36 protein-coding genes (1 of these 36 only partly in view) are annotated in these 50,372 nt (G+C 55.6%); 15 read left to right on the top strand and 21 right to left on the bottom strand.

The window, feature by feature from the left end:
- Positions 1-388 precede the first annotated feature (388 nt).
- A complete protein-coding gene (locus KCG46_RS12325; RefSeq protein ID WP_218405741.1) occupies positions 389-1,873 on the top strand; it encodes a CRTAC1 family protein in 1,485 nt (494 codons plus the stop codon).
- Positions 1,874-1,876: 3 nt separating this feature from the next.
- Here KCG46_RS12325 and KCG46_RS12320 read toward each other — a convergent pair whose 3' ends face one another.
- The gene (locus tag KCG46_RS12320) at positions 1,877-3,256 is read right to left on the bottom strand and encodes an alpha-amylase family glycosyl hydrolase (RefSeq protein ID WP_218405740.1); all 1,380 of its coding nucleotides are present in this window, start codon (positions 3,254-3,256) and stop codon (positions 1,877-1,879) included.
- Positions 3,256-4,857 (bottom strand): MFS transporter, encoded by a 1,602-nt coding sequence (locus tag KCG46_RS12315; protein ID WP_255552001.1) that lies wholly within the window; start codon positions 4,855-4,857, stop codon positions 3,256-3,258. Before KCG46_RS12315 ends, KCG46_RS12320 begins: the two co-directional genes overlap by 1 nt.
- Before the next feature lie 308 nt (positions 4,858-5,165).
- On the opposite strand from KCG46_RS12315, the gene KCG46_RS12310 reads away from it, so the two are divergent.
- Genes KCG46_RS12310 through KCG46_RS12295 form a run of 4 tightly spaced genes read left to right on the top strand, consistent with a single transcriptional unit; the run spans position 5,166 to position 11,211 of the window.
- Positions 5,166-7,001, top strand: coding sequence for an alpha-amylase family glycosyl hydrolase (locus KCG46_RS12310; protein WP_218405739.1), 1,836 nt, complete (start codon positions 5,166-5,168; stop codon positions 6,999-7,001).
- A gap of 14 nt (positions 7,002-7,015) precedes the next feature.
- Entirely contained in the window at positions 7,016-8,644 is a 1,629-nt protein-coding gene (locus KCG46_RS12305) for an alpha-glucosidase (protein ID WP_255552000.1), read from the top strand.
- Between the two features lie 16 nt (positions 8,645-8,660).
- A complete protein-coding gene (locus tag KCG46_RS12300; RefSeq protein WP_218405737.1) occupies positions 8,661-9,689 on the top strand; it encodes a LacI family DNA-binding transcriptional regulator in 1,029 nt (342 codons plus the stop codon).
- A 1-nt stretch (position 9,690) separates the two neighbouring features.
- Positions 9,691-11,211: a tryptophan halogenase family protein gene (locus KCG46_RS12295; protein WP_218405736.1), complete on the top strand. Its 1,521-nt coding sequence runs from the start codon at positions 9,691-9,693 to the stop codon at positions 11,209-11,211.
- Between the two features lie 83 nt (positions 11,212-11,294).
- Here KCG46_RS12295 and KCG46_RS12290 read toward each other — a convergent pair whose 3' ends face one another.
- On the bottom strand, positions 11,295-14,117 hold the full coding sequence (locus KCG46_RS12290; RefSeq protein ID WP_255551999.1) for a TonB-dependent receptor: 2,823 nt from the start codon (positions 14,115-14,117) through the stop codon (positions 11,295-11,297).
- 336 nt (positions 14,118-14,453) lie between these two features.
- Between KCG46_RS12290 and KCG46_RS12285 the strand changes: the two genes are divergently transcribed.
- Both KCG46_RS12285 and KCG46_RS12280 read left to right on the top strand, forming a co-directional pair.
- Positions 14,454-15,146, top strand: a complete 693-nt coding sequence (locus tag KCG46_RS12285) for a DUF6445 family protein (RefSeq protein WP_255551998.1) — start codon at positions 14,454-14,456, stop codon at positions 15,144-15,146.
- A gap of 51 nt (positions 15,147-15,197) precedes the next feature.
- The gene (locus KCG46_RS12280; RefSeq protein WP_218405734.1) at positions 15,198-16,700 is read left to right on the top strand and encodes a tryptophan halogenase family protein; all 1,503 of its coding nucleotides are present in this window, start codon (positions 15,198-15,200) and stop codon (positions 16,698-16,700) included.
- 100 nt (positions 16,701-16,800) lie between these two features.
- On the opposite strand, the gene KCG46_RS12275 is transcribed toward KCG46_RS12280, so the two are convergent.
- The 5 genes from KCG46_RS12275 to KCG46_RS12255 form a co-directional block, all read right to left on the bottom strand.
- On the bottom strand, positions 16,801-19,923 hold the full coding sequence (locus tag KCG46_RS12275) for a TonB-dependent receptor (protein ID WP_218405733.1): 3,123 nt from the start codon (positions 19,921-19,923) through the stop codon (positions 16,801-16,803).
- A 148-nt stretch (positions 19,924-20,071) separates the two neighbouring features.
- Positions 20,072-21,577, bottom strand: a complete 1,506-nt coding sequence (locus tag KCG46_RS12270; RefSeq protein ID WP_218405732.1) for a tryptophan halogenase family protein — start codon at positions 21,575-21,577, stop codon at positions 20,072-20,074.
- The gene (locus tag KCG46_RS12265) at positions 21,574-23,106 is read right to left on the bottom strand and encodes a tryptophan halogenase family protein (protein ID WP_218405731.1); all 1,533 of its coding nucleotides are present in this window, start codon (positions 23,104-23,106) and stop codon (positions 21,574-21,576) included. The genes KCG46_RS12270 and KCG46_RS12265 overlap by 4 nt, the downstream gene beginning before the upstream one ends.
- Entirely contained in the window at positions 23,103-24,041 is a 939-nt protein-coding gene (locus KCG46_RS12260) for a tryptophan 7-halogenase (protein ID WP_218405730.1), read from the bottom strand. Before KCG46_RS12260 ends, KCG46_RS12265 begins: the two co-directional genes overlap by 4 nt.
- Before the next feature lie 98 nt (positions 24,042-24,139).
- Complete coding sequence (locus KCG46_RS12255; RefSeq protein ID WP_218405729.1) at positions 24,140-25,666, bottom strand: tryptophan halogenase family protein; 1,527 nt, start codon at positions 25,664-25,666, stop codon at positions 24,140-24,142.
- A gap of 181 nt (positions 25,667-25,847) precedes the next feature.
- Between KCG46_RS12255 and KCG46_RS12250 the strand changes: the two genes are divergently transcribed.
- Genes KCG46_RS12250 through KCG46_RS12225 form a run of 6 tightly spaced genes read left to right on the top strand, consistent with a single transcriptional unit; the run spans position 25,848 to position 32,655 of the window.
- Positions 25,848-27,026 (top strand): Gfo/Idh/MocA family protein, encoded by a 1,179-nt coding sequence (locus tag KCG46_RS12250; protein ID WP_255551997.1) that lies wholly within the window; start codon positions 25,848-25,850, stop codon positions 27,024-27,026.
- Positions 27,023-28,081: a sugar phosphate isomerase/epimerase family protein gene (locus KCG46_RS12245; RefSeq protein WP_218405728.1), complete on the top strand. Its 1,059-nt coding sequence runs from the start codon at positions 27,023-27,025 to the stop codon at positions 28,079-28,081. Before KCG46_RS12250 ends, KCG46_RS12245 begins: the two co-directional genes overlap by 4 nt.
- 22 nt (positions 28,082-28,103) lie before the next feature.
- Positions 28,104-29,510 (top strand): MFS transporter, encoded by a 1,407-nt coding sequence (locus KCG46_RS12240; RefSeq protein ID WP_218405727.1) that lies wholly within the window; start codon positions 28,104-28,106, stop codon positions 29,508-29,510.
- Between the two features lie 2 nt (positions 29,511-29,512).
- On the top strand, positions 29,513-30,070 hold the full coding sequence (locus KCG46_RS12235; protein WP_218405726.1) for a gluconate 2-dehydrogenase subunit 3 family protein: 558 nt from the start codon (positions 29,513-29,515) through the stop codon (positions 30,068-30,070).
- Positions 30,071-30,094: 24 nt separating this feature from the next.
- Positions 30,095-31,807 (top strand): GMC oxidoreductase, encoded by a 1,713-nt coding sequence (locus KCG46_RS12230; protein WP_218405725.1) that lies wholly within the window; start codon positions 30,095-30,097, stop codon positions 31,805-31,807.
- Entirely contained in the window at positions 31,804-32,655 is an 852-nt protein-coding gene (locus tag KCG46_RS12225; RefSeq protein ID WP_218405724.1) for a sugar phosphate isomerase/epimerase family protein, read from the top strand. The genes KCG46_RS12230 and KCG46_RS12225 overlap by 4 nt, the downstream gene beginning before the upstream one ends.
- A gap of 42 nt (positions 32,656-32,697) precedes the next feature.
- Here KCG46_RS12225 and KCG46_RS12220 read toward each other — a convergent pair whose 3' ends face one another.
- From KCG46_RS12220 to KCG46_RS12210, 3 genes are read right to left on the bottom strand one after another with little or no spacing between them, the layout of a single operon-like run.
- Entirely contained in the window at positions 32,698-33,753 is a 1,056-nt protein-coding gene (locus tag KCG46_RS12220) for a LacI family DNA-binding transcriptional regulator (protein WP_218405723.1), read from the bottom strand.
- Entirely contained in the window at positions 33,746-35,119 is a 1,374-nt protein-coding gene (locus KCG46_RS12215; RefSeq protein ID WP_218405722.1) for an MFS transporter, read from the bottom strand. Before KCG46_RS12215 ends, KCG46_RS12220 begins: the two co-directional genes overlap by 8 nt.
- A gap of 13 nt (positions 35,120-35,132) precedes the next feature.
- Positions 35,133-36,173: an SMP-30/gluconolactonase/LRE family protein gene (locus tag KCG46_RS12210; protein WP_218405721.1), complete on the bottom strand. Its 1,041-nt coding sequence runs from the start codon at positions 36,171-36,173 to the stop codon at positions 35,133-35,135.
- 122 nt (positions 36,174-36,295) lie between these two features.
- Between KCG46_RS12210 and KCG46_RS12205 the strand changes: the two genes are divergently transcribed.
- Entirely contained in the window at positions 36,296-38,848 is a 2,553-nt protein-coding gene (locus tag KCG46_RS12205; protein ID WP_369410218.1) for a glycoside hydrolase family 3 protein, read from the top strand.
- A gap of 6 nt (positions 38,849-38,854) precedes the next feature.
- Positions 38,855-39,346 carry a gluconokinase gene (locus tag KCG46_RS12200; RefSeq protein ID WP_218405720.1) on the top strand — a complete coding sequence of 164 codons (492 nt, stop codon included), beginning with the start codon at positions 38,855-38,857 and terminating at the stop codon, positions 39,344-39,346.
- Here the strand turns inward: KCG46_RS12200 and KCG46_RS12195 are convergent.
- The 10 genes from KCG46_RS12195 to KCG46_RS12150 form a co-directional block, all read right to left on the bottom strand.
- A complete protein-coding gene (locus KCG46_RS12195) occupies positions 39,335-40,699 on the bottom strand; it encodes a GntP family permease (RefSeq protein ID WP_218405719.1) in 1,365 nt (454 codons plus the stop codon). The genes KCG46_RS12200 and KCG46_RS12195 overlap by 12 nt on opposite strands.
- Positions 40,696-41,169 (bottom strand): cupin domain-containing protein, encoded by a 474-nt coding sequence (locus KCG46_RS12190; RefSeq protein ID WP_218405718.1) that lies wholly within the window; start codon positions 41,167-41,169, stop codon positions 40,696-40,698. The genes KCG46_RS12195 and KCG46_RS12190 overlap by 4 nt, the downstream gene beginning before the upstream one ends.
- 177 nt (positions 41,170-41,346) lie before the next feature.
- Entirely contained in the window at positions 41,347-42,378 is a 1,032-nt protein-coding gene (locus KCG46_RS12185; RefSeq protein ID WP_218405717.1) for a sugar kinase, read from the bottom strand.
- Positions 42,379-42,489: 111 nt separating this feature from the next.
- Positions 42,490-43,245: an SDR family NAD(P)-dependent oxidoreductase gene (locus KCG46_RS12180; protein ID WP_218405716.1), complete on the bottom strand. Its 756-nt coding sequence runs from the start codon at positions 43,243-43,245 to the stop codon at positions 42,490-42,492.
- 31 nt (positions 43,246-43,276) lie between these two features.
- Positions 43,277-44,548 (bottom strand): MFS transporter, encoded by a 1,272-nt coding sequence (locus KCG46_RS12175; protein WP_218405715.1) that lies wholly within the window; start codon positions 44,546-44,548, stop codon positions 43,277-43,279.
- Positions 44,549-44,550: 2 nt separating this feature from the next.
- Positions 44,551-44,913, bottom strand: a complete 363-nt coding sequence (locus KCG46_RS12170; protein ID WP_218405714.1) for a cupin domain-containing protein — start codon at positions 44,911-44,913, stop codon at positions 44,551-44,553.
- A gap of 3 nt (positions 44,914-44,916) precedes the next feature.
- A complete protein-coding gene (locus KCG46_RS12165) occupies positions 44,917-47,100 on the bottom strand; it encodes an alginate lyase family protein (RefSeq protein WP_218405713.1) in 2,184 nt (727 codons plus the stop codon).
- Complete coding sequence (locus tag KCG46_RS12160) at positions 47,097-49,367, bottom strand: polysaccharide lyase 6 family protein (protein ID WP_218405712.1); 2,271 nt, start codon at positions 49,365-49,367, stop codon at positions 47,097-47,099. Before KCG46_RS12160 ends, KCG46_RS12165 begins: the two co-directional genes overlap by 4 nt.
- 109 nt (positions 49,368-49,476) lie before the next feature.
- On the bottom strand, positions 49,477-50,217 hold the full coding sequence (locus tag KCG46_RS12155; protein WP_218405711.1) for a FadR/GntR family transcriptional regulator: 741 nt from the start codon (positions 50,215-50,217) through the stop codon (positions 49,477-49,479).
- 128 nt (positions 50,218-50,345) lie between these two features.
- Positions 50,346-50,372, bottom strand: the 3' portion of a protein-coding gene (locus KCG46_RS12150) for a TonB-dependent receptor (protein ID WP_218405710.1). It continues 3,147 nt past the right edge of the window; the window shows 27 of its 3,174 coding nt (coding positions 3,148-3,174); the start codon falls outside the window, past its right edge; its stop codon occupies positions 50,346-50,348.

The raw sequence follows: 50,372 nt of genomic DNA, 5'->3' as shown, positions 1-50,372 counted from the left end.
GCTGGCCCGAAGATCTGTCATGTATCCCTCCCTGACAGGAACGCACGCTTCATATGAAGTTTTATGCAAATTCCTGCAAATATTTCTCTCATATGTTTCTATAGCACCAGAAAACTGCTTTATTAAGTCAGAAATTTATGCAAACTTTTGCATTGTCGTGACTGAGATTGCGGCTTGAGAGGTATCGGGAATGACAAAGACGTGCGTGACCGCATTGACGAACAGTGCGCTGTGCGCCCTCGCCTTGAGCGCTTGCGGCGGAGGCAGTGGCTCGCCTGCTCCCTCAAGTGGCGCGGTCTCTGGCGGCCCCACACCCACTCCAACCGCCTCAGCATCCGCAACTCTGCCCGGCGGACCGAACACGACTTTCTCAAATCAGACTACTGCGATGCAAATTAATCATAGCTTTGGTTTTTCAGCGGGGCTTAACCCGATGGTGGCTCAGTTTGCTGGAGGCGCCGCATCCGGCGATATCGACAATGATGGCGATATCGATGTGTTCGTGGCGCGCGGTGATAGCGGTCCAAACCTGCTCTACATCAATCAGGGCGGCACGCGATTTGACGAGCGCGCCGCTGCCGCCGGTGTGGCATTCTCGCTTGGCGGAACGAGCAATGGCAGACACAGTGGCCCGACCTTCGGAGACGTTGACGGAGATGGCGATCTTGATCTTCTGCTAGGCGGATTGGAGGGCGGGCCAACCAAGGTTTTCGCCAATGATGGCACCGGAAATTTCGCCGATGTGACCGCAGGTTCGGGCTTTGACACTGCAAGCGCTGACCAGACCATTTCGATGGCCTTGGGCGACTATGACGCCGATGGTGATCTCGATGTTCTAATGGCGCATTGGGGAACCCCGCGCGACCCGACCATTCCGGGCGAAACCGAAACGCTATGGCGCAATGACAGCAGCGGCGGGACGATCCGGTTCACGCCGGCAAGCCAGACAAGCGGCGTTGCAGGCCTATTGGCCTTTGACCTGCCGCAAGGCGTGTTGGGGCCAAACTTCGACTACACGTTTGCTCCGGCTTTTGCGGACATTGATGGAGACCGCGATCTTGATATTCTGATGGTGTCCGATTTTCGCGGATCAAAAGTGCTCATCAACAATGGCAATGGCACTTTCGGTGCCAGCGGATTTACGCCTGACGATGAAAACGGAATGGGCGCGGCAATCGGCGATTTCGACAATGATGGCGATCTCGACTGGTTCGTATCCTCGATCAACGGCAATCGCTTGTTCCAGAATACCGGCAGCGGCGGCTTCATTCGCAATGGTGCGTCCGGCATTGAACCGGGCGGTTGGGGCTGGGGATCGTGCTTTGCCGATTTCAACGCCGATGGCTGGCTCGACATCTATCAAACCAATGGTTGGGAGGCAGGCAAAGACCCATCGGCATCCCTCTATGTCAACGATACAACGCGGCTATGGATGGCGCAGGGCGACGGAACGTTCGCTGATGCGGCGGCAGTGTCCGCTATACAAGAAACCGATCAGGGACGCGGCGTGGTTTGCGACGATTTCGACAATGACGGCGATGTCGATGTCTTGTTGTTAACCGCTGAGGCTGCGGGCTCAGCCTATCTCTGGAAAAATGAACTGAGCGGCGGCAACAGCATCAAAGTGCGATTGCGCGGCAAGGCGCCCAACACTTTTGCCATTGGGGCGATTGTTAGGCTGACTATCGACGACACGGTGCAAACGCGGATGGTGGCGGTGAACAGCAATTTCACGTCGCACAATTCCACCGATCAAATCTTCGGTCTCGGCACGCACCAGACAGCGGGGCTGCGCATTATCTGGCCCGATGGCAGCGAGACAATCCAGCCGAGCGTTTCCGCCGGACAAACGCTCGTTATCAATCAGCCTTAGCCGTCAATCCTTCTCGCGAAAGACGCGGTACCCCCAAGGGGCAAGCTCAACAGTTTCATCACCGGCGAACTGCGCCGCTTCGCCCGACAACGCGTTTTGGTAAGCCCCATGATGGCGCGCGAGGTCGAATGACACTTCTTGAGCGCGCGGTGACAGATTGAAAATCGCGAACACGCGGCCTCCTGCATCGCCGCGAATGAAGCTAAGCACATCGTCGCTCGCGCTGTTGGGCACATCGACCATTGGTGCACCATAGCGGCCATTCCAAAGCGCTTGCTCCTCGGTCTTCAGAGCAACGAACTGGCGGAAGAGGCCATCATACTGGCCCGTCTTCCACTCAATTTCATCCTTCTCGAAAAAGGCGAGCTGCTTATCGAGGTCAGCCTCCTGACCATTATAGATCAGCGGCATGCCGGGGCCGACAAAGCTTAATGCAATCGCGGACTCATAAGCAGGGCCGTAAATCTCCGACGCAACACCATCCCACGAATTCTGATCGTGATTGTCGGTATAGGCCATCCGGTACGCAGCCCGAGGCCACGAGACGCTTTGGCCGGAATAATACCCACGCATGGCCCCTGCCCCGCTGCCATCCGCGACAAGCTCTTGCATCGCCTCTTTCCAGCCCCAGGCATAAGTCGCATCGAAAGCCTTGCGGTGCAGATCGCGGGTCTCCCATTCGGCAAGCATGAAGACCGGCTTGATCGCATCAAGTTCGCCCCGCGCGGTTTCCCAGAAATCGGTCGGGACATATCCGGCGACGTCGGCGCGGTATCCATCGACATCAAATTCACGCACCCAATAGGTGAGACTGCCGGTCATGTATTCGCGCAGGTCCGCGTTCGAGTAATCAAAGTCGACAACGTCCGACCAATCTGTCCCCTCAGGCGGCATTATGTCGCCTTCTGGTGTCTTTGTGTACCATTCTGGATGCGCGCTCACGAGCGGGCTATCCCACGCTGAATGGTTGGCCACCCAATCAAGAATGACTTTGATATCAAGCGCATGAGCCGCATCCACGAAAGCGCGAAATTCCTCTTCTGTGCCCAGATCAGGATTGATCGCGCGATAGTCGAGCACGGAGTATGGGCTACCCATAGAGCCTTTGCGATTCTCCTCACCGATCGGATGGATTGGCATCAACCAGACGACATCAATGCCCATCTCCGCCAGCCTGGGGAGCTGCTCCTGAGCGGCGGCAAACGTCCCCTCGGAGGTAAATTGCCGCGTGTTTATCTGATAAATCACCGCGTCGCGGGTCCACTCTGCGTTCTCGAATTCTACGTAGCTTTGCGGCTCATAGCTGGTCGGTGACGGAGCTGCATCGCATCCCGATAGCGCCAGGCCTGCAGCCAGAACGATTGCCGAAGATAGAGCCCGCATCACGCCGCCTCCGCCATCGCAGCGGCCGGCGCAGCACTAGCCTGATCCGTCACAAACAGGGTCGCAATTGCAGCGAGCAGAAACGAGACCCCACCAATCGCCATCGCGTAAATTGGCTCGCCGCCAAAGAACGCTGTGATGAGGAAGCCGAGCAGTGTCGCTGCGATCAACTGAGGCACCACGATGAAGACATTAAAAATGCCCATATAGATGCCCATTTTCTTCGCAGGCACCGATCCAGCAAGCATCGCGTATGGCAATGAAACAATCGAAGCCCAAGCAATGCCGAGGCCAAGCTGAGACACCCACAAAAGTGCCGGATCAGTAAACAGCATCATCGCACCGAAACCGAGAGCGCCGACTGTCAAGTTGAAGCAATGCAGACGGCGGCGGTCGATCTTGGCAGCGACCACAACGAAAGCGAGCGCGGCGGCAGCGGCAAGGCCGTTGCGCACTGACCCCATGAGGCTCCACCAATCAGCGCCATCCTGATAACCCTGCGAAGTCGGGTCGGGCGAAGCAAAGTGATAATCGGTGACAGCAGGCGTGCCGTAGATCCATAGCGCGAACATCGCGAACCAGCTGAAAAACTGGACGACGGCCAGTTGCCGCATCGTGGTCGGCATGGCGAACAGGTCGTTGACGACTTCCATAAATCCGTTGTCGTCTTTGCCCGAGTTACGGAGCATTCCTGCGAAAATCTGGATTGCGCCAAATGCGGCGATCAATCCAGCGAGAATATAGAGTTCTTTGCCGACCTCAATCGAGCCCAGCCAGTCCGGACGCGGCTCGCCGCGCGCATGCATCACAAAGCCCGCGAACAGCGCGCCGATCACAATCCAGATCATGCCTCCTGTGAAGAATTGCGATGCCCCTCGCCTAACCGTGTTCGCCGCAGCATCAGCAAGGCCAAGCGCCTCATGCCGGGCCTTTTCGAAGGCTGCGATTTGATCAGGGCTGTATTCCTTGGTTTTAAGCACAGTCCAAAGCACAGCGAGCAGCAGCGCAGCGCCGCCGATGTAAAAGGCCCATTGCACTGTTTCCGGGATCTCTCCAGCTGCAGCGGTATTTGAGAGACCCATCCAGTTGGTCATCATCCAAGGAAGGGCGCCTGCGATAACTGCGCCAATCCCGATGAAGAAACTCTGCATCGCATAGCCGCGCGTTCGCTGCCGATCGGGTAAATTGTCGCCAACAAAGGCGCGGAACGGCTCCATTGTGATGTTGAGGGAGGCGTCCATGATCCACAGCATGCCAGCCGCAACCCACAGGCTAGGCGAGTTCGGCATGATGAACAAAGCAAGGCTGGCGAGGATCGCGCCGATGAGGAAATACGGTCGGCGGCGGCCAAATTTGCCCCATGTGTTGTCCGACATATGGCCAATAATCGGCTGAACGATCAAACCAGTCATAGGCGCGGCGATCCAAAGGATTGCCAGTTCGTTTACCTCTGCACCGAGCGTTTGGAAAATCCGGCTGACATTGCCGTTTTGCAGTTCAAAACCGATCTGGATTCCCAGAAATCCGAAACTCATATTCCAGATTTGCGCCGGATTCATTGCAGGCTTTCGCCCGGCCATGCTGCCATTTTCGGTGTTCATTCTGATCCCTCTCACCCCGAAACCTCAAACGCGCCATCGCGTGACAAGAAGCCTCTGTTCGCATATCCCTTGCGATATATCGCTCGCACACTTTAGTGCTTTTTGCGTGGCACAGTCTGCCTTTCCTGCAAAAATATGCAAGAAACTTCGCATTTTCGACGTGTTCGGTTTTATGAGAACAGCGCTACCCATCGTCATCCCCATATAAAATAACAACTTTATTCCCTGAATTCTCCAAAGAGAATACGAATACAAAGAATTGCAAAACTTTGCATTTGGTGGCATCTAATTAGCTGGAGGGGATGAGAATGAAACGAATCTTGGCTTTGTGTCTGATGGCGGCGTGCGGCGTAAGCAGCGCGGCCTGGGCCATGCGTGAGGCACCCGAAGACGTAACGCAAATGCGCGAGCGGCCACCCGAAGACGAAGTGGTCTATTTCGTGCTCCCTGACAGATTTGAAAACGGCGATGCAGCAAATGATCGCGGCGGTATCGATGGTGATCGCCTAACACACGGATATGACCCTACACACAAAGGGTTTTATCATGGCGGCGACCTCAAAGGGCTAACCGCCAAACTCGATTACATCGAAGGTATGGGCGTAACCGCGATCTGGTTCGCACCAATTTTCAAGAACAAGCCGGTTCAAGGGCCCGAAGGCAATGAAAGCGCTGGATACCACGGATACTGGGTGACGGACTTCACCAGCATTGATCCGCATTTTGGCACAAATGACGAATTCAAAGCCTTCGTCGAAGCCGCGCACCTCCGCGGGATGAAGGTCTATATGGACATCATCACCAACCACACAGCTGACGTGATCGGTTACGAGGAAGGCGGACAGTTTGACTACGCGTACCGAAGCCTTTCAGACTATCCCTATTCCCGCCGCGCATCGGATGGAGCCGCAATCAATGAAGGCTTTATGGGCGATGATCTGCTGACGGCAGAAAACTTCGCAAAACTCACTTCGCCTGACTACGCATACACCCCAACCGTCCCCGACGCAGAGAAGGGCATTAAGGTCCCTGCATGGCTCAACGATCCAGCGTTTTACCACAATCGCGGCAGCACCACTTTTAGCGGCGAAAGCAGCCGTTACGGTGATTTCGCAGGGCTGGACGATCTCTATACGGAGCATCCGCGCGTCGTTGATGGCATGATCGACATCTACGCCAGCTGGATCACCCGTTTCGGCATTGACGGCTTTCGGATTGACACAGCCAAACATGTGAACCCTGAATTCTGGCAGGCCTTCGTTCCTGCCATGCTGGAGACAGCGAAGTCAGAGGGGATTCCGAACTTCCATATTTTCGGAGAGGTTTATTCCGACAGTCCGAACAGCGGCTTCCTTGCCCAGTTCACCCGCAGAGACGGCTTTCCCGCCATTCTCGACTTTGCCTTTCAGGCGGCGGTTCGCGATGTCGTAGGCAACAATCAATCGCCCGCTGTCCTCGTCGATATGTTTGCAGGTGATGTGAATTACGAAGGCGGCGAAGAGGCAGCCCGCACAATGCCGACTTTCCTCGGAAATCACGACATGGGCCGCTTCACAACACTCGTGAAGGCCGACAATCCTGGCATTTCGCAAGACGAATTGCTGGCCCGCACAAATCTGGCTCACGCCATGCTAATGACACTGCGCGGATCGCCGGTCATTTATTCAGGCAGTGAGCAAGGATTTGTCGGTGATGGCAACGATCAGGCCGCGCGGGAGGATATGTTCCCTAGCCTGACTGACAGTTACAACGACAATGATCTGATCGGGACAGATGCAACGACAGCGACAGCAAACTTCGATGTTGAGCATCCGATCTATAAGCTGATCGGTGAATTCTCTGCAATCAGGTCAAAGCACGCTGCTTTGCGCAGTGGCAAGCAAGTGGCGAGAACGTATAACGACGCCGGCCCCGGTCTGGTCAGTTTCTCACGCTTTGATCCTGAAACGGGTGCGGAGTATCTGTTGGCATTCAATTCTTCTGTAGAGCCGATCAGTGCAACGTCTGTAATCGGATATGATGCTCGCCAGATCGAGAGACTGTCGGGCGATTGCCCTCCCGAAGTGACAGCTCCGGGTGCAATCAACTTGCAGCTTCCTGCATTCGGCTGGTGTGTAGCCCGCGTGTCAGAGACCGCAAAATGAACGAGACTTTATCAATGGCCAAGCCGTCAATGGCGTCTACTAGCGACGAGTGGTGGCGCGGTGCCGTAATCTATCAGATCTATCCACGCAGCTTTCGCGACACGAACAGTGACGGGATCGGCGATCTGCGCGGCGTTGTCGAAGGGCTCGACTATATCGCATCGCTTGGCTGCGATGGCATCTGGATTTCGCCGTTCTTCACCTCTCCGATGCGCGACTTCGGCTACGATGTCGCGGACTACTGCGGGATTGATCCGAGCTTTGGCGACTTTGACGATTTCGACGCGATCATCGCAAAGGCGCATGATCTCGGGATTAAAGTTATCATCGATCAGGTTTACTCGCACACATCCGATCATCACGCGTGGTTTCAGGAAAGCCGCCGCGATCGCACCAATGCGAAAGCGGATTGGTATGTCTGGGCCGATCCAAAGCCGGATGGTTCGCCCCCGTCCAATTGGCAATCAGTATTCGGCGGCTCTGCATGGCAGTGGGACGGCCCTCGCCGTCAATATTATCTGCACAATTTCCTGACCTGCCAGCCTGATCTGAACGTCCATAATCGTGATGTACAGGACGCCTTGCTTGATGCGGCCCGCTTCTGGCTGGATCGCGGCGTTGACGGTTTCCGCCTCGATGCACTGAATTTCTCGATGCACGATCCAGAGATGCGCGATAACCCGCCATCGGGCCTGCCCATGGATCAGGTAACGCGGCCGTTCGACATGCAGATCAAGCAATTCAATCAATCGCATGAAGACATTCCGGCGTTTCTTGAGCGTATTCGCGGCACAATAGATGAATATCCCGGCCGCTTTACCGTCGCCGAAGTCGGCGGGCCTGATCCTCTTGCCGAAATGAAGGCTTTCACCGAAAATGGGAAACGGCTTGATTCCGCGTACAACTTTGATTTTCTTTACGCGCCTGACCTTACAGCCGAACTGGTCAAGCAAAGCCTATCCAACTGGGACGGGGCAGCGGGCGAAGGCTGGCCATCATGGGCCTTTTCAAACCACGATGCGCCGCGCGCGGTCACCCGGTGGTCAGACGGAGCCAATCTCGATCAAATCTCGCGCCTCAACATGCTGCTGCTACTTTCATTGCGCGGCAATCCGATCATCTACCAAGGCGAAGAATTGGGCCTGCCTCAAGGACATGTTCCGTTTGAGGACCTGCAAGATCCCGAAGCGATCACGAATTGGCCGCACACTTTGGGCCGGGACGGTGCGCGTACGCCGATGCCGTGGGCTGCAAAAGCGCCGCAAGCTGGGTTTTCTCAGGCAAACCGAACCTGGCTGAAGCTGGATGAGGCGCATAAAGACAGGGCGATTGACCGCCAGATAGCCGACGCAAGCTCCATGGTCAGCTACACACGCAGCCTGCTGACATTGCGCAATTCGCTTTCAGCTCTGGTGACTGGTGATAGCCAATTGCTTGACACCCCCGATGGCATCGTCGCATTCGTACGAACATCGGATGAAGGCGAAATCTTGTGCGCCTTCAATCTCGATACGAACCCTGTCGATTGGTCGCCGCCAGCCCGTTTTCAATCGGGCAGAATGATCGCCGATCAGAACAGAGCGAATGCCACAGGAGCCATCCCGGGCCGGATCGAAGCACGATCGGGCTACTGGGCGAACTAGGGGAACGGCTGACCAAATGCAGGAAGCCGATGCAAAAGCAAAAAAGAATGCGCGATTAGAGGACATTGCCCGCGAGGCAGGCGTGTCGATTTCGACAGTCTCACGCGCGCTCAATGACAGCCCGGCTGTAAAACGCCGGACCAAGCAGGATATCTGGAAGATTGCGCGCGCGCATGATTACGATTTTCGCAGTCATATGCCCAATGGTCCGGTTGGCGCGGAAGCGACGATTGCGGTTATCGTCCCTGCCCCGCAAGCGCGCGAAACCCGTGTGGCCGATCCATTCTTTCTGGAATTGCTGGCCGGGATCGCCGAGGCTGCGCGTGAGCGGAACGCCGATCTTGTTATCAGCCATGTCGCCCCAAGCTCGGCGGAAGATCTTGAGTTTGCGATGACTACCAGCCGCGCGACTGGAATGATCTTTATCGGTCAAAGCTCGCTGCACGACGGGTTTAACGCGCTCGCCGACCGTGATGATCGTTTTGTGGTCTGGGGCGCAGAATTCCCGGACGCGCAGTACTGCACCATCGGATCAGACAACGTCGCCGGCGGCAGACGCGCGACCTCTCACTTGCTCCGCCTCGGGCGCAAACGCGTGCTGTTCCTTGGCGATACCGAGGCACCTGAAGCTGAACAGCGTTTCCGCGGGTACCGTCAGGCCTTGCGCGAAGCGGACATCGAGCTGGTCAACGATCTGGTTGTCCCAGCCCATTTCGATGTGCATTCCGGTGAAGTTGCTGCACGTTCGGCAATCAATCGAGGGATCGAATTTGACGGCATCTTTGCTGCTAGCGATCTGATCGCAATCGGCGCCATTCGCGCATTGACGCTTAGCGGACGATCAGTGCCCGATGATATTTCAGTGGTCGGCTATGACAACATTCCGGCCGCTCGCTTGGTCACTCCTCGCCTCACTACTATCGATCAGGACACAAACCTTGCCGGGCGTATGTTGGTATCCAAGCTGATCGACACTAAAGGCGGCAAAGCGACGTCGCAGCGTTTGGAGACTAGCCTGCTTATTCGTGACAGTTGCGGCGGGTGACATGACAGCACCGCCCGGTCCATTGCGGCAGATCGCCATTGTCGGCGGCGGCAGCGCAGGCTGGATGACGGCCGCTGCGCTTTCTGATACACTGGGGCCGAACTGTAAGATCACTTTGATCGAATCCGAGGCAATCGGCACTGTCGGCGTCGGCGAGGCGACCATTCCGCCGATCCGCAATTTCAACCAACGGTTGGGTATCGATGAAGCGACCTTCGTCAAGGAGACCTCCGGCTCCTACAAACTTGGCATCGAGTTTGTGGATTGGGCACGTAAAGGACACAGCTATTTCCACCCATTCGGCCAGTACGGGGCCGAATTCGATAAGGTCCCGTTCTACCACTATTGGATGCGGGAGAGTTTGGCTGGCAGTATCGACGGACTGATCGATGATTTCTCAATGTGCTGGGCCATGGCGAAAGCTGGAAAGTTCACACACCCGCAGGCGGATCGCCGAAAGATCCAATCGACCTTCGACTATGCCTATCACTTCGATGCAGGCCTCTACGCGGCCTACCTTCGCAAGTTCGCCGAAACGCGCGGCGTTAAACGGATTGAAGGGCGCGTTTGCGACGTAAATCGCAACAACGAGGACGGCTTTATTGAAAGCGTAGTGCTGGACAGCGGAGCGGAGGTCGCGGCAGAATTCTTCATCGATTGCAGCGGTTTTCGCGGGCTTCTGATCGAAGGCGCACTCGAAGCAGGATACGAGAATTGGCAGCATTGGTTGCCGTGTGATCGCGCGGTTGCTGTTCCGTGCGCCAAGCAGGACACGATCACGCCCTATACGCGCTCAACGGCCAAAGAAGCTGGCTGGCAGTGGCGCATCCCGCTCCAGCACCGGACAGGCAATGGCTATGTCCACTGCAGCGAGTATATCAGCGAAGATGAGGCGACCGAAACGCTCATGTCATCGCTGGATGGAGAAGCGCTGGCTGAGCCTCGTACGCTGCGTTTCTCAACGGGACGTCGGCGTAAGTTCTGGGACAAAAATTGCGTGGCGATTGGGCTCTCTGCTGGCTTTATGGAGCCACTTGAGTCGACCAGCCTCCATCTGATTCAATATGGTATCTTGCGCCTGATCGCTCTGATGCCGGGTCGTGATATGTCGCCTCTGCTGGCCCGTGAGTACAACAATCAGACTGCCACCGAATACGAGCGTATCCGGGACTTTCTGATTCTGCATTACAAAGCGACGGCCAGGGATGATGCAGAGCTGTGGAGGTATTGCTCTTCAATGGAGATTCCCGACAGCCTGCAATACAAAATCGACCATTTTCGCGCTTCCGGAATGCTGGTTGCAGATGAGCGCGAACTGTTCGCCAATCCCAGCTGGATCGCAGTTTACCTAGGCCAAGACATTGTACCTGAACGCGCTCCAGCGATAACTGAAATGCGTCAGCAGGTGCCCGTCGCCGAGCGCATGCAGGCAATCTCGCAAGCGATGCAGGATGCCGTGGCGGAGATGCCCGAACACGCCGAGTTCCTGAACCGGTACTGCCGTTCGCCGATTGCTGTTTGATCCCTCCTTCCCAAAATAGGAAAGGGCCCGCTGTTTCCAGCGAGCCCCTTCCCCTCTTGGAGAGTTCTGCAACCCTAATTTGATCAGAACGATTTCTTGACCGTGAAGTTGAAAGTCCGGCCATAGATTTCATGACGACTTGGGAAACTTCCGATTGTGTTCCCGCCGGTGTCCAGAAGATCATTCTGGGTCACAAACGGTTCGTTGGTCAGGTTGAAGACTTCAAACTGGAAGCCGAGGCCTTTCAGGAAGCCAGCATCGTTCTGGAACGTGTATCCGATCTGCGCATCGAGAATTGTCTCGCTAAGCGCATCGGCACCGCTCAGACTGCCGTCGAAGTTTTGAACTTCGGACAGGAAACCGCTGCGATAACGCGCTGCGAGCTTCGCCTGAAGACCGTTCCTTTCATAGAAGATGTCGCCCGACCAAACTTGCTCGGAATAACCCGGGATCGGCAGTGAATCCTGGTTCTGATCTTCGACCTCTGCATCAGCGTAGGTGAAGCTGAAGCTGCCACCAAAGCCATCCAGAGCCTCGGTCAGATCGATGAAGTCGACACGCAGAGTTGCTTCAACACCAGTGATCGAACCGTCAGCGAAGTTGACCGGACCGCCGAATGAACCCGTAGCAAGCTCAGGAGCGGTTTGCAGAATCGACCCGAAGCCAGCGTTCACAATCTGCTGTTCCAGATCGATCGTGTCAGAGAAGTCGATGACCCAGTCCGACAGTTCTTTGTGGAATACGGCGACAACGAGAGCCGAGCCCGGTGAGAAGTACTTCTCAAACGAGACGTCGAAAGATGTCGATGAATATGGCTGCAGAGATGGGTTACCGCCACCAAGGTTGAAACACACGACTGTCGGCGGGTTAAACGCCAAAACAGTGTCAGGAATCTGGTCACCATCGGTATCCGCACATGCGAGCGGATTTGTTCCGATATTCTGGTTCGCAGCGAGCTGATCAAGGCGTGCACGAGTGATCGTGCGCGCAGCGGCCAGTTTGATGAAGGTGTCGGTCGCTACTTCAAAGCTGAGGTTGGCGCTAGGAAGCCAGTCATCATACTTTTCCTGAACGAAGTTCCGCCCTCCGCCGATTGTACCGGTCGAAGACTGGAACGTGTCGACATATTTGATCCCGACGTTCCCGCGAAGCGGCATAGCGCCCAGCATCGTATCAATGTTCGCTTGAGCGTAGATGTTGGCCACACGCTCATTCACGACCCATTCGGTATCAAATGTAGCCTTTTCGACAACATATGTTCCGTCAGTCAGGAACGTTGACGGATCATAGGCGAGAATGTTGTTGCCAAGATCACCGGTGTCCGTGCTGCCGACGATCGTGTTCGTTGGCACAGCAAGTGCGCCATTAACAAACTGGCCTGATGCCCGCAGGAAACTCTCGTTGGAATCGAAGTTTTTCTGGCGGTCAGTGTACAAGACACCAACTTGGATGCTCGACAGGAAACCTCCGTCAAATTCCCAATCCGCTTCCAGACGCAGCTGATGCAATTCGTCTTCGATGATTGGTTGTTTGACAAAACCAACCTGGCCCCAGCCACCCGGATCGGTGAGCAGAACGTTCGCTGGATCAGTGTAATCCAGCAAGCCATCAATGGTGTATTCGCCATTGCTTGGGAATGTGAAATTCAGCGTATCCTGCGCGCCTGAACGTGCAGGGCCGGTGCCGGCATAAGATTCATAATCGATGTCGTTGCGGTCGAGAGTTGAGTAACCGTAGTCGACTACAATGCCGAAGTTATCGCTGAGATCGACATCTAGGTTTGCACCGAATGCGTAGATTTCGGACTCGTTGCCCTCAGTGTCGGTACGCAGGATCGGAACAACAGCCGAGTATGTTGCGCTGTCGGCGAATGGGCCAGAGCCCTGTGCCCCGTCAAAGCTGGCACCACTCCAAGACGCAATCGGTGTTTCCGTACCACGGAAGATGCCGGAATCCTGCGTATCGCTGTAAAAGCCATCAACGACGAGCGAAACGCGATCATTGGGCTCGAACTGCAATGTACCAGCAACAGAAACACGCTCGAATTCGCGGCTCACAACACCCTGACGGGGATTATCCGCCGGATAGATCAAACCATTTGCATCGCGTGCGACCTGGAATTGATTGGTTTTCAACTCGCGGGAAATGAAGTGGGTCGGGTTCGATTGAACCGTTGCGCCCAATGCCCAACCAAATGTGCCCGCTGCGTTCTGATCGATGTACGAACCGAAGAAACGGTATCCGTCATCGGCGAAGTCAGGGTTCAAGCTGCCGCTGTCGTTAAGAACATAGCGAGCCGAAACATTGATTGTCGCGTCTTTGAAATCAAGTGGACGAACAGTGCGTAGATCGACAGCGCCAGCGATGCCGGTTGCCGCGAGACGCGCGTCAGCAGTTTTGTAGACTACACCCTGGCCGATCAGCTCGGAAGGGAACTGGTCAAATTCGATACCACGATTGTTACCAGCCGAAACGACCTCACGCCCGTTAAGCAGTGCCAGTGAAAAGTCCGGCCCAAGACCACGGATAGAGATTTGCTGCGAGCGACCGCGCACGCGCTGAGCGGTCACGCCCGGCAGACGAGCGAGCGAGTCAGCGATAGAAAGATCGGGAAGCTGGCCGATATCTTCGGCAGTGATCACTTCGACAATACTCGACGATTCACGCTTCGCACTAAGCGAAGTCTCAATCGAACTGCGAATGCCGCGAACAACGATCTCACCCTCTTCGCCCTCTGCGACTTCCGCTTCTTGCTGCTCTTGCGCAGCGATAGGCGCTGCGGCTGCAACCATTGCTAGACCCGTTGCCGCACCGCACAGCAGGCGGGCGTTGGCTGAATAACGCTTAAATCCCATTTCAGTCCTCCCCGACGCATCACTATCGTGCGTCTTTGCATTTTTTTTCATAGCGCAGAATTTCGGAGCCGTAAATCGCAAAAGCAAATTTGATTAAGCGTGATAGAAAACGATTTTATATGTTCTATTTCATATCTTTAATCCATCAGCGGACCGAAATTCAGACTTGCTTGACCGAACTTTCAACAACCTGTGGCAGCGGCGCCACACACGCATACCACTGCTGCATGAAGATACCTCAGTCGAGCGCTGAGACGCACACCGATGCGCAATTGAGATAATTTAAAAGCTTTGTTTTCTGTACTTTAATGTGATCACTTGGTTTCACAGGCATCCTTTGATAGCCTCTGTCCGGGATCAAGTGAGGTCGAAACGGAAGTTCTAGAAATGCAAAGCTTGGCAATTTCAGTCTCAGACCAAACCATCGGGCACTTTTCGAATTGTAATCATGTATTTATGCAGGTTTCCAACATGCTGGAGAGTGCCGAAACTGTGATCAATCATGCATCTTTGCAAAAATTTGCAAAGATTACGCCGCAATATCCAGGCTTGCGTGCGCCGCTTGATTCTCAGACTTGCGCAATGTGGGCCGCACAATTGTCTCCTCACCTAAACGATGCGTTTGGCTATGAACGCGCAGATTGGGCAATGCAGGCTTGGTTTTCCATCGTAACGGCACGACCGGATGAGTTGATTCCGATGCAATGCTTCCCGCATGTCGACGGAACTGACCCCGACCAGCTCGCGATGATGCTGTATCTGGACACGACAGAGCACGGCGGCACCGCGTTCTTTCGTCATCGCTCCACGGGCTATGAAGAACTGACGGAGGCAAACTTTCCCCACTATCGCGACGCTCTACAAGCAGACGTGGCAGAAACTGGATTGCCGCCGGCACGTTATGTCACTGATGGTGCCCCTCACTTTGAGCGCACCTATATGACGGGCGGAGAATTCAATCAGGCAGTCTTCTATCGCGGCAATATCCTTCACTCTGGCATGATCGAAAACGATCTGGAACTTCCCGCTGACCCAAGAACGGGCAGGCTGACGATCAACGCCTTCTTTCGCCGACTATAACGTGGGCATACTTTTCTATACACGGTAGCAAACCACAGTGAGCTCAATCGAATGAACGCACCTCATCTGCAAAAGCTTGTCATCGTTGGCGGAGGAACAGCGGGTTGGATCACTGCCGCTGCCTTTTCCCGCCTGCTTGGGCGCAATCTATCGATTGAGCTTGTTGAATCTGAGGCAATCGGAACCGTCGGCGTTGGTGAGGCAACGATCCCGCAGATCATTCGGCTGAATGCGATCCTCGGCCTCGATGAGTACGATTTCGTCAAGCAAACCAAGGGAACATTCAAGCTTGGCATTGAATTTGTAGATTGGGGCCGAGTCGGTAGCAGCTATCTCCATACTTTCGGAGATGCCGGGCTCAACCTCGCCAGTGTGCCGTTTCATCAGTACTGGCGCCGCGCCGCCGCTAACGGCCATGAGCACGATTTGTGGCAATACTCGCTCCACAAACATGCGGCGGACTGCGCGAAATTCGGCAAGATGGATCGAGTCGGCAACACCGCGATGACCGGCCTTGCCTATGCCTATCACTTTGATGCCGGTCTCTACGCGCAGTATCTGAGAGCATTTGCTGAACAACATGGCGTCAAACGGAGCGAAGGGATCGTGCAAACGGTGTCCCGCAATTCTGAAAGTGGCGACATCACGTCCATTACGCTCGACAGCGGCAATGAAGTGTCTGGCGACTTCTTTGTAGACTGCACGGGCTTTCGGGCGCTCCTGATGGGGCAAGAGCTTGGTGTAGGGTATCAGGACTGGTCGAAGTGGTTACCATGCAACAGCGCACAGGCCGTCCCTAGCGAGCGGCTGGAGAATTTGGTGCCCTACACAAGGGCGACGGCGAAAAGCGCGGGCTGGCAATGGCGTATCCCGTTGCAGCACAGGACCGGCAACGGCCACGTCTATTGCAATGATTTTGTTTCGGACGACGAAGCAGGCGACACCTTGCTTGCTGGGCTTGATACGAAGCCTCTGGCTGATCCGCGACCTATCCGCTTTACAACCGGCAGACGCGATCAATTCTGGGCTCATAACTGCGTCAGTATCGGCTTGTCCGGCGGCTTTCTGGAGCCATTGGAATCGACCAGCATCCATTTGATCCAGTCTCATGTCAGCCGCTTAATCCAGCTCTTCCCTCAAAGCGCCAACTGTTCTGCCGAACGGGAAGAATACAATCGCCGCTGCCGCGACGAATTTGAACAGATCCGCGACTTCATCATCCTGCATTACAACCAGACCGAGCGTGAAGATTCGGAGTTCTGGCGGTACTGCAAGAATATGGAAGTCCCGGACTCGCTGCGTCAAAAGCAGCAGCTCTTCGCATCCTCTGGACGGGTGGGCCGCGATGCAGATGACCTGTTTCGCGAGGCCAGTTGGGTTCAGGTGATGTTCGGCCAAAAAGGAATGCCATCCAGCCATGATCCGATGGCCGATGGCATCAGCGACGCACAACTTACCGAGTTTCTATCCAACGTGCGCAAGCTTATCGAAAAGTCGGTTGATGGCCTTCCAACCCACGAACAATTTATTGAGCAGCACTGCAAAGCCGACTGATGGAGCGGACCTCTGGCCCTCTCCCAGATAAGAGAATGGCCCGACCGGTTGAGACCGATCGAGCCATTCAAGGAGAGCTGAAGAGAGCAGCTTGGGGTAGTTAGAAGTTCGCCCGCAAAATAAATGTGAACCGGCGGTCATTGCGGAAATAGTTCCGCGGTGCCTGCAGGCCAGCCTCGTTGACTGTTTGCGTGGTCGCAGTGATATCATCTGTAAGGTTTACGCCTTGTACACCAACCGTGATGTTGTCGTTCACATCTACAAACAGTGACGCATCAAGCTGACCGGTCGCTGGTTGATAGATCGATGCAAACGGGAAGATCACGTCGCGCGGAGTAAGCTGGAATTCGCTTCTCCAGTTGTATGCGAGGCGTGCTTGCACCGGACCTTTTTCATACAGCGCAATCGCGTTGATGTTGTGCTCCGATATCCGCGGGAAGACGCCCGAGTCGATGTCAAAACGCGCTGTTGGTGGATCATCCGATGCGAGTGCCGGATCCAGTTGGTTCGCGACACCACGCGCATCAATATACGTGTAGGTGAACTGCGCACCCAAACCGTTCAGGATGCCCGGTAGGAAGTCGTAGAATTGCTGATACGCAATCTCGACGCCGCTAACCGAACCATTCTGGTCGGTATTCACCTCTGTGTTCCGAGCGATGGTCAGATCGAGACCTTCGAACTCAAGCGGGATTCCGAGAGGGCTAAACGCGATGAAATCGTCGACTTCCTTATGGAAGCCAGCGACCGTAATCGAACCGGCGGTATCGAAGTACCATTCCCAAGATACATCAAAGTTCCATGCTGTTTGCGGAAGCAACGAAGCGTTGCCCGTCGCATTGCCAACAAACCGGCCAAAGTTCTGAATTGATCCGCCCATACCGTCGGCGATCGTTTCGCCTGGCTCTGTCTGGACGAAGATACGTTCATTGAGCTGATCAACGCCTGGCCGTGTCAATGTACGCGAAACAGCCGTACGCAGAACATGACCACCCGGAATATCGAGCTTCAAGTTCAGGCTAGGCAGGAACTCGTCGTAATCGGTTTCAACCGTTTCTGTGATGAAGCGCCCGTCGCCAAATGCGGTCTCGAACGCGGCGAGATCCAGCTGGCAAATACCTGGAACTGTAAAGGTCGGGATGTTCGGCTGGTTGGCTGGATCACAAAGAGCAACCAAACCAGGCGCAAAGATCTGATCGAATGGATCGACTGTGATCGATGTATCCACGCTGCGATCGGTGCGAACGTAGCGCAGACCGACATTGCCGCTGAATACAACGCCGCCATCCGATTCCGGAGCTTCAAAATCGACGCGGACATAACCGGCGAGAGTTTCCCGTTCGATTGATCCGATTTCGCTCGGCAGGAACGGCGTTCCTTCAACCACCCCGTTACGTCCGGTGAGCGGTGTCCAGCCCGATGGGCTTCCGCCAATCGCATCAAGCAGCGTGTTAAACGAGGCCGCAAAACCATCGTAGTCAAGCACAGACGGTCCAGTGTAAGCCGGAATCGGACCACCGAGGCCAGTGGAAACGCCGCGCTGATAGTCAGCGAATTCGAACTGTCCGAAGAGACCGTTCACAGCACTCTCGATAGCAGGGTTCGCGTTGCCGCTGACAAGAACGAGCGACTGTGTCTGGTTAAAGTCTCCGCCAGACTGCCCTTGGATGTCGTTACCGGTCCATACTTCAGAGATGTTACCCCAGTTGAAGTCACTTTGACGCAGAAGCAGATCTTGCTTGTTATAGCGGGCACCAGCGCGGACCGATTTCAACCAGCCATCGCCGGAGAAATCGTATTCTACATCGCCGCGGAAGGCGAGAGAGTCAGCTTCGTTTTGAGTGATGTGGTCCATTGCAGAGCGCAGGAAATAGCGGCTCGGGTCCTGAAAATATCCTTCGGCTTCACCTGTCGGAAGCTGGAATTCAACTACCGGAGAATCCTCATCAAGTGTGTTGATAAACACAGGCGAGAAGAAAGAACGGTGCTGAGTAATGTCGACGATATCAGTCGTCGCCTCAATATACTGGGCATCAAAATTGAAGCGCAGATTTTCAGTGGGCGAGAACTTAAGATTGAAACCGTAATCGGTCGTAATATCATTTTCTGAGCGGTTACGAGTAAGACTTAGCTGCTGACCGCCATTGGCACCCAGATTTGCAGCAGTGGCATTGGGGCCGCGCCATTGTGAGTTATCGGTGATCGTACCGCTGGTGAAGACGCCATCAGCGTCGAACGTGAAATCGCTCGAATCCAGGTTAGCACGTGCGCCAGCACCATCAGCCGCCGTCTCAATCGCGTTCTCGCCCCAGACAAGATCTGAATCCGAACGGAGGAACTGGGCTGTGGCGAGCCACTTACCATCGTTGCTTTCGAACTGTGCTGCCGCCGCGATTGTCAAACGTTCACGGTCGAATTCTTGGGTCCGGATGCTGCCGCCCGACGGAACGAAACCATCATCGGTCTGAACATAGTCGGCGATGCCGGTACCATCAGCGCGTGACTTTAACTCGCTGTAGGCAATGTTGCCAAGCAAGCCGAATGTGCCTGCATCGGTGTTCCACGTGTTGGAAATCAAGAGCGATCCCGACGGGCTCCATTCGTCACTCAAATCGCCATAGTTGCCTTCGATCGAGCCACTAACAACGAGGCCAGCCTGATCAAACGGAACACGTGTGCGAAGATCAATCGTACCCGCTGCCCCCCCTTCGACAAGATCGGCTGTCGAGTTCTTGAACACGACGACACTGCCGAGAAGTTCCGGCGAAACGTCTTCGAACCCAAGGATGCCGCTGCTGTTGGCGGCGAACACGTCACGCCCGTTCAGTTCCGATCGGACAAACGGAAGACCGCGGATAACAACACCGCTGCCCTCAACCGCAAAGTGATCGGGATCATTCGGGCCAGCGAAACGAAGAACGCTGACGCCAGGGACACGCTGAAGAACTTCGGAAACCGAACGGTCAGGCAGTGCGCCAATGTCAGACGCGGTAACCACATCGACAACCGTGTCCGCGTTACGCTTTTGCGCCTGCGATGTCGCAAGCGACTCACGTAGGCCGGTGACGATGATGCCCTCATCTTCTTCGACTTCAGGGGTGTCCCCCGACTGCTCTTCCTGCGCCAAAGCAGGTGACGCGGCCAACAGACCCAGCGTCGAAACGCTCGTAAACAGAGATTTGGACACAAGTCCGCCAGCGGCGCGTGCGCTTGATAGTTTCACAGTTTTCCCTCCCGTCACGCACCAACCCAAGGCACGTGTATTGTTCTATCCTGATAAAATCCCATATTGACTACGTTGTCAACAAGGTTTGTTTTGAGTTGTCCATTTTGTTCATCAGTGATCATTGTTGGAGCGTTTCCGCCCGCAATTACCCCTTGCAATGGCTTTCGATGAATTCCGAATGTGTCGGCATTTCAGAAACAGCGTTGTCAATTGTTGCGCCAATACCACGGATTACCGAATCAATTTTCGCAATTGGGACTTTCGAGATGAGCGGATTGCTCGATTGCGGTTCGATGCCCTGCCCGTACATCACCGCCAGCCAACTTGCGGTTCCGAAGATGTCATTCGATTCTTCAAAAATGCGTCCACCTTCGCGGAACTGGGCGACGCGGCGTTCCAGATCAAATGGCAATTCAATCGAATGACAATGACGCCAAAACGGCGTGTCGTCCCGGTTTGTCGCGGTGTAGTGAAGCACAAGGAAATCCCGGACACGCTCATATTCAAACAATGTACGCCGGTTAAAGGCTTCGATGTCCGCTTCGTTGAATCGCTTATCGGGGAAATGGGTCAGCAATCGCGCCAGACTGGTCTGGACCAGGTGAATGCTGGTTGATTCAAGCGGCTCCATAAATCCGGCCGCCAGACCCATCGCAAGAACATTGCCATTCCAGAATTCTTTCCGGTGCCCTGTGGTAAAACGAAGCCGATTGGCGTCGGCCATCGGTTCACCGTCCAAATTGGCACGCAGGGTTGCCTCGGCGTCATCATCGCTCAAAAATTCGCTACAATAGACGTAGCCATTGCCGGTCCTGTGCTGAAGCGGGATGCGCCACTGCCACCCGGCCTCTCGCGCCGTTGCGCGCGTATACGGGATCGGATCGGCGATTTTCTCACACGGCATCGCGACCGCGCGGTCGCAGGGCAGCCATTTGCGCCAGTCTTCATAGCCTGTCTTAAGGCTTTGCTCGATCAGCAGGCCGCGAAAGCCGGAACAATCGATGAAGAAGTCACCTTCGACACTCTTTCCGTTTTCAAGCTCAAGCGAACTGACGTGACCACTCTCCCCGTCGAGGCTGACATCGCTGATCTTACCCTCGATCCGCTCAACGCCTTTATCCTCTGCAAATCGGCGAAGGAATGCTGCATATAGCGAGGCATCGAACTGGAACGCGTAATTGATACCGGCATAGGCGGATTGTGGGCGGTCGGTAACCGGCCGCCGAAACTTCTCGCGCCGACACGCCTCAACCATCAACGAATAAGCGAACAAATCGTCTTTCTCACCAGCAAGATTGCGATGAATCCAATATTGATAAAACGGGATTGAATCGAAATCGCGGCCAAAATCGCCGAATGGGTGAATGTAAGAATGCCCCAGTTCCTTCCAGTCGACAAATTCAATGCCGAGCTTGAACGTCGCATTGGTCTCGCGGACAAACTCGTCCTCATCAATGCCCAGCATTGTGTTGAAAGCAATGATCGGCGGGATCGTAGCTTCGCCAACTCCAACCGTTCCGATTGCCTCGGATTCGATCAATGTCACGCGCGTTGGCGAGCCTTCAAGAAGATGCCCGAGAGCAGCAGCGGTCATCCAACCGGCGGTGCCTCCACCGACGATCACGACACGGTCAAGCAGATGCGGGTTCATGCGGTTTTCGCTTTCAAGTCCATTGGGGGCGCCTTGCAGAAACGTTCGATATACGCCTGATGCGTGGGCATTGCCGCTGCAGCCTTGGCGTAGGCACCGCGCATATTTTCCATGCTCTGGCGCAAATTCTGATCACTCAACCCTTGGGCCAGCGGATTAAACCCTTGCGGTCCCAACCCCTGCCCTTCAGCCACAGCAAGCCAGCTGGTCACATCGAACAGTTCAGCATCATATTTGAAAAAGCGTCCCTGCGATTGCAGCAATTCAATCTTGCGCGCGAGGCTGTCTGGAATATCCATCTCGCGAACATAGTCCCAAAACGGAGAGTCATCGCGGCGAGTGGCCTTGTAGTGAAGCACCAGAAAGTCACGGATATGCTCAAAATCATCACGCATAAGACGGTTGTACTCTGCCCGATCGATAGGTGCCTCTATCGCACTCGGGAACAGCGAAATGAGCTTTGATATTCCCATCTGAATGAGGTGGATACTAGTCGATTCAAGAGGCTCCAAGAAACCCGAAGACAAGCCGATCGCAACACAATTGGAAGACCAGAATTCCTGCCTGTGGCCCGTGCGGAACCGTAGATGATTGGGCGAGGAGACAGGCTCACCATCGAGGTTGGCAAGCAAGACCTCTTCCGCCTTTTCCGCGCTCAGATAGGCATCACAAAAAACGTGCCCGTTACCGGTCCGGTGCTGTAATGGGATACGCCACTGCCATCCCGCTTCCCGTGCTGTCGAGCGCGTGTATGGCACCGGCTCACCCTGCTTTTCGCATGCCACCGCGACAGCGCGGTTGCATGGCAGCCAGTGACCCCAGTCATGAAAATGTGACCCGCAGGCACCGTCAATCAGAAGCCCTCGAAAGCCCGTGCAATCGATGAATAGATCACCTGCAACGCGCCGGTCGCCGTCCAGCTTTAGAGCAGTGATGGATCCTGTTTCACCGTCTTGCTCGACGCTTTCAATTAACCCCTCAATCCGCGTGGCACCCCTGCGCTCTGCGAAGTCGCGCAGAAAAGCAGCATACAAAGACGCATCAAAATGAAAGGCATAGCCAAGCTGACCGATCACTGATCCGTGATCGGGTTCTGGCCTAACAAACTTGCCCTGATACGCGGCCAATGTGTTTAGCGAGTAATCTTCCAACCCATGGGCATCACCCAGACTGCGTAGCCGGGCCCAGTGCTGGTGAAACTCGACAGCTTCCAGATCAAAACCATATCGGCCGAATGGGTGAAAATAGCTTTCCCCCAAAGCGCCCCAATCCGCAAACTCAATGCCGAGCTTGTAGGTCGCTTGGGTGGCTCGCATGAAATCATGCTCGTCAATGCCCAGCCGCTGATTGAACTTGGTAATGGCCGGGATCGTCGCCTCGCCTACGCCAACCGTCGCGATTGCCTCGGATTCGACGAGTGTGACCGACACACCTGCCCCGCCCAGTGTTTTTGCCAGTGCCGCTGCTGTCATCCAACCAGCGGTCCCACCACCGGCGATAACAACGCTTTTGACTTGCTGCTTTGTCATGATGGATTCCCGGCGCTGGTGATCTGTTCAATCTGCCTTCTCAGCTGGGTCAGCCAAGACAGCAATTCCGCCTCGGGCAAGCGATCTGCCATGCGATCATAGCGGCGCGGCTGCACACCGCGAGCCCGCAATGCGGCAAGCCATTCGGGAGACAAGAACACCTCAAAATCCTCGGTTGGAATACGGCCGCATGCGCGAAACACATCAATCTTTCGCAGCAGTTCAGGCGAAGCCGAATGCTGCAAGTCCTCTGCGACAAGCAAGGTCCGCATGTCAGCAATCCGGTCTGCTTCATTTTCGGAGAGCCGGTTAAACTCGGCGCGTTCGGCTGGCTGGTCCGAAAGGTCACCGATCAGGGCACACGCACGGCGCGCGGCATTGGCGAAAACTTGGCTCTCCGCGCCGCTTAGATCATCTGGAGCAGAGAGCCCAATCCGGCTCCCGCGCCAAGCAGCGCTTTCCACATCCACGACGCATTCTATGACAAAATCGGCTTCCGTTTCTTGGTTGGTGTCGTCTGTAATTTTCGCGCCCGCTTGCTTTGCGAACTGCAGCATTATGTCAGCATATCTGGCTTGATCTAACCGCAATCCAAATTGGACTGGAAGCTGTCCCATCTCTTTTAGATTGAATGGCCTGCCCGCATTTTCCAGCGCGAGCGGCAGCGAGAAATCAGAGATGTCAGATACATCCTCGAGCTCGCCTGCTCTTTGCCAATAATGATGAAACTCAACACCGCTGCGCGAAACGCCATATGGCGAGAACGGGATCGAAATCGCACCTGTTGGTGTTTGGGCTGTCCATGAAAAGACGGGCTCTGCCGATGCTGCCTGGATCAAGGTGTCTGGCGATATTTCAAGCTCACCGTGAAAGCTCAGCATGGAAGGCCGCAGCAGCAATTCGGAACTGGTTTGCGCTGCGCCACTGACAGCCATGGTCAACTCCCTGCCCGGCCCCAACCACCGCGCTGATAGCCACGCGCCCACGATGCTAACTCCAAGCGGCGCGCCAATCACGCTGAGGCGTTTTGCCTTCATACGGTGCGGCCCATTCCGGCGTGACTGGTCAGAAAACCGGTGTGGTCGCCCATCGATCCGGCAGCTTTGGCCATATGCCCTTTCAAACCCGCCAGATGCTGAAGAACCTGTTCGTCAGGGATCCGGTCAACCCGGGCGTCATATCCGCCCGGCATCGCGCGCTGGCCGATCAAAACAGCAATCCAGCTGGGAACAAGGAACAAGCCATGTTCATAAGCTGAGACATGACCATGCGCGTCAAACAGCGACAGCCGTTCCCGCAAACTGTCCGGCACATTCATGGTCCGCATATGGTTCCAAAAGTCGGAATCGTCCCGCTCTGTCGCGTTGTAATGAAGCAGGAGGAAATCGCGGACCCGCTCAAACTGCAAATCCATCCAGTGATTGTATTCGCGCTCCTCGACCGCATTGTCATGGCTGCGCGGGAACAGTTCGAGCAGTTTGGTTATGCCTTCCTGAATCAGATAGATGCTGGTCGATTCCAGCGGCTCCAAGAACCCACCAGAAAGGCCGATAGCCACCACATTGCGGTTCCAGAGCTTTTTGCGTTTGCCAGTTACAAAGCGGAGGAAACGCGGGTCGGCCAAGGGCTTGCCGTCAAGGCCGGCGATTAAGGTTTCCGCCGCAGCATCATCGTCGAGGAATTGGCTGGAATAGACATGCCCGTTACCTGTCCGGTGCTGCAAAGGAATTCGCCAAGACCAACCAGCCTCGTGCGCAGTTGCACGGGTATACGGCACTGGCGGCCCCGCGCTCTCGCATGGCATCGCAACAGCGCGATCAGCCGGCAGCCATTCGCTCCAGTCATCATAGCCTGTCTGCAGGGTTTTCTCGATCAGAAGACCAAAAAAGCCAGTGCAATCTACAAACAGATCGCCCTCTATCTCTTGACCATCATCCAGCGTCAAAGAGGTTATGTGCCCGCTTTCTGCATCTAGAGCGACATCTGTGACCTTGCCTTCAATCCGTTTCACGCCGCGCTTTTCCGACAATGAACGCATGAACGGGCCATATTGAAGTGCGTCGAATTGATAGGCGTAGCGGTAGGTTGAAAAGACCGAACGCGGGTCTTCGCTCGGCGGCTGAAACTTTCCATTGCGGCACGCAATGACAGGTAGAGAATACTCGTCGAGCGGACCAACGTCTGGCCGATCCGCAAATTTGCGCCAATAGTGATGGAACGCAACACCTTCATTCGGAAGACCAAACTCTCCGAATGGATGAATGTAGCTGTCGCCCTTGCGTCCCCAATTCACAAACTCGATGCCGAGTTTGAATGTCGCCGAAGTTGCCGCCATAAATTCGGCTTCGTTCACGCCGATTGTGTCATTGAACTGTTTAAGGTGCGGCAGTGTTGCTTCGCCAACACCGACGACTCCGATCGCTTCGGATTCAATCAGCGTGATGTCCAACCCGGTCGGCCCTAGCATGCTCGCAAGACCGGCCGCAGTCATCCACCCGGCGGTGCCACCACCGACGATCACGACGCGATTAACTGTACCTTCGCTGTCGATACCGGACACGCGAAACTCCTCTTTCCCTTAGCCAGCAAGATCGCATGCGGTCTTGCGATGTCAACATGCCGGTTGCGGTGCTCTCGCATGTTTTCCGGCCTTTTGCTTGACGCCTGAATAGAATCGGTAATACAGATTGACAACGTAAGACAATATTGCAGCATGCAATTGTGTCGAAAGGGAGGGTGAATTGGCTTTGGCGCGCATGCAAATGGGCATGGTTGGCGGCGGTGTTGGTGCGTTTATTGGCGCCGTGCACCGCATGGCCGCAGCGCTCGATGGCGAGATTGACCTCGTTTGCGGAGCATTCAGCCGTGATGCCGAAGCCTGTCTTACCACCGGGCGCGAGCTCGGATTGCCGGAGGACCGGTGCTACGCAGACTTCGAAACGATGCTCAGCGGTGAAGCAGCCCGCACAAATGCCATGCAATGCGTGTCCATCGTGACGCCAAACCATGTTCACGTGCCGATGGCCGATGCCGCTGCTCGCGCAGGATATCATGTCATCTCGGATAAGCCAGCAGGTATATCACTGGCCGAAGTCGAGGCGCTTGCAGAAACGCTTGCTGAGACCAAAACCGGCTATGCTCTTACGCACACATATCTCGGCTATCCAATGGTTTGGCATGCCCGCGAAATTGCAGCTCGTCCTGAATTCGGCGCGGTCCGCAAAGTGATCGTCAATTACACCCAAGGCTGGCTCGCGCTGCCCGCCGAAAAGAGCGGTAACAAACAGGCCGCATGGCGTGTTGATCCGGCCCTTGCAGGTCCAGCGGGCGCGCTTGGCGATATTGGCAGTCACGCCCATAGCCTTGCCGAATTCATAGCCCATTCGCGTATGAATTCGCTCTCGGCGCGGTTGCGCAGTCACCTGCCCGATCGTCCGCTCGATGATGATGGCTCAATCGATTTTACGCTCGAAAACGGAGCGACAGGCACGCTGATCTCCAGCCAGATTTGCGCCGGTGACGAGAATGATTTGTTCATTCGCGTCTATGGCGAAAATGCCAGCCTTGAATGGCGTCAGATGGAGCCAAACACGCTCATCGAACGCCGCGGGTCGGGTGAGACAATTGTCCACCGTGCTGGGATCGACAAACCCCTGTCCGAGGAAGCGCTTTCGCGCTGTAGGCTCCCTTCTGGTCACCCTGAAGGCTACGTTGAAGCATTCGCAAACCTCTATCGAAACACAGCGCGCGCGCTTCGTGATGGAGCCAATCCAATCGCGCTCGGCGTGCCGGGCATCGCCGAAGCGTTACGCGGCATGGCCTTTCTGGAAGCGTCGATCACCAGCAGCGCGAATGACGGTGCGTGGACCGATGTAAAAGCGCCATCTGTCGGCCCTGATTTGAAAGGATTGCTCGCATGAAGGAACTACGCGGCCCAGCTATTTTCCTTGCTCAATTCATGGGCGACAAAGCGCCTTTCAATTCGCTCGATAGTATAGCCGAGTGGGTCGCTGGCCTTGGCTATAAGGGCATCCAGATACCATCCAACGATCCGCGCTGTATGGACCTCGACTTGGCTGCCGAAAGTCAGGATTATTGTGATGAACTAACGGGCCGCTGCGCTGAGCATGGCCTTACGATCACCGAGCTATCGACGCATCTTCAGGGGCAACTGGTCGCGGTTCATCCCGCCTATGACGAGATGTTTGATGCCTTCGCGCCTGCGCATCTGCACGGCAAACCGGATGAACGGCAGGAATGGGCCGTTGATCAGGTTAAAAAGGCCGCAATCGCCTCGCGCCGTTTGGGCCTTAAATCCCACGCCAGCTTTTCCGGAGCTTTGATGTGGCACCTTGTGTATCCGTGGCCGCAGCGCCCCGCCGGGTTGGTCGAAGAAGGTTTTGCAGAATTGGCACGGCGCTGGCGACCGATACTTGATGTCTTTGAAGACAACGGGGTCGATTGCGCCTACGAAATCCATCCAGGCGAGGACCTGCATGATGGTGCGACATTCGAGATGTTCCTCGATGCGGTGGACAACCACCCGCGTGCCAACATCCTGTTCGACCCAAGCCATTTCGTGCTGCAACAGCTCGATTATCTCGACTTCATTGATCGATATCACGACCGCATAAAAGCATTCCATGCGAAGGATGCAGAGTTCCGGCCCAGCGGGCGCACCGGAGTTTATGGCGGCTATCAGGGATGGCAGGATCGGGCGGGCCGTTTCCGCTCGCTGGGCGACGGACAAGTCGATTTCCGCCAGATTTTCAGCAAGCTGACTCAATACGGATTTGACGGCTGGGCTGTGCTTGAATGGGAATGCTGCATCAAGCATCCCGAGCAAGGCGCAGCCGAAGGTGCGCCGTTCATTGTCGATCATATCATTCGCCCAACCGAACACGCATTTGACGATTTTGCCGGCGGAGACGCTGATCCGGCGAAGCTAAAACGTGCGCTCGGCATCAGTAGCTGATGGCCGCGATAGGGAAAGATCAATGGCAACCGCATCCATAAACACAGTCGGGTCGACCGGCGTCAATCGCAACCAGCTGTTCTGGCTCAGCTGTATCTCGCTCATTGTCACGGCGATGACCTTCGCAATTCGCGCGGGCATCCTGACCCAGTTGTCTGAAGAGTTCGCATTGAGCGACACCCAGCTTGGCTGGGTTAACAGCATGGCGTTCTTAGGCTTTCCGCTGGCGATGGTGGTGTTCGGCTTTCTCTACAACAAACTTGGCCCGCGCCTGATTATGATCCTCGCCTTTGCGGGACACCTGCTCGGACTTGTGCTGACCATCCTTGCCGATGGATTTCTTGGCCTTCTGATCTCGACCTTCTTTATCGGCTTTGCCAACGGCTCAGTCGAGGCTGCGTGTAATCCGCTGGTTGCAGACCTTTACCGCGATGAAAAGACGAAGTGGCTGAACCGTTTCCATGTCTGGTTCCCCGGCGGGATCGTGATCGGGGCGGTAATTTCCTACGTTATGACCAACACAGGTATTGGCTGGCAGCCGCAGATTGCCGTGATGCTGATCCCGACCGCGATCTATGGGTTCATGATCTTTACGACGAAATTTCCCGACGTCCCGGCAAGCGAGAAGACCGTCGATCTCGATGCTAAAGGCGTGAGGCTTATGGGCACGATCCTTGGCCTTCTGGTTCTTATCGGCACGCCCAACAATCTGGTCGCCGGACTGCCAGGAACCTTTATTTTGCCACTGCTAGCCGTGCTTGGTCTAACTTTCATGCTGATGCTGTTTCGAGCGGGCCGGACGCGCGATGCGCTGCTGCTTGTTTTGCTAATGGCGATTATGAGCGTGACAGCCACATCTGAGCTTGGAACGCAGCAGTGGGTTGATCGGATTCTCGGCGCTCAGCTTGGCAACCTCCCAGGTCAGGCAATGATCGTGCTGGGCATGGTGACCGGGATCATGGCGGTTGGCCGCTACTTCGCAGGCCCGCTTATCCACGCACTCAATCCTCTTGGCGTGTTGTTGATGAGCGCGGTTCTAACAACCATCGGTCTGTTGATGATGGCATCTGCAAGCGGGGCGATGGTCTATGCTTCGGCGATCGTCTTCGCATTGGGCGTTTGTTACTTCTGGCCCACGATGATCGGTGTCACGGCACAATATGTGCCGCGCTCGGGCGCGCTGGGTATGAGCCTTGTCGGGGCAGCGGGCATGTTCGCCCTGACCATATGGAACCCGATCATCGGCGGATGGATCGACAGCGCAAGAGCCAACGCCGAAGCCAGCGGACTGACCGGCACTGCGGTCGACGTCGCTGCAGGGCAAGGTGCCTTGTCGCAGCTCGTTTATTTTCCAGTCATTCTGATTGCCGTGTTCGCTGCGCTGTATTTTGCGCGGAAGCAGCTCGAAATGTCGGCCGAGGAGGCATAGCCATGTCGCACAATTCCCCTTCAATCGACCGGCGCTCAATCCTTCGGGGTAGCTTAACGGTGGCCGGCGCGGTGATCGTCCTGCCAGCCCTTGGCAGTCTTGCCGGTTGCAGCTCTGCTCCGGCGAGCCTTGATCCGCATAAACAAATGATCGCATCAATCGTTGAACGGATCATGCCAGCTACAGACACACCTGGCGCGATAGATGCGGGTGTTCCTGACTACATTGCCAATGTCTTCGCTGACTTTTTCACTGCAGAACAGCAAAACGAGTTCGTGGTCGGCCTTGATGATCTCGCGTCGTCTCTCAGCGCTAGCGGCAGCGATTTTGCTTCAATGAGCGCCGAAGAGCAGGACCGGGCCCTAACAGCCGTGGATCAAGGCGATTATGGCGCGGCTGGCCGTGCACAGTGGCAGCAATTGCGCGACCTCACGATCTTCGGTTTTTACACCTCTGAAGAAGCCACGCAGGAACTCGCATTTGAAGAGATTCCAGGCCGCTACGATGGCTGTGCATCGCTTTCCGAAGTCGGCAGCGCGTGGCTCAACCGCGGCGTCTAAAACTTTCCAATCAGGACCCTTTCAATGGCTCTTAATGAAGACTTTGATGTAATTGTCGTCGGCTCCGGAATGTCCGGTGGTTATGCCGCGAAGGAATTCTGCGAGAAGGGTATGAAGACCCTTGTCCTCGAACGCGGAAAGATGACCGAGCATAGTGTCGACTATGTTGGCGAAAACCAAAACCCTTGGGATATGAAGCATCGTGACCGAGTTGATCCGAAACTGATCGACGCAGAATATCCGGTCCAAAGCACTTGCTATGCTTTTCGCGAGAGTACGCGCGGGTTCTTTATCAACGACAAAGAAAACCCCTATTCAGTCGAAGATGGTAAGACATTCGCTTGGCTAAGAGGTGATCAGGTCGGCGGCAAATCGCTTATGTGGGCGCGCCAAAGCTATCGTTGGAGCGATCTCGATTTCGGCGCGAATAAAGCCGATGGCTACGGAACAGACTGGCCGATCCGGTATGCGGACGTTGCGCCGTGGTATGACTACGTTGAAAAGTTTATCGGCATCAGCGGTTCTGCCGAAGGCTTACCCCAATTGCCCGATAGTGTTTTTCAGCCTCCAATGGCCATGACCTGCGTCGAAGAAGACGCCAAAGCGAAGATCGAGGCCGCTTTTCCGGAACGCAATCTGATCCATGGACGCGCGGCGCATCTAACCAAACCGACCAATGAGCAATCAAGTCTGGGCCGTGGCTCCTGCCAATATCGCAACCAATGCGAACGCGGTTGCTCCTTTGGCGCGTACTTCTCCAGTGTTTCAGCGACCCTGCCCGCAGCCAAAAACACCGGCAATATGACGCTGATGTCCGACATGCTCGTGGAACGCATTCTGTATGATGTGGAAACTGGCAAAGCGACAGGCGTACGAACGATCAATCGCAAGACTAAGGAAAGCAAAGACTTCACCGCAAAAGTCATTTTCCTTTGCGCTTCAACGCTCGGCACCGTGCAAATCATGCTCAATTCTACATCAGAGCATTTCGCAAATGGCTTTGCGAATTCCAGTGGAACACTTGGCCAATATCTGATGGACCACCACACACGGATCGGCGCGCAAGGCAATTATCCGGGCTTTGAGGACAAGTATTTCGCTGGGCGTAGACCAAACGGAATATACATTCCGCGCTTCTCCAACCTCGGCAACGAAACCGATGCCGAATTCACGCGTGGCTACGGCTATCAAGGCGGAAGCAACCGGGCGTCCTGGACCCGCGCACTTGGCGGTAAAGGCTTTGGTGAAGAACTCAAAAAAGAGCTGCATCAACCCGCAGATAATTGGACCTTCCGTCTGCAAGGCTTTGGCGAGATGCTGCCGCGAGCTGAAAACCGCGTCACCCTGCACCCGACCAAAATGGACAATTGCGGTATTCCTCAGATTCACGTTGATGTGAGTTTGGCAGACAATGAACGCAAAATGCGCATTGCGATGAAACGTGATGCGGTTGCCATGTTGGAAGCCGCTGGTTGCACCGACATTCAAGCATTCGAAGAGGAGCCTGTGCCCGGCCACTGCATCCACGAAATGGGAGGCGCGCGCATGGGCATCGACCCGGAAACATCGGTGCTAAACGGGTTCAACCAATGCCACGATGTACCGAATGTTTTCGCCACAGACGGATCGGCGTTTGCCTCGGAAGCCTGCCAAAACCCGTCGCTTACGTTCATGGCGCTCACCGCACGCGCGGTCGATTACGCGGCTGCGAAAATGAAAGAAGGAAATCTGGTATGAACATCCGAACAGACCGCCGCGCATTTATGGGCAGTGCTGCCTTGGTCGGATTGGGCGCGCTTTCTGGCTGCACTGCTCCGGCAGGCGAAACAGATGCCGATCGCACGAAACCGGTTTATGACGGACTGTTGGGAGTTCAGCTCTACACCGTACGAGAGATGTTCGAGGCTGACCCGAAAGCCACCCTCGAAGCACTGGCAGAGATCGGTTTCAAAGATTGTGAAACAGCTGGCCTGTTCGAACACAAAGCCACTGACATTCGCGCAATGATGGATGATCTTGGCTTAGTGAGCCGGTCTGCCCATGTCCGCCTGCCTCAACTGCGTGAAGGTTTCTCAAACGCAATCGAAGAAGCGGGCATGCTTGGTCAAGATCGCCTGTACCTAGGGTGGATTCCCGAAGAGGAACGGTCACTGGACAAGTACCGGGCTCTTGCAGAACTGCTCAACCAGCGCGGTGAAGAAGCGAAAGCCGCCGGCATGATGGTCGGGTATCACAACCACGAATTTGAATTCATCGATGTCGCAGGCACCAGCGGCTACGACATTTTGCTTGCCGAGACTGATCCAGAACTCGTTACGATGGAGATCGACTTTTTCTGGGCAGCAGAGGCAGGCATCAATCCCGCGGCGCTGTTTGACAAAGCGCCAGGCCGGTTCACCTCTTGCCACATCAAAGACCGTACATCGTCAGGCGATATGGTCTCTGTCGGCGATGGCGTGATTGATTTCGCCAGCTACTTTGAGCTGGCCGAAACAGCAGGCCTTGAACGGTTCTATGTCGAGCACGACAATCCGGAAGACGCATTGGCATCGGTCGGGCGTAGCCACGCTTACTTGATGAAGTAAGCGCAGCGACAGCCTCGTTCTCTTATTCGCCTGTGAGGGGCACTATTTTGGCGGCGATCCTGTCGTATCGCGGATGATCAATTCGTGATCCAATACAACACGATGTGCCGAATTCTTACTGGTGCTGCTGTTGAAACTGCCAATCAGTTCATGAATTGCCCGCGCACCAAGATCGTGCAGAGGCTGACGGATCGTAGTAAGAAATGGCCGCATGCGTGTGGCGATTTCGGCATCATCGAAGCCGACAATCGAAAGATCATCAGGAACCTTTACACCGCGCTCTGTACAAGCAGCGACGACGCCGGCCGCCATGTCATCGTTCGAAGCAAACACAGCCGTAGGCGGCTGCTTCAGTCCGAGGAAATGAACACCAGCATCGTATCCTGCCGCAAAGTCAAACGCGCCGGGCCGGACAAGCTCCTGATCAACGACAAGTCCTGCTGCCTCCATCGCGACACAAAAGCCGGAATAGCGCACATGAGCCGAACGCTGGTCTTGGCTCCCCCGGACGAAACCAATGCGCTTATGACCCAGGTTGGTTAGGTGGCGCACGACATCAATCGATGCCTGATAATCGTCAATCTCAACCAAGAGACCTTGATTCTGTGTGCCATCAACAGGGCCGACACGGACCACCTGGATGCCCATTTCATTCAAGACAAAACCGATCTTTTCATCATTCGCATAAGGGGCGAGCAAAACGACACCATCAGGCTTCCGGCGTCGCATAAGTCCTTCGAAAGCGGAGCGTATCTCGGCAATCGATTTGCCGCCGAGATTTTCGAGCAAACTGATTGAGAGTTGGTAACCGAGCTCCTGACACGCGAATACCGCGCCGAACTGGATAGAGTTCACATAATTGCTGCCTGCCACGTGGCAAACCAGATTGATATCGTAGGAACGATTTCCTCGCAGCGAACGGGCAGATTGGCTAGGCACGTAATCAAGAGCCTCGGCCGCTTCGCGCACTTTCTGACGCAGCTTTTCCTGCACGTGCGGCTCATTATTGAGCACGCGCGACACGGTCTTGATAGAGACGCCAGCCCGTTCGGCGACGTCTTTCATTTTGGCAGAACTTGTGCCCGTGCCTCTAGCCATTCCCACTCCTTTTGCGCGACAGTCTGTCAACGATTTGCGCATGAAGATCCCTGCTTATCGGCATACGGAACAAATTCGCCGCGGCAAGCACTAAAAGCACTGGAGGAGCGACCGCGATGAACGTCTCCAGCGCATTCGTTGTTCCAGCCGTTTGGACGGCTAAGTCCGCTTCATAGCCAATTCCCGACAGCAAATAACCAATGCCAAGCCCCGTGATCGCACCAGATGATTTTTGCACGAATAGGCAGCTGCCAAAAATCGCACCTTCATCGCGCCGGCCATGAACATTTTGCCCGTACTCAACCGTGTCAGGAATAAGTGTCCAGATAATGATCGCAAAAGCCGAATTGGCAAAACCGAAAGCCAATATCTGCACAGGCACGCCCATCACCAAGATAGGGCCCATCGCAAAAAGCAATCCTCCAGCAATCGCCATGATACTGGTGGCAACGTACCATGTCTTTTTCTTACCAACTGCCCGCACGACGACAGTCCAAAGAGGTGTCCCGGAAAGAGTGGCAACTGCAAAACTCGTCAGGATCACTTCTTTGGCGGCGAAGGCAGCGCCGTTGGATGTGATATAAAACACCAGCGAGATATTGAGCGCGGAACCGGCAGCTGAATTCAACAACAGGAAAAAGAGGAGCGAACGGAGCGCATCATTTTGGCGGAAAGCGACAAGGAAAGTCTGAAAGCTCCAAGCGCTCAACTTCTCATCTGGCCCCAGCGGCGGCTTCTCCTTGGTGAAGAAGAAGCAAGCTAGCAACGCGATCGTTGCCAGCCCAGATCCGAGAACGGCCGTCTTGAAAAAACCGAGTTCGGATAGCCCATCGTCGCCGCCGAATTCACGGCTCAGCGGGAACGCAAAGCTCATCACACAAAGAAGCGCGCAGAATGCGAAAAACATTCGCACCCCCGACAGTTCGCCGCGTTCGACCGAATTGAACGTGAGCCGCGCCGATAGAGCGGAGTAAGGAACAGCGACAATAGTATAACAGGTCCGGAACAGAATGGTCGCGCCCAGCAATGCGGCAAGCAAAGGCCACCCTTCCAAATCAGGCCGCCAGAAAAGCAAACTGAAACTCACGCCAAGGGCGAGGCTGCCGAACAGCAGGAACGGTCGGTAGACACCAATGCTAGACCGGTTTGAGGCAGCAAGATTGGCGACAAAGGGATCGGAGATTGCGTCCCACGCCAGCCCCGCAGCAAACAGCCATCCGGCAATTTTCGGGTCTAGTCCGACGACATCCGTATACCAGAATACGAGGATGAAAGAGAGGCTATTCCAATAGATGTTTAGCCCGAAATCACCGATCCCGTACCCGACCAACCGTTTGGCCTTGCCGCCTTCGGCCGCCTCACTCATCGGCGATCACCGGTCAAAACTGGCCCAAGCCTGCAACCTCCGTGCGAACCGATACCAGCCGATCCGCCGCAGTGATAAACAGCGTCTTTCCGTCCTCGCCAAATGCGCAGTTGGCCGTCGCGCGGCCTGTGCCAATCCGGCCCAAACATATGCCTTGTGGATCGATCACCAAAACTCCGCCGGGTCCGCCCAGGAATACATATCCTTCTGCGGAAACCGCCATTCCATCCGGAAGACCGCCAGCTACGTGCATGTAAGGCTTTGCATCGAACCATATCTCTCCGCCGTCGCCTTTCGCGATCTTGCCATCCTTTAGCAGGAAACGCCGGATCAGCGGTGCATCGGGATCAGATTGACTGACATAGAGCGCCTTTTCACCAGGAGACAAGGCGACCCCGTTCGGCAAAGTCATATCATCGACAATTCTCGTAACCGCTCCTGTTTTATCAAGCCGGTATACGCCATTGTGCTCCATCTCTTTGGCAGGCGATTCATTGAGCCCTTCAAGGCCGTACGGCGGATCGGTAAAATAGATTGTGCCGTCGGACGCTTCGATCAAATCATTGGGACTGTTGAACCTCTTTCCCTCAAATTTATCGGCCAGCAGCGTGCGTTCACCAGTGGTGAAGTTGCGCGATTCCAGCGCTCGCCGCCCATGATTGCAGATCAGCAACTCACCTAAGCGACCGAGCAACAGGCCATTTGCACCGGGTTCGCGCATGCCAATTGCGAGTTCTGGAGCGACACCAGAGGGTGACAGAAAGATACCCTCACCGTCCTTCTCAGACCAGAAATACGCTTTGTTACGAGGAACATCCGTAAAGTAGAGGCGCTGTCTTTCGCGGTCCCACGCTGGGCCCTCTGCCCACCAATGCCCGGTTGAGAGCAGTTGGCCAGATTGGCTTGCGTCGATCAAGTCTGCAAACTTGGGATCAAAGCTTTCGAAACCGATTTCTGGCGATGCAGACTGAGCCGTAATCCGGCCAGCAGAACTGCACCCGCTTATTGCAAGCGCCGCAGATCCAGCCATCAATGTTCGCCGTGAAATATCCATCGAGTTCGATCCTCCTAGACCCTTGATAGTCAAGAATTGACAACCTTGTCAAAAATTGTCCGGTGTGCCATTTGATTCGCGCGTCAACGCTCAAGACCGCTGTTGGCTATCGGAGGGAAATTGTGAATCTTAAGCATCTGAAATTCGCGTCTGTCGTTGCACTCGCCACCGGGCTGGCCACTGTCAGCCATGCGAAAGCAAACGGCGTAGCAGCGTCGAGTTCGGACCACACAGAAACTTCCAGCTCCGTTGAAAGGGAGCCGGGCTCCATCCGCGCAGAAATCTGGCCTGAAGTGACTGCCGTCCCGCTTGATCCGGCAATTGAAGCTGAAATTGACGCGATCATGGCCAAGATGACACTCGAACAAAAAGTCGGCCAGACAATGCAGGCCGATTCCGGCGCCGTTACTCCAGAAGAAGTGAAGAAGTACCGCCTCGGCTCCGTACTGAGCGGCGGCAACTCCGCGCCCGGCCCGCTACCATACGCCGACGCCGCGACATGGCTGAAAACCGCTGATGCGTATTGGGAGGCATCGACCGATGACGAAGATGTCGAGGTTGCCATCCCAATCATCTGGGGCATCGATGCAGTTCACGGTCACACCAATTTGCTGGGCGCGACAGTCTTTCCGCACAATGTGGGATTGGGCGCGGCACGCGATCCCGATCTGATCGAGCGGATCATGACTGTGACCGCCAAAGAACTCGTCGTTTCAGGTCATGATTGGACCTTCGCCCCAACTCTCGCCGTGCCGCGTGATGATCGCTGGGGCCGCGGCTATGAAGGGTTTTCGGAAGACCCGAAAATCGTCGCCTCATACTCTGACCGGATCGTAAAAGGCCTGCAAGGAACCTTCGGCGCTGATGACTTCATGACATCCGGCAAGATCATCTCAGCCGCAAAACATTGGACCGGCGACGGTGCCACCGATGGCGGAAGAGATCAGGGCGATGCAAGCATTTCCGAAGAGGATCTGCGCGATATTCACACGACCGGTTACCTGCCTGCGCTCGAAGCTCAAGTGCAAACGGTCATGGTCTCTTTCTCCAGTTGGCAAGGCGTGAAGATGACCGGCAATAAGGGGATCATCACGGATGTGCTGAAGGACCGGATGAACTTCAACGGGTTTGTCGTCAGCGACTGGAATGCGCACGGTCAAATTCCGGGTTGCAGCAACACCGATTGCGCGCAGGCATTCAATGCCGGGATCGACATGTTCATGGCACCCGACAGTTGGAAGGGTCTGTATGAGAGCACGCTCAAACACGTGAAGTCCGGGACAATTCCGATGGAGCGTTTGAACGATGCAGTTCGCCGTATCTTGCGGGTAAAGTTACAATACAAATTGTTCGACCGCGGTGCACCAAGCACTCGCGCCGGCGCAGGCAACACTGATCTGCTTGCTAATGCAGAACATCGCGCAATTGCGCGCGAAGCAGTGCGCAAATCTCTCGTGCTGCTTAAGAACAACGATAGTCTTCTCCCGCTGGATGCGGGCAAGCGTGTGCTGGTTGTTGGCGACGGCGCAGATAGCATCGCCAAGGCGTCAGGCGGTTGGACGCTGTCATGGCAAGGCGGCACGCACACCAACGAAGAATTTCCCGGTGGCCAATCAATTCTGGCCGGAATTCAGGAAGCCGTTGCCGCAGCGGGCGGCACCGTAATATTCGATGAAGATGGCACAGGGGATCACGACGCAGACGTGGTCATCGCGGTCTACGGCGAAGATGCCTATGCCGAATTCCAAGGCGACCGCCCTAACCTAGATTTCGATGATGGCGATTTCGACACCGCACTGCTCGGCGGATACCGTGCCAAGGGGATGCCGGTCGTCTCGGTGTTCCTTTCCGGCAGGCCGCTATGGGTAAACCCCGAAATCAACGCATCGGACGCTTTTGTCGCCGCATGGCTTCCCGGCAGCGAAGGCGGCGGGATCAGCGACGTGCTGTTTCAGCGCGATCCATCGTTCGATTTCACTGGGAAGCTGTCATTTTCATGGCCGAAACTGCCGACGCAGGCGACCCTCAATGTCGGCGATGCGGACTATGACCCGCTCTTCGCCTATGGGTTTGGTCTAAGCGTTTCCGATACCGCCAATTTGGGCCCACTTTCGGAAGAAACCGGCCTCGATGCAGGTGCCAACCAATCCAGCGACATTCTATTCTCAGGCGGTCAGCCGAAAGGCGGATGGTCGCTCTATGGCGTCATTGACGGCACACAAACACGTCTGAATTCCACCAGCTGGGATGGCGGAGATTTAGTGTATTCCGGCTTTGACCGGCTCGCTCAGGAAGATTCCCTGCGGATTGACTGGCTCACCGGCGGCCCCGTCATGCGCCTTGCAACGCATGACCGCGCCGACTTTGCCCGCCAAAGCAATGGCGCAATGGAGATGTCGTTCTTTGTCCGCAACCTTGGCGATAATCCTGCCAAACTGCGTGTCGGCATAGGCTGCGAAGCGCTGTCGGACTGCGCCGACGGTGTGCCTGTTACAGTTGCATCAGATGAATGGCAGGAAGTGCGGCTATCGCTCGCTTGTTTCGCCGATCAGGGTGCGGATATGAGCTCTGTCGGGACTGGCTTCATCATGCGCTCTGACAGCGCAGCCAGCATCGCCATTTCCGAGATCAAGCTCGCGCCTGATCTGGATGCACTGCGCGACTGCGGAGATTAGTCCGCTATGGCGGATCGTCGCCTGATTGTGATTATGGGGCCAAGCGGGTGCGGAAAATCCACTGTCGCACGCGCACTGTCCGATGCGCTTGACGTGCCGATGTTAGAGGGGGATGACTATCATCCCGAAAAGAACCTGGCCAAAATGGCTTCGGGCGTTCCGCTTGATGATAGCGACAGGATCGGCTGGATCGAATCTATGCTGAAATCCGCAAATTACGGCAATGCTCCGGTAATGGTCGTAGCGTGTTCGGCTCTCACGCCTTTTGTTCAAGAACGCCTTTCAAATGCACCAGACTTCGATGTCCGGTTCATTCATCTTAATGTTCCGCGCGAAGAGCTGGTTAAAAGGATGGAGAACAGAGAGCACTTTATGCCGGTATCGCTGCTCCAAAGTCAGCTTGATACGCTCAGTGTGCCGGATAGCGCGCTGACAGTTGATGGTCTTGCCGATGTCGAGACGATCACTGATGCGATTATCAGTCAGCTAGAGCACTAACCCCATCGCCAACACGGCCGCAAAGCCCACGCAGCCAACCAAAGTTGATGCGACAGTCCAAGTGCGCAGCGTCTGCTTTGCATCGATCCCGAAATAGCGTGAGACAAGCCAGAAACCGGAATCGTTCACATGGCTCACAATGCTCGCCCCGGCGGCGATGGCGATCACCATGCGTGCCAGATCCCACCCTTCGAGACCGGCGGCCGCCGCCAGCGGCGCACATAATCCTGCGGCGGTCAGCATGGCTACTGTTGCCGATCCTTGCGCGACACGAACAATCGCCGCGAGCAGAAAGCCAGCGATGATGGGCGTAATGCCCGCGCCTAGGAAGCTCTCCGCGAGAAGCTTACCAGCGCCCGTATCGACCAGCACTTGTTTGAAAGCCCCGCCCGCACCCGTGACGAGCAAGATGACAGCAGTGGGTTCGAAAGCGCGGGTCAGTCCATCCTGCAACCGCTTTTTGCCTGCTTCGCTATCACCGCGCAGCAGCCACGCCGCGAGCGCGCAGCCGATCATCAGCGCAACGAAGGGATGGCCCACAAATGCGATGGCTTCGCTTTGGACGCCGAGGATCGGAGCAAAAGCGGCGACAACAATAAGCACTAATGGCAACGCCAACACTGCCATGGCGCGCATCGCCAAATCGGATGTGGCATCAGTCTGCATTACCTCTTCGCTTTGAAGATCAACTGGCACCGCTCCGCCAGCCTCCAACCAACCGCGCCCGTCGGCAAATCGGGCGTAGTACGGGCCAGCAACCAACATCGCCGGTATGCCTGCGATCAAACCACAAATGATCACAAGGCCAAGTTCGGCGGAAAGGATTTCGGCCACGGCAACCGGGCCGGGGGTCGGCGGAATAAAGGCATGGGCCGTTGCCAATCCGGCAAGCAGCGGCAATCCGAAATAGAGCGCCGGTTTGCCGGCGCGTTTCGCAAGTGCCTGAACCAGCGGGAAAAGCAGGATCAAGCCGACATCGAAGAACACGGGGATGGCTATGATCAGGCCGACAAAGCCCATTGCAATGCCAGCGGGGCCAGCTGGGCGATTGCCGATTATCGAGCGCGCCATAGCCGACGCGCCGCCGCTGGCTTCGAGATAGACACCGAGCAAGGCACCAAGCCCGACAATCACAGCGATAAAGCCGAGAACACCCGCGAACCCATTCGTTACCGCATCAATCACCGCAGGCGGAGAAAGGCCCGCCATCAGACCCGTCGCAAGCGCGCCGAACAGCAAGGCCGCAAACGCATTGACCCTGCGGACGATGATCAAGATCAACAGCCCGGCAACCCCAACAACTGTCGCCAGCAATGGCTGCCATTCTGTTAGAAACTCGGCAAGATTGCTCACAATTCAGGATCAACTGGCACAGGAAGCCCGCGCGAATTCCATTTCCAGAAAACAAAAGTCAGCGGTTCTTCGCCGGTGTTTTTGATACCATGGAGATCCCACGCGGCCGCATAAAGCATGTCGCCTTTGGCAGCGGCGAATGTCTCTTCACCAACGGTCCACTCGCCCTCCCCTGCAATGACCATTAGAAACTCTTCTTCGGCATGGCGGTGCGGTGGGTGAATTTCTAAGCCCGCCTTGATCGTCGCGGTACCGGAAAGCAGGTCGGTTGTGCCGGCGGTCTCACCTTCGAAGTATTCGGCAAAATCACCCCACTCTTCATTTGTCGTCTTGGCGGTTTCTGGCGTGAGGACACGCGTTTCCTGCCCGCTTACTTCAACAACCGAGTTGTCATCGGTCGGGGCTTCGCTAGGCGCGCACGCGGCGGCTCCAAGCAACGCAAGTACGGCAGGTACAGCTCGAATAGTCATGGAATTCCCCTCATTTTTGACGTATTGATAACGTTGTCAGATTGGGTGTGCAAGGCCTGCCAAGGCGCCTTTCCAAGCGGCGAGAACCAAGAAACAAAAAACGCGCCGGTCTGGCCAAGCAAATCGATGCTAGGCCAAACCGGCGCGCTTAGGACTGCAATAACTCCGTGCTGTGTCTTAGCGCTGCACCCGTCCCGATCCATCACCGCTCATGAGTTTTTTAACTTCAGGCACGGTAACGCGGTTAAAGTCGCCCATGATTGTGTGCTTGAGCGCGCTGGCAGCAACCGCAAATTCAAGGCTCTGCTGACGGTCTTCGTAAGCGTTAAGCCCATAGATGAGCGCAGAAGCAAAGCTGTCCCCGCCTCCGACACGGTCAACGATGTCGCTAAGCTCGTACTTCTTGGACAACTTGAATCCGCCTTCGCGTGTCCGCAAGCATGCCGACCAGTTGTTGCGGTCCGCGCTAAGGCTTTCACGCAGAGTGATCGCGATCGTGTGCATGTTCGGGTAGATGTCGAGCACCTTCTGGCCCAGCGCCTCATACTTGGCTGTGTCGAGCTCGCCGCTCTCAACGTCCACATCCACACTGATATCGAGCGACTTCTGACAGTCTTCCTCGTTCGCAATGCCGACATCAACATACTTCACCAGCTCGCGCATCACCTCTGGTGCGGTCTTACCGTACTTCCAAAGCTTACCGCGGAAATTGAAGTCGCATGAGACGGTAACGCCCGCTTCTTTCGCAGCCTTTACACAGGCCATCGAAAGGTCGGCCGCCGACTGGCTTAGCGCCGGAGTGATCCCGGTGATGTGGAGCCACTTTGCCCCTTTAAAGATTGTAGGCCAGTCAAACTCGTCCATGCCTGCATTGCAGATCGATGAGTTCGCCCGGTCATAAACAACTTTAGAAGGGCGCTGGTTTGATCCGGTTTCGAGGAAATAGATCCCGACCCGGTCGCCTGAGCGGCTGACATGGGCGGTATCAACGCCGAACTTGCGCAGCTCCATGATCGCGTTTTCGCCGATATCATTGTCCGGCAGCGCGCTGACGAATCCCGCGTCCAAGCCGTAGTTCGACAGCGCAACAGCGACATTTGCCTCGCCTCCGCCAAAGGTCGCTTCAAACTCATGCGACTGAAAGAAACGCTGGTGGCCAGGTGTCTTCAGCCGCAGCATGATTTCACCAAATGATAAAAAGTCGGTCATGGGGAGAAGGTCCTTTAGGCGCGCGCCAAGCTGCCATCATCAGCTTGGCGCGCGAATTGTGTATTCAGTTTTTCACCGCACTGCCGAGACAGCGCGGCGGTTTTGGGCGGCTTACGAGTAAGCAAGGCCGCCATTGATATCGACATTCGCGCCGTTGATGAACGACGCCTCGTCGGATGCCAGATAAGCGACAGCATCTGCTGTTTCTTCGGCGCGCCCCTGACGTTTGAGAGGGGTGCTGTTGGCAACATTCTCACGCGCTGCGTCAGGAGTGAATTTGTCATGGAACGCCGTCGCAATCATGCCCGGGCAAAGCGCGTTCACACGGATGCCTTTAGGGCCCAGCTCTTTTGCCATTGCACGGGTAAAGGTCATCACTGCGCCTTTTGATGTGGCATAGGCAGACGCACCGCCGCCGCCGCCATCACGTCCTGCCAGCGAAGCAAGGTTCACGATCGCGCTGCCCTCGCCCATATGCGGCGCAACAGCCTGCGTGGCCATAAAGGTAGATGTCACGTTGAGCTGCATGACGAAGTTGAAAAACTCTTCATCCATTTCAGAAAGCGTCTTGCGTGCGACAAGGCCGCCAGCATTGTTGACGAGCACATCGATGCTATCACCAAACGCTTCGCGCGTCGCAGCGACAAGAGCAGCGACATCAGCGGATTTGGTAACGTCGGCTTTGACTTTGATGCCTTTGCCGCCGCCAGCTGCTTCGATCGCTGCGAGAGTTGCGTCCGCGTCCGCTTCATTGCTGTTGTAATTCACAACAACATTGGCGCCTTCGCTTGCCAGTTTCACACAGATAGCGCGGCCGATGTCACGGCTTCCGCCGGTTACGACTGCCACTTTGCCTGCAAATTTCATTTAGTTTCCCCTTTTAGGAATATGCGTGGCCTTAGGCCGTTTTGGTTTGAGTAGGTTTGAGTGGTTTGATCTCTGGACACAGGACCAGCACCGAAAGAACCGTCATGATCGCAAGGCCAGCGCCGACAATAAAGGCAGGCGCATAGCTATTCACGGTGATGACCGGGATCAGGAAGTTCAGCATGACCACCGCGAGCTTCGCAGCTGTACCGGCAAAGCCAGCGAGGGTGCCAACAGACTTACCGCTGTAGAAATCGCTTGGCAGTGTCTGGATGTTACCGACCGCAGTTTGGAAGCCAAACAGGATCACTGCCATCATAAGCACTGCAACAAGCGGAGTGCTTGCCTGCGTAGTAGCAAGCAAAGAACCGAGCATGATCAAGCCACCAAGGCCGATAACAGTCTTACGAGTGCGGTTTACAGTCCAACCGGCCTTGATCCGGTTGCCTGCAAGCAGCCCGCCGAACCAGGCACCGAACATCGCGCCGACATAGGGAATCCATGCGTAAACCGCGATTTCTTCGACGCCAAAACCGTATGTCTTATATAGGTAGATCGGGAGCCAGCCCACAAAGAGCCACCAGATCGGATCAAGGAAAAAGCTGGCCATAATAACGCCCCAGCTTTCCTTGCGGCTCAGGATTTCACCCGTGTCAGGTGCATAGTCAGCGACTTCGTTGGTCTCAACATTGCGCTGGCCAGTAAGGATGTATTCGCGTTCTTTCTCGCTGATCCAAGGGTGCGCGTCCGGGCCGCTTTTATAGACGATAAGCCAAGGAACGAGCCACAGGAAACCAAGCGCGCCGATGGCAACAAAGGTTGCTTGCCAGCTACCGAGCCAGACGAACAAGAGCCCGATTATCGGAGCGGAGACGATACCGCCAATGGCCGCACCTGAGTTAAAGATACCTTGCGCAAGCGCCCGTTCGTTGATCGGAAACCACTCGGCATTCGCCTTGGTAGCGCCGGGCCAGTTTCCTGCTTCGGATACACCCAAAAGCGCACGGAACACCGCGAAGCTGGTCAGGCCGGCCGCCGCTGCATGAAGCATCGTGGCAGCAGACCAAACGACAATAGACAGAACAAAGCCCAAGCGGGTCCCGATCCAATCAAAGATCTTGCCAAACAGTGACTGACCAAACGCATAGGCAAACGTGAAAACGTTCAGAATGATCGCATAATCAAGCTCCGTGAGCCCAAGATCTTGCGAAATTTCCGGCCATAAAAACCCGAGTGCGCCGCGATCAATGTAGTTGATGACCGTTGCGACCGCGACGAGTATAACAATCCCATAGCGCAACATGATTAGTTCCCCTCGCTCAAAAAGTCTTCGCGTGCGGGGCTGAACGTGTCGAGCAGCACCCCTTTCTCAAGGCACACCGCGCCGTGATCAAGGTGCGGCGCGATGTAGAAGCTGTCGCCTGCGCCAAGCACCTTTTTCTCTCCGTCTATAAAGACTTCAAATTGCCCGCTTTCGACATAGGTCGATTGGCTGTGGGGATGCGAATGCACATCACCCACCGAACCTCTTTCAAACCAAACCCGCACGATCATGATCTCTGGACCATATCCGAGGATTTGGCGCGAGATACCGCCGCCAAGTTCTTCCCTTGGCGTCTTGTCCGCGACCACAAAGGCCGGGCTGGAAGTGCTTACCAGTGTTGCCATGTTCTAGTTCCCCTCGTCGGTTAGGGCGACCACAGCAGCAAAGCCGGTCCAGGCGATTGTCTCGCCATCGATGGTAACGCTATGCGCCGCCTCGGGATCGGGTTGATGTGACACTGCAATCGCAAAACGCTGCCCTGATTTCAGGGTCAGTCGCACAATATCCACGCCTTCAATCCAGGAATGGTCAAGGTCTGCTACACGGCTTCGACTGGCTACCGTCTGTTCGGCGGCTCCGTCATATTTGCCGTGCGCCTCGAGCAAACTGGCGAAACTCGCCTGCCCATTTTCACGGCTGGCGCGGAGCATGATCAGCGGCTCGCGCCGCAAGTTAAAATTCGGATCATTGGCCCCGGTTTCACCCAACACAACATCAATCGGGCCGTTGCCAGCGAACCGGTAGGTGTAAAAACGCCCATCCAGAATCCATGTAAGCGCGCCTTTGCCATCATCCCGCTTCGCCTGAGCATCCACCCAGATATGCTGATAGCCATTGGCTTCGCCTAGGACCGGCCGCGCTTCGACATTGCTATCGACGGCAAAGTCGAACTCCATGATGTGCCCGCTGTAATGCAACGGCAAATCATATTGGTGCGCATCACGGCTGCGGCCACGCACCAGATCGAGTACGACGGGCGCCTCAAGGCCAGGAATGTCTGGCACGATAAGGGTGCGCTGCATCAAAACGCCCGGATAGGCCTCTGCAATCCGCCCGCTTGAAACTTGCAACCCGTCCGCATCCGAGAAGTAGAGCTGACTTGGGGCCTTGGCACTCGCGAGTTTCACGTCTCCGTCGAAGTGGCTCTTTTCATCAACGACCAACGTGTTGTGCGCGATAGACGATTTTGCCCAAGTCTCGTTCTCGGGGAGGTAACGCCCTCCCTCTTTGGCAACGATGTTTAGGAACCGGGCCGCACCATAGTCGCGGACGATCTCGTTCCCGTTATCGTACATTTGCCAGGCAAGCTTATCGAAGTGGCCGTGGCCCATGCCCTGCGAGGTGTTCTTCGCGATCAGAGCGGTCGAGGGCTCGCCTTCGGCATTGGTCGGACCATCGCGCAGCACAGCGACAGCGCCCTGCTTTCCTTCGGGGCCATCGGAAAGCATCAGGGATTTGAAGGGAAACGGCTTTGCCTTGCCCGCTGCCAAGTCGCTGGCGACCATCATGCCGTTCTTGCTCAGAACTGTGCGATCCTGAAATTCCGCCACCGATAACAGCGATGGATCACCTGTTTGGGCGTAGGCGATGGCAATACCGTCATAGAGCTCTGCGGTCTTCAAACTCTTGTCGCGGATCGCATCGTTAAACGGGAAGAAATACCCGCGATAGCTAAGCTGAACCGTGGTGCGCAGCGCCTTCAGCAGAATGCCATCGCGGTGCTCGAAAATCTTGCGCTCTGGCTCGTTGCGTTCGATTGCGTCCGCAAACACAAGGAACGGCAGCAAAGCGAACCGCTGATAATACGGCCCTTCTGTGTAATACCCGTCCGGCGAAAACAGCAGTTCGGTCTGGCGGATAAATCCGGTCTCGCCGCTCTTGTCTGATCCTAGCAAGGCACGATCGACCATATCCCGATCACCCAACAGGTAACCGGTCATGCCGACACCCGCAGTGGCCCAAGTTGCATGGTTGTGGATCAGGTTGAAAGTGCGTTCGGAATCAACCGAAAGGAACTTCGCGGCAGGACGGAATACGTTATCATCGATCATCGCGCGCTCAGCGGATGTGAGCGTGTCGCGGATATCGCCGTAACCTTGAACAGCGTGCACCAGCCACATTGCATCGTTCAGCACCTGCCAGAACAACCGGCCTACATTCTGGTTTGCCTTGGCAGGATGGTCGCCCAACTTCGGATACATTTCGGCATATTCGAGCAGCATGTCCCGCGCATAGTCGCGGTATGCCTCGTCGCCAGTGACCCGGTAGATCTGGCCGCCCAGATAGATCGCCTTGTAATTCCGCTTGTGCTGCTCGTGAGTGTAACCGCCACCGGGATCTTTGGGCAGCGGGACAACGAGGCCCTCTGCCATCATTTCATCGACAAAGTTTTTCGCGCGGGCCAATTCGTCGGCGTAAAGCGGCGGCAATTCCGACATCTGCTCGGCTTGAGGCTGAACGGATGCAGCCGCAGCATCATGCTGGAAAGTGCACAGCGCAGCGGCTGCTGCAAGGAGCATCAAGCGCTTCATTGACCGGCCTCATTTGCGAATACGTTGCCGGAAAGTAGGGCCCGATGCTCGCCTTCGAAGTTTAGTTCTTCAAGCACGAATTTCGGTGTCTCGGCGAATTGATTGTCCGTAATACTGGTCTTCGGTGTGCCGACCGTATGAACGATACGTATTGGCGCCGATCCTGCCACCACGTTGCGCGTGATGTTGGCTGTCTGCACGCCGTGCAGGTTAAGCGATGCACCGAGCGAATTGGTCGCGGCATGACCGCTCTCAGCGACAGCATTTCCGGCAAAGGTAACGAGCGGGCCGAAGGTGCTCTCATCTCGTCCGCCGCGATACACATTGGCAATCGGACCACCGATACTCGCGAACGAGCTGCCAGTAATCTCGAGATACTCGACGTTGTACTGGCCGTAATCCTCTGTCTCCGCCGCCGCAGAGACAACCGCGCCGGTGATATCAGCAAAACTGCTATTCTTGATCGTCACGCGGTCCGCCAGCGAACTTTTACCGAGCGAAAGGACATTGAATGACTTGTTCACCACAAGCCCCCGCACGGTCACACCGTCCATCTCGATCTGCATATTCGATTTGATTGGATAGGTAGTCGTTCGGAACACGGAGTTGCCGACAGAATCCGGTGCAAGCGCGCCGTCAATCACCACACCTGCAAGTTGCAGGTTTCCACCCTCGCGCAGCTCGATCAGCGTCGGCCGCGTGAACATCACAACAGGTGCATCCTCGCCTTCTTCAACGGCTCCCTTGATGGTGATCGCCTTATCCAAGGGAATGGTGCGATTGGAGATGTATTCGCCAGTGCCAAGCACCAGAACATCGCCGTCACCTGCCGCCATCGCAGCGTCAACTAAGGTGTCTTCGCCCGGATGAACTTCAACAATCGTGCCTGATGACCCGAATACCGAGCCACTGCCGGGTTTCGCGTACCAAGCGGGACCGACTTGATCGAGCGTAACAGGCTTTAGATCGCGCGGAGCGCCGAGCGCAGCGAATTCTGGATCAACCGGATAAAGCAGACCGTTCTCTGCGCGCTCCATTTCTATCGATGCTTGTGTGAACTGGCTCAGCTCATCAGCAACGCCGCCCTCGACCACACGATTGCCCGCAAAGGAAATACCGGACACGTCATCATAGACTTCGAGGAAGCTTTCGCCCTGAATGCCACCCAGCAGATTGTTAGCGAATGTGCTGTTGCTTGGCGCAGCGGAGCGCTCTTCATCGGCGCCGACATTGAAACCGATCCGGCGGCTGTCGATGATTGTATTGTTTTTGATCGTCGCGCCTTCAACTTCGACGTAACGGTTTACAGGCGAGTTGGGGACGCCGTTCATGATCGCAAGCGCGCTGGAAAAGGCTGTACCGCGCATACCCTCAATGTAATTATCGCGAATTGTCTGACCGCGATTGATAACGCGGATACCGCCGGTGTAATCCTTACCGCCGCCCATAAAGACATTGCGCTCGACCACATTATCGTCGCCGTGACGAAGCGTTAGAGTACCGCGTGATTTCAGGAATACATTGCCGCGAAAGATATTGCCGCCGGATTTGGAAGAGATGATCTCGACCTCGCCATCGGTCCGGTCAAAAATGTTGTTCTCAACAATGCTTTCGGAACGATACATCGAGTAGCGGCTCGTCCCGATCCGCAAAGTCTCACCGCCATTCGATCCCAGCACAGGGCGCGGACCGAAATAGTTGTGATCAATGCGGTGGCCGTTTTCGCGGCTCTCTTCGCTATCAAGCCGGACTGCGAGCGTTACCCCCTTGTTGGTCTTGCCAACCATATGGTTGTGATCGAAGCGATTGTTGTGGCCGTAAATCCCTACCCAGTAGTCGCTTTCGTAGCGGTCCGGCTTGCTGAAATTGTCGATGACCACTTCGGTCACCCGGCTATTGCGCGCTTGATCCGTCTTGGACCGGCGGAAGGATACGACCTCTCCGCGCGGACTGTAGCCGTCCTTGAAGACAAGTCCCTTCACCAAGATGTACTGACCGCCAACCCTCAGATTCGACTGACCCGTCAAGATCACCTTGCCGGCATCTTCGGATGTGACAGTGATCAGTGCGTCCGCCCGCCCCTGTCCGGTCACAACGAGATCGAAATCACGCCACTCGCCATTAGCGAGGACGATGACATCACCAGCTTCGACGCGCTTCAACGCATCAGCATACTCGATTTGATCACGAACGAAGTAGCGCTCTGCTAGCGCGGGCGAAGCCCCAAGCCACACAGCAAGCAGCACAAGGCCCAGCCTTGCCAACATCTCTCAATCCCCTCGTCCGAATTCTTACGAGTCGAAACTATAAGGGGGAGGCAGCTATTGTCAATCAATCTGGCATATCAAAATGGCAGCAATTGCCTAGCCAATTTGCCTAACCAATTTTAGCAGAGGCTGTGAAGCGCTCGCGACTTTTCAAAACCTGCTCTTGCACCTCTTCAAGTGCCATCCGCTCGGTCGCATCAAGCATCGCCTCGATCAGACGATGAAAGTGTTCGCGCATCGCATTGCGCGCACCAGCGGGGTCGCGGTCACGCAGAGCAAAGAACACCGCCTCGTGCTCTGCAGTGCGCGATTCCGCATCGTGGACGCACACCGCTTGATAGGTCGCTTTGACATCAGGAATTTCTTCCCGCATCCGCCAAAGCGATTGCACCGTGTGGACCATCGCGGCGTTGTTGGATGCTTCGGCAATCACCTGGTGGAACTGCTCATCTGCAGCATCAGCCTCTGCCTCATTGCCATTGCGCATCTGCTCAAGGAGCGACTTGAGACGCGCGATTCCCGCATCGCTAATATTATGGGCCGCGAGAGCAGCAGCTTCAGATTCTACGAGCAAGCGCGCCTCAGTAACTTCAAATGCGCTTGCTGAAGGCAGTGCAGCCCTTTCCGACGGCTGTTCTTCGCTAACATAGACGCCGGAGCCGGTCTTGATCTCAAGCCGTCCAACGGCCTGCAATGCAATCTCTGCTTCGCGGATGGTTACGCGGCTTACTCCAAGCTTTTCCGCAAGCTCACGCTCTCCAGGTAGTCGTGTACCCGGAGGGAATGCACCCTCATCTATGAGCGCCGCAATTTGCTCGGCCACAGACTGGAAAAGTCGTTTTCCGCTCATTCCATACCTCTACGCTGCTTAGGGCATCCCCTCATTCCGTCTCGCTTTGCACAATAAAACTGGGCTTTACCAGTCCAAGTGGTCAGCTGTCGCCGCCTGTACCCCTACGGCGGCGACAGCCGAAAGGGTCAAAACTTGACCCGGACCCCTGCGAA

It is taken from the genome of Erythrobacter crassostreae (assembly GCF_019204045.1).
In the GTDB taxonomy this organism is placed as follows: domain Bacteria; phylum Pseudomonadota; class Alphaproteobacteria; order Sphingomonadales; family Sphingomonadaceae; genus Erythrobacter; species Erythrobacter crassostreae.
The sequence above is the reverse complement of the archived record's forward strand: the minus strand, read 5'-3'. Positions and strand labels throughout refer to the sequence as shown.

Bases quoted from the DNA above. Each gene is read 5' to 3' on its own strand.
- KCG46_RS12320 (WP_218405740.1), bottom strand. From the start codon at position 3,256: ATGCGGGCTCTATCTTCGGCAATCGTTCTGGCTGCAGGCCTGGCGCTA.
- KCG46_RS12225 (WP_218405724.1), top strand. From the start codon at position 31,804: ATGAACATCCGAACAGACCGCCGCGCATTTATGGGCAGTGCTGCCTTG.
- KCG46_RS12185 (WP_218405717.1), bottom strand. From the start codon at position 42,378: ATGACCGACTTTTTATCATTTGGTGAAATCATGCTGCGGCTGAAGACA.
- KCG46_RS12260 (WP_218405730.1), bottom strand. From the start codon at position 24,041: ATGGCTGTCAGTGGCGCAGCGCAAACCAGTTCCGAATTGCTGCTGCGG.
- KCG46_RS12160 (WP_218405712.1), bottom strand. From the start codon at position 49,367: ATGTTGGCAAGGCTGGGCCTTGTGCTGCTTGCTGTGTGGCTTGGGGCT.
- KCG46_RS12230 (WP_218405725.1), top strand. From the start codon at position 30,095: ATGGCTCTTAATGAAGACTTTGATGTAATTGTCGTCGGCTCCGGAATG.
- KCG46_RS12305 (WP_255552000.1), top strand. From the start codon at position 7,016: ATGGCCAAGCCGTCAATGGCGTCTACTAGCGACGAGTGGTGGCGCGGT.
- KCG46_RS12200 (WP_218405720.1), top strand. From the start codon at position 38,855: ATGGCGGATCGTCGCCTGATTGTGATTATGGGGCCAAGCGGGTGCGGA.
- KCG46_RS12165 (WP_218405713.1), bottom strand. From the start codon at position 47,100: ATGAAGCGCTTGATGCTCCTTGCAGCAGCCGCTGCGCTGTGCACTTTC.
- KCG46_RS12175 (WP_218405715.1), bottom strand. From the start codon at position 44,548: ATGTTGCGCTATGGGATTGTTATACTCGTCGCGGTCGCAACGGTCATC.
- KCG46_RS12325 (WP_218405741.1), top strand. From the start codon at position 389: ATGCAAATTAATCATAGCTTTGGTTTTTCAGCGGGGCTTAACCCGATG.
- KCG46_RS12180 (WP_218405716.1), bottom strand. From the start codon at position 43,245: ATGAAATTTGCAGGCAAAGTGGCAGTCGTAACCGGCGGAAGCCGTGAC.
- KCG46_RS12220 (WP_218405723.1), bottom strand. From the start codon at position 33,753: ATGGCTAGAGGCACGGGCACAAGTTCTGCCAAAATGAAAGACGTCGCC.
- KCG46_RS12235 (WP_218405726.1), top strand. From the start codon at position 29,513: ATGTCGCACAATTCCCCTTCAATCGACCGGCGCTCAATCCTTCGGGGT.
- KCG46_RS12290 (WP_255551999.1), bottom strand. From the start codon at position 14,117: ATGAAAAAAAATGCAAAGACGCACGATAGTGATGCGTCGGGGAGGACT.
- KCG46_RS12215 (WP_218405722.1), bottom strand. From the start codon at position 35,119: ATGAGTGAGGCGGCCGAAGGCGGCAAGGCCAAACGGTTGGTCGGGTAC.
- KCG46_RS12270 (WP_218405732.1), bottom strand. From the start codon at position 21,577: ATGAACCCGCATCTGCTTGACCGTGTCGTGATCGTCGGTGGAGGCACC.
- KCG46_RS12300 (WP_218405737.1), top strand. From the start codon at position 8,661: ATGCAGGAAGCCGATGCAAAAGCAAAAAAGAATGCGCGATTAGAGGAC.
- KCG46_RS12245 (WP_218405728.1), top strand. From the start codon at position 27,023: ATGAAGGAACTACGCGGCCCAGCTATTTTCCTTGCTCAATTCATGGGC.
- KCG46_RS12285 (WP_255551998.1), top strand. From the start codon at position 14,454: ATGCAAAGCTTGGCAATTTCAGTCTCAGACCAAACCATCGGGCACTTT.
- KCG46_RS12240 (WP_218405727.1), top strand. From the start codon at position 28,104: ATGGCAACCGCATCCATAAACACAGTCGGGTCGACCGGCGTCAATCGC.
- KCG46_RS12265 (WP_218405731.1), bottom strand. From the start codon at position 23,106: ATGACAAAGCAGCAAGTCAAAAGCGTTGTTATCGCCGGTGGTGGGACC.
- KCG46_RS12295 (WP_218405736.1), top strand. From the start codon at position 9,691: ATGACAGCACCGCCCGGTCCATTGCGGCAGATCGCCATTGTCGGCGGC.
- KCG46_RS12170 (WP_218405714.1), bottom strand. From the start codon at position 44,913: ATGGCAACACTGGTAAGCACTTCCAGCCCGGCCTTTGTGGTCGCGGAC.
- KCG46_RS12155 (WP_218405711.1), bottom strand. From the start codon at position 50,217: ATGAGCGGAAAACGACTTTTCCAGTCTGTGGCCGAGCAAATTGCGGCG.
- KCG46_RS12310 (WP_218405739.1), top strand. From the start codon at position 5,166: ATGAAACGAATCTTGGCTTTGTGTCTGATGGCGGCGTGCGGCGTAAGC.
- KCG46_RS12210 (WP_218405721.1), bottom strand. From the start codon at position 36,173: ATGGATATTTCACGGCGAACATTGATGGCTGGATCTGCGGCGCTTGCA.
- KCG46_RS12190 (WP_218405718.1), bottom strand. From the start codon at position 41,169: ATGACTATTCGAGCTGTACCTGCCGTACTTGCGTTGCTTGGAGCCGCC.
- KCG46_RS12315 (WP_255552001.1), bottom strand. From the start codon at position 4,857: ATGAACACCGAAAATGGCAGCATGGCCGGGCGAAAGCCTGCAATGAAT.
- KCG46_RS12280 (WP_218405734.1), top strand. From the start codon at position 15,198: ATGAACGCACCTCATCTGCAAAAGCTTGTCATCGTTGGCGGAGGAACA.